Origin of the sequence: Bacillus cereus group sp. BfR-BA-01349 (assembly GCF_022663795.1) — a bacterium.
In the GTDB taxonomy this organism is placed as follows: Bacteria; Bacillota; Bacilli; order Bacillales; family Bacillaceae_G; genus Bacillus_A; species Bacillus_A cereus.
The window spans coordinates 1-42,180 of sequence record NZ_JAKUGE010000048.1 but is presented as its reverse complement, the minus strand read 5'-3'; the positions used below and the strand labels follow the sequence as shown (position 1 = coordinate 42,180).

The window sequence follows — 42,180 nt, the reverse complement described above, 5'->3', positions numbered from 1 at the left end:
GCCTACTTTTATAAAATCTATAAAAGATAATAAAAAATTATATAAAAAAACCACATTTTGTTTGAAAATATCCCTTAAGTTGATGGATGTGGGGTAAGACCACATTCCAAAAGACACCGTTTAATTCCATCTTTACTGTGACATCTTTAATATCCAAGTCTACCACTATCACACCTCCCTTGTACAAAACTCAATCTTACTCTTCTATTTTAAACTTTAATACACCACAACTTAAAGAGATATTAAGTTTTTTCCAATCCTTCTTTACTATGAAAGAAAGTGTAGTTAATGCTAATTGTGTGGTAAATATTATCCAAAAAACTAAAACAGTTAAAATGTTAAAGATTGTTTCCATTAAACTACACTCTTTTCTTTATATATATTTTTATTTTATTAATACGGTTTAAAACTCTTATTACGTCTTAACACTCCCAAAGCAATTATAATGCACCATCACAACAACAAGTTGATGCCTATTTAATATCAATACGCTGTTATTACATGTATGTAGTTAGAGATGGAGGAGAAATTCATTTAACCTCTGTATTCTCCTCCATCTCAGCCAAATACCTAATCTGCCGTTCCGCTTTTCTCACTGCTGTACGAAAATGTTTTTTCAGGAGTTCTACTGTATTTTCACTTATATAATATCTTTCCGTTATACTTTCCCACGTGTCACTACTTTCAAATGTACTCCATTCAAATGGGCGTTCTGTATTTTTCTTTAGTTCTTTAAACACCCATTTTCGCATCTTTTTTTTCGCTTTTTCTGTTAGTTTTCCGTTTTTTACAAGTTCAAGTTCACCATGTCTTTTGTATCGCTTATTAATATCTCTCTCGCTATACACTTTAAGAAGTATATTTGCTGTATTTTCAGCATCTGCTAAAGCACGGTGCTGTTTTCCTTCCCACGTTAAAGCGAGCTGTTCTACCGCAAATTGTAAACTTGGCGTATGTTCAAACAATTCCTCATATGCTTGGAAAACAAATTTTTGCAAATCAATTCTATTTTCTTTTTCTATACTTGGGCATTCAACACCATATAATGTACAATCATGAGATAGAAAGCGATAATCTTCTTTTCCCCATGAAACAAATATAGAACCTTCGCCGATGAACTGAATAAATTTCTCTATAATTCGAGGGAATTTTTCTACACCCATTAAATCTTTTTTCGTAATACCGGTTAATTTTGTTGTATGACGAGTTAATCGTGCACTTGGTTTTACTAACTCCGAAAATTCTTCAATTATCTTCATCGTACCTATTTCTATTTTTACAGCTCCGATATCAACTATTTCTGACGGATCTTCTGATTTATACGGTCTGAAATTCCTCTCAATATCAAACACAATAAAATGTGTAGCGTTTTTCAATTTATTTACCTCTTTCTAAATTCCTTTTCACACAAACACTTTATTTTCAGTATTTATTTATTCATGTACTTTATACAAAAATACTCCGAATAAATAAATGAAAATTCAGTCTCGTTATGATATGTAAGTAGGAGGACATCTATAAAAATGCAAAAAAAAGAAGGGCGAGCCCTTCTTTTTTCAAAAATTACTTCTTGTTTACGTTAGTAGCTTGAGGTCCACGGTTACCTTGTTCTACTTCGAAAGTAACTTCTTGACCTTCTTCTAAAGTTTTGAAGCCTTCGCCTTGGATAGCTGAGAAATGAACGAATACGTCTTCTCCGCCTTCAACTTCGATGAAACCGAAACCTTTTTCTGAGTTAAACCATTTTACTTTACCGTTTTGCATGAAAAAAATCCTCCTACAATGTACCTATATGTACATATTCATTTTCAACCACCTTACAATAATAAGCCAGATATTAAAAAACTGCAACCCCTGAGGAGATTTAACATTGCTATCCTCCTCGGAAGTTACAGCTCATTTAAATCTCTATATTATTAAAAGTAAAATGGTTTAAATATACTATATCATATCAATATAATAAAAGTAAAGTTTTTTTCTTAAATTATTTTTTGTTCCCACTGCATTGCTTTTAATTCACCTGATCCGGCTACTACATAACCATCTTTTTGATTAACAATGCGCCATCCGTGCCCTTTAACTGAATCACATACTGTAACAATACCTTCTTCAAGAAGCACACGGCACACACTACTAATACCCGCCTTATTTTGCGTTGAAGTTGTATATAAAACATGTTGATCTACACTTAAGTCTAAATAACTACTTGCTTTCTGCTCACTTTGACATGTGTGCCAATATATTTTTTCACTTGCAATACTTTCATCTATTTTACAATAAGAAATATTCCCGCTAACTCCCTTGCACGATCCACTTGCCGCTACTAAATAAGAATTGTGTAAAGTCAACGCGGAGATCATTTGATTCATCGCAATTTTAATCCTCTTTAATTTACGTGTCTTCAAATCAAAGAGCCAAACACCACCATATTTAGCATGTATTTTCGTACCAATAAATAAGTAATGTTTATATAAAAATAACGATCGAATAGACGGTGCCGCACTGCCATACTCAAGAAACGGATAAATAGTTTCCCATGTCGAACCGAAATTATTAGAAAGATACAGCATTTTTTCTCCATGAGCAACAACAGTTCCTTGTACATTGCTACATACATTCCAACTCGTTGCTTTTGTTGGAAAACGCTGAATTGTCCAGTTCTCTCCACCATTCATACTACGAATAAAAATCCCTTCGTCACCTACACCATAAACTACATTATCTTCGCTATGTAAATCCCTAATTCGTTTTTGAAAACCATTTAAAATTCGTTTCCATTCTCCGTCTTGTTCAACAAATAAGCCATTATATGTAGTAGCTAACAACAGTTTTCCATCTCTTAACTTTGTAATAGCAGTTGCACTTAACATTGTCTCCACGTTGACACTCCCATTCTTAGAACTTCTCAGCAAATGCAATTGCAAAATTACTGCATTTTTCAACATCCTCTTCATCTTCTGGAGCTAATTCAATTTTCAGCCCTTCTTGTACAAGCTCTGCACCGCGTTCCACAAGACGTTCTTCAAATATCGTTACCGCTTCACAAAACAGTTCATACGCCGTATCACCCGATCCGAATACCGCTACCTTTTTCCCAGCTAAATCTATATTTTCTAAGTCATCATGAAAATCTTCCGCTTCAAATGGTAATTCACCATCGCCCCACGTATAAGATCCTAAAATGATTCCATCATAAGCTAATAATTCTTCAGCATCCATGCCTTCCATTTCTTGCAATACTACTTCATGATCAAAAGCATCTAAACTAACTTTAATTAAATCAGCAATACTCTCTGTATTTCCTGACATACTTGCATAAGCTATTAAAATTTTTGCCACTTTGGCATCCCCCTCTAACAATAAATGATTCTCATTCTCATTATATTAATAATGATAATCAATTTCAATTGATTTTTTCTACTTTTATTTACATTTCACATTACTTATTTCAAATAAAGTGAAACTTTAATCAGCGGGGTATTCATCCCCCACCTAACTTCTTTGTTTCCGCTGAATTTTGAGGCGGGGGTCTTACTGCCCGGCAAATAGCGGGATAAAGTGAAAGTTTAATGAGTCCTCACCAATCAAGCTTTTTCAGACAGCCCACAAAGAGCGGAATAAATAAAAAAGCACAGATGACTATACAATCATCTGTGCTTTTTTATTACTTTTTAAAAATACCAAACGGCTTTCCAACTGGTAAAACAACTTTTCCGAAGTGTGTGTTTAACACTGCTGCTGCTGAACCGTAGAAAGATAACAATGAAATAAGAAGTTCAGAATATGCTGCTAAATTATGCATTGCGTGCGGCATAACACCTAAAGTACTTAATGAAAGACCAATAAATAAGAAATCAATAAGGACGAAGATCATAAATAATACTTTATGTGTTTCCATTGCACCAATCGTCATAAAGATTGTGAAAATCAAATATCCGATAAAGCCTACACCAAGCTGTTTTGAATCTGCAGCTTGTGCTAATTTTTCGCCAAATACTCCAAGTTGAATTAACCAAGTCATTCCAACACCTAACCAAAATAGGCCGTACGCACCAAATGCTGTCGTACCGAATGTATTGTTATGCTTTGCATCGTGAATGCAAGCAAAGATTTGTGCGAATCCTCCTAAAAAGATTGCCCATGGTAATACAAGTGAAACGCCATCTGTTAAGCCTAACTTTTGAGATGATGCTACAAGTGTTACCATCGCTAATCCAAATAGACCAATTCCAGATGGATCCGCTGTTGTCATTTTCACATGATGTGTAGTAGTTTGATTGCTCATATAAACCTCCTGATTATAAACATACTCGAATACAATACTTAAATCAGAAGCCTATGTCAATGGTTTTTTTGTATGTTGTCAGACGTTATATTTTATAATGACTAAATATATTTTCGACCACTTCATAAGGTTTTATATTCACTTTTTCCAACTCGTTTATCGGTAGCCATAACGGAATATAACTTCCTCTATCTTCCCACTGAAATTCCTCAGCTGTTCCGCTTCCGAACACTCCGCCTGTAATATAGGCAGCATAATAATATTCATTTCCTTTATATTTTACCTTTGCAATAAGGTGCTCCACTTTTATATGTACCCCTAATTCTTCGTATACCTCTCTTTTCATTGCTTCTTCAGGCGTTTCACCTTCCTCAATCCCTCCGCCCGGAAAAACATAATATGTTTCCTCTTCTCGAATACGTTTTATAAGAGCGATTTTTCCTTCCTGTACAATGATAGCCGCCCCGCGATTTCTTATCATGTTATTACCTCAATACAAATCGCAACTGTTCCCCACTCTTTTTCTTGTTCTTTCGTATATATTTTGTATGTACTTTCTAACATTTCCTCTAAACTATCATTTTCACAATCCAATAATTTTTTATCGATTTGTTCATACATAGCTTTAAAGCTCTCGTATCGCTTTATTTCCGTTACTTTTACCGTCATCATTTCTTTTGTCGTAAGATTCGTAAATACGATTTCATCACCTTTGTTTATTAGTTGACGTTTTTCATCGTATAGGCGTACTTCATATACTTTTTTTCCTGATTGAATTGACTGAAACGGTTTATTATATAAACCCATTTCGTATCGCATACATCCCACTTCCTTTTGTTCATTTCACCTATTAATACAGTTCACATTACTACATCTTGCATATAATATTCCATACGTATCACTTAATTGAGAAAGGAGGCTGAAGAAGCATGTTATATTTAAATCAAAAACCTGAATATAATAAATATGATATTGGTGATTATACTTATAGTAAAGTAGGGCCAACCATTTTTTCTTGGAACGATGAAACAAAATTAAAAATAGGTAAGTTTTGTTCATTAGCAGAAGAAGTCGTTTTCATACTTGGCGGTGAACATCGCGCAGACTGGATAACAACTTATCCATTTAATGCACTTTTTGATGAAGGAGCACATATTACTGGTCACCCTTCTTCAAAAGGTGATATCGTAGTCGGCAATGATGTATGGATTGGTTATCAATCCTGCATTTTATCTGGGGTTACAATTGGTAACGGGGCCATTATCGGCGCCAGGAGCATTGTTACAAAAGATGTACCCCCGTATGCAATTGTAGCTGGTAATCCTGCAAAATTTGTTCGATATCGTTTCCCGCAAGAAACGATTGACAAACTAGAGAATCTCGCATGGTGGGACTGGGACATTTCTGTTATAAAAGGAGCCATTCCATTACTACTCTCCGACAAAATCGACGAATTTTTCACCTCACCCGAAAAAGAATCTACATGATCAATACAGAAAGAGCATCCTTTTTTCCGGATGCTCTTTCTGTATTTATTTTTTATTTATTTGCAAATGATTACACGGAGAACATTGAAAAGGAATTTTCCTTAAGCAATTAAGATTCGTTTCACAAATTTGTTCTATCGTTGGAACAAATGGAATGACAACTATGTTACTTTCTACCATTTGTGTAACAGGTGGCAATACTGTGCCTACTTGATGTTCGAAACGAATACTCGCTTGATTTATATAATTTCCTGAACCATTTGGCGCGCTCTGCACTACTACTTGGAACGAAACTGTCCGTGCTTCACCTGGATTTAAATTTCCTATAATAAATCCTGATACTGGGTTTACATTTGGCACTGGCGTATTATCAACCGTTACACTTCCAAGGACAAATTGAACACTACTATCTAACATATCTTGAAAACGAATATTTTGTATTACTGCATCCCCCGTATTTGTAATAACTGTCGTAAACGTAATAACATCTCCAATTGTTGCTGCCTGTAAATTTGCCGTTTTTACGACTGTCGTTGAGACATTTTGAGGAATAAACGGGATAACAACTGTATTGCTATCACCTTCAACTACTACTGGCGGCTCATTCGGATTTACAGTTGCGAGCCCATTTGCTATAGCAGTATTTGTAACTAAATTATTTATTTGTCCTCCTGTTATTACAACTTGGAAATTAATAATTGCTGCGTCATTTGGCTGAAAATCACCTAACGGAATACCGGTATTCGGATTAGCAAATGGAAGAGGTACATCATTTACCGTTACCGTGCCATTTATAAATAACGTATTCGGATCAATGATATCTGTTAAAACAATATTCATCACAGGAACTGTACTGTCATTTATAACGGCAATTCCATAAGTGACAACATCTCCTACCATCGCTACTTCAAAGTTTGCTCCTTTTGCAACAAATAAGATTGCAGTATTTACCGTCACTATAACTGTATTGCTCGTATCCATCACTGTAACTGGCGGCTCCCCTGGTACTAAAATATATTCTGCTAACGCCCCAGCAACGTTCACTACTGTACCACCATCTGGAAAGCTCGTAATCGTAGCTTCATATGTTACAATCGCCGTCTCACCGACTGGAATGTCTACAATCGTAAATCCAACCTGCGGATTTACTCCCGGACGAGCTACTCCATTTACAGTTACACTATTTGGAACGAAACCAGCCTCCTGAGATAGCACATCGATAAATTGAACATTCATCGCATCAGCAGTACCAGTATTTAATATTCGAACCGTATACTTTACTATTTCTCCTACTCCAACAATTGAATGATCTACTTCTTTTTGCATATCTAAACTGCCTCTATTTACTGGTGTGACTGTCGTATTACTTGAATTCGTAATTGTAAACGGAGGTTCTCCTGGAATTAATTCAAAATCACCCGTTACTCTTGCTGTATTCATAATGCTACTAGAAGGCGGAACTGCGATTACATTTACTTCAAATGTAATTAATACGCTATCCCCTACTGCAAGATTAGGCAATGCAAAGCCTACAAATGGATCTAAACCTACTTGCGGAATTCCATTTATTTGTACACTTTCAGGAACGAATTCTAAACTAGGTGATGGAACATCGATAAACTGAACATTCGTTGCTGTTACCGTTCCCGTATTTGTAACTTGCACACTATACGTTAACGTATCTCCTAATCGTGTCGCTTCTTTATTTACAGATTTTATAACGCTGAATCGTCCTCTATTCACTCTAGTTATCGTCGTATTACTCGGCTCTGTTACTACAACCGGTGGCTCTCCTGGCACTAAAGTAAAGCTTCCTGTTATATTTGCAACGTTCGTAATTGTTCCTGATGACGGGATGTTTGTAACTGTCGCTTGAAACGTCACTATAACTGTTTCACCTACCGGTATATTTCCAACTCCAAATCCAGTAATCGGATTTAAGTTTGGTTGCGGGGCTCCATTTATCGTTACACTATTTGGTACAAATGACGCCCCTGCTGAAATAGTATCAACAAACTGAACATCATTAGCTGTTATTGTTCCTGTATTCGTTATTTGGACCGTATACGTTAATATATCTCCAACGAGAGTAGCAACCCTATTTACTTGTTTAATAACATTAAATTGCCCTCTATTTACAGTTGTAAGTGTTGTATTGCTCGATTGGTTTACTATAACTGGTGGTTCTCCTGGTACTAATACAAAACTTCCCGTTACATTTGCCGTATTGGCAATTGTTCCGTTTGTCGGCACACTAACAACAGTTACTTGGAATGTGACTTCTACACTTTCACCTGGATTTATATCTGGAAGCGGGAATCCATTATTCGGATTGAATCCAGGTTGTAACACACCGTCTATCATTACACTGTTCGGCACGAATGCTATAGAGGAAGGTAATACATCACTATATTGAACATTTGTCGCTATCACTGTTCCTGTATTTTGAACTACTGTTGTATATGTGATTGTATCGCCTACTGCAACAACCGGCTGACTTACTGATTTTAAAACATTCAAACCAGGCTCATTGATTTCTGTTAATGTCGTATTACTTGTCGTTGTTTCCGTAATAGGCGGTTCTGTTTCACTTACAGCAAATGTAGCAGTAACGTCCACGAAGTTAACAACTGTTCCACCTTGAGGTATACTCGTTACCATCTCCTGATATGTGACAAGTACAAAACCATCTACAGGGATATCTGGAACTGTAAAGCCTATGAACGGATCTAATCCTGGTTCTGGTACTCCGTTTATACTCACACTTCCTGGAACAAATGCTACACCACTCGTACTAGAATCAAGAAATTGGACATTCGTTGCCGGTACCGTTCCAAAGTTAAAAATTAGTACATCGTAGGTTAATATTTCCCCAACCGTCGCTGCCTCTTTATCTACTATTTTTACTGGAAAAATTAAAGCTATATTAATTGTCGTAACGACTAAATTCGTTAATATCGTTTGCGTAATCGGTGGCTCCTGCGGATTCGGTTGTGAAGTAAATGTAACGTCAGCATCATTTAATATGACTTCATTATCTGGAATTTCTGTAATGGTCACTTGGAACGTTACAGAAATACTCGCACCAGCATTTAATAACGGACTAACTGTAAAGCCTATTTCTGGATTTAATCCTGGTTGCTGTATTCCACCTATCGTTACACTGTTGTCAACAAACGTCGTCCCTTCTGGAATGACATCTTGGAAGAGTACATCTGTAACAGGGATAATTCCTACATTCGTTATTAGCACTGTATACGTTAATACATCCCCAACAGCCCCAGTTGCAACATCAACTGTTTTTGTTGCTGTTACTTCACCAGGAGGAGGTAACGGTATTGTAACTACCGTTGTATTACTTGAATTCGTTGTTGTTACAGGTGGTTGTAAAGGATTTAATAAGAAAGTGGCTGTAGCAGATGCTGTATTTAATACTGCTCCACGTGTAGACGGTGCAACTACCGTAACTTGGAACGTTACTGTCAATGCTGTTCCAGCTGCAATATTAGGAAGCTGGAAACCAACATTTGGGTCAAATCCAGGTTGTGGCGTTCCATTTATCGTTACACTATTTGCTACAAATGTTGTTTCTGGAGAAACTGGATCAAGGAAAGAGACATTCGTTGCTGTTACTGTACCGTTATTTCGAATGACAACAGAATACGTGTAAGTTTCTCCAAGTGCTGCTTGTTGTACAGATGAAGATTTTTGTATATTTAACTGCGCTGTGTTTACTTGCGTCACTACAAAATTACTATTTGTAACAGTCGTTATTGGAGGGTTTGCTGGATTTATAAGAAAACTTGCAGTAACGTTCGATTGGTTTCTTATATTTCCACCGCTCGGAACACTCGTCACTGTAACTTGAAACGTAATCGTAGCCGTTTGTCCGACCGGAATATTTGGTACCGGGAAACCTGCCATAGGATCCGCGCCTTGCTGTACGACTCCATTTATCGTCACACTATTTGCTACAAAGGCAGTACCAGACGGAATTGGATCTTGAAAAACAATATTCGTTGCAGGAACAGTTCCTGTATTTTGAATAAGAATCGTATACGTTAACGTATCTCCTACACCAGCTTGTGGTGTATTTACACTCTTCATTACATTAAGTGATCCTACATTCACTCGCGTCACAACAATATTACTAATCGTTACAATTGTAATTGGTGGCTGGAGAGGACTTACTTGGAAATCAGCAGTGACATTCGCATTATTCGGAAGAACTCTATTTGGTGGTACACTCGTGATTGTCACTTGAAAAGTGACCGTCACCATACCTCCTACCGGAATATTAGCAAGTGAAAATCCAGTTGTCGGGTTTAAACCTGGTTGAGGTGTCCCGTTTATTGTTACACTATTCGCTACAAAAGTGGTTCCAACCGGAATCGGATCAAGGAATGATACATTTGTCGCTGCCACCGTTCCACTATTTTGTATACGAACTGTATACGTTAACGTATCTCCTACACCGGCTTCAGTAGCACTTACACTTTTCATTACATTTAACCCTGAAGAATTCACGATCGTCATAACAGTATTACTTGGTACTGTTACAGTAATCGGTGGCTCTGTTGGATTTACAAGGAAATCTCCAGTTACATTCGCATTATTTACAACATTATTTCCTTGGGGAATTTCATCAATTAATACTTCAAATGTAACAATAACACTGGCGCCAGTAGGCAAATTATTTAATGGGAATCCAAGTTCTGGATCTGCCCCTTCTTGTAAAACACCATTCACAACTACACTATTTTCAATAAATAATGTCCCTTGTGGAATTGAATCTTGGAAAAATACATTTGTAGCTGGTACACTACCTGAATTTATAACTTCGATTGTATATACTAAAACATCTCCTACCGTTGCAACATCCGTATTCACTGCTTTCACAACTTCAAAGTTTCCTGATTGTACTGTCGTATTCACAACATTACTCGGTACATTGATTGTTACTGGTGGTTCATTCGGATTCACTTGAAAGCTTGCTGTTACATTTGCTTGATTTAAAATATCTTCATTTTCTGGATTCTGTACAATTACTACGTCAAATGTGACTACAACCGTTTGAGCCGCAGGAATATTCGGAAGAGAGAATCCTGTATTCGGATTTAGTCCACTTTGCTGTACTCCATTAATTGTTACAGAATTTGCAACAAATGAAACAGCAGAAGAAATAGGGTCTTGGAAAAATACATTTGTTAACGGAACGTTCCCTGTATTTTGGACGGCAATTGTGTATGTTAAAGTATCCTCTACCGCCGCTTGCGTTGTATTCACTTCTTTTATTACATTCAAACCACCTGTATTAACTTGTGTCACAACTGTATTCGTTAGTCTATTAATCGTTATCGGCGGCTGATTTGGAATAACGACAAAATTAGCCGACACATTTCCGCGATTCGGAATCGTACCTCCTGACGGCGTAGATGTTACTCGTACTTGAAATGTAACAGTCCTACTTCCGCCAGGAGATATATTAGCTACCGTAAACCCACTCGCTGGATTTGCCCCAGGTTGTGAAACCCCGTCCACAGTCACACTATTTGCGATAAAAGTCGTTCCAATTGGGATCGGATCTTGAAAAATAACGTTCGTCGCAAGTACATTTCCTGTATTTTCAATTGTAATAGTGTACGTAAGAACGTCATTCACTGTCGCAAAAGCTCTATCTACTGTTTTTCTCGTTCTTATATCAGCTATGTTAATGGTAGTAACTACAGTGTTACTTGTCGCTTGCCCTGAAACTGGTTGTTGACCAGGCACTGGAGTAAAGGTAAATGTAGCACTTGCACGATTCGGAATTGGATTGACAAGAGGATTAGATGTTACTCGAACTTGAAAGCGAACTACAGTCGTTTGCGATGCATTAATACTTCCAAGATTAATACTACTTGCTGGATTCGCTCCTGGACGCGCTACTCCATTTACTGTAACGCTATTTGCGACAAATGTTGTTCCAGCAGGGATACTATCAACAAAAATAACATTGTTCGCAGTGACGTTTCCATTATTTGTGACATTAACTGTGTACGTTAATACATCATTAAGCGTTGCCGTCTGTAAATCTACAGATTTCTGCATACTTATGGTTGCTTGATTCACTGTCGTTTGTACTGTGTTTGAAGAAGACGTACTTGTAATAGGAGGACTACCAACGAAAGGACGGAATTGATATGACACCATTGCACGATTTAAAATAGGATTGGGATTCGGGAATGATGTTATTCGAACTTGAAATGTAACAATTCTTTGCGTGTTATTTGGGATTGTACCTAAATTAATTCCATTAGCAGGGTTTGCATTCGGCTGTGTTACTCCCTCTACCGTAACACTACCTGCAACAAACGTCGTTCCGTTCGGAATACTATCACGTAATACAACGTTTTCTGCACTTCCTGTTCCTGTATTTGGGACCGTAATCGTATAAGTGAGAGTATCCCCTACCCCTGCGACTGTTCTATTAACTGATTTAACAGGATTAATAATTGGACCTGTTGCATCAATTTGAACACCAAAACCAGCTGCAGCGTATCCATCTCCATTTGTAACGAAGCGAACAGTTGCTGACGTTTGATTATTTACTAATGATGCAGAGGCATTTACATTCGTAATATCCCACCCTTGTCTTCGGATCGCTAAAGCTATCCCTAACGGCTGATTCAAATTTCCAAATGTCCCGGTTGTATCTAACTCTCCAATGTCATTACAAATTTGAGACTGGAAGAAATTATTCGCAGGGTTTCTCGGTCCGAATAATGCAACTGTAGCATTTGCATTCGGTCCAAAGCGAAGTTGATCTCCAACAATGTTAGAATCGCCTTCTTGAGCAGTTACGAGCACTCTTCCTGTAACAGCTCCTGTTGCCGGCGTAGCAAATCCTGAAATAGTAGCATCAACTGGTGGTGATGAAGCATCAATAATTTCTTGGCCTGCATATACTGACAAATTTCGAAGTGGTAAACTTGCATTTTGATACACAACCTCAAGCGTCCATCCAGCTGAACGACTGATTGTCGGGTCGGCTGAAGTTCTGGCAGCAGGCACAGCACCCGTTGTATATGTGCCTGCCCCACCTGCACTAACAAGATTCGTTACATTGGCAGAGCGAGCATAATAAAACTGATTTTCTACTGAACCTTGCTGCGCGGTAGCAGGATCTGGCGTAACAGAAAACGTCCCTGCTGGCGTTGTAAATGTAATGTTATCATTTAAAAATGGTAAAACATCTTCCGTATCAGTCCGGAAAGTACCAGCCCAAACTAATTCTGCATATAACACACTGCTTCCCGCTGGAAGATTTAAAATTGCACTTGAAGAATTCAATTGCCATTCATCTGTTGTCCCTGCTGGGAATCCTGGTACTTGCAATGCTGTATTTACTGTCGTAAACACAGCAAGTGTACCAAAAATATTACCTGGTGCAGGTGATGTAGGGCTAAGTCCCAGCGTATTCCCAGTAAACGTGACGGCACCAGGTACCGTTGTCGTAAAACGATTTATAAAAGGCACACAATCATCTCATTTCATTTATAGTAAAAAGTGCTCTATACTATAAAATGTAGACAACCTATGTGATGTACGTTGTCCAACAAAATTCCGCACATATGAGAGGAGTTTATAAAACTATGCGCTACGTTATCATAACAGGAACTTCACAAGGTTTAGGTGAGGCAATCGCTACGCAATTATTAGAAGAAAGTACAACTGTCATCTCTATTTCTAGAAGAGAAAATAAAGAGCTTACTAAACTTGCAGAGCAATATAATAGCAATTGTGTTTTCCACTCCTTAGATCTTCAAGATGTACATAATTTAGAAACGAACTTTAACAAAATCATTTCATCTATTCAAGAAGACAGTGTATCTTCTATTCATTTAATTAATAATGCGGGTACAGTTGCTCCTATGAAGCCAATTGAAAAAGCAGAAAGCGAACAATTCATTACGAACGTTCACATTAATTTACTTGCTCCTATGATTCTTACATCTACGTTTATGAAACATACGAAAGACTGGAAAGTAGATAAACGCGTTATTAACATTTCATCTGGTGCAGGAAAAAATCCTTACTTTGGCTGGGGCGCTTATTGTACAACGAAAGCTGGTGTAAATATGTTTACACAGTGCGTAGCAACTGAAGAAGTGGAAAAAGAATATCCAGTAAAAATCGTCGCTTTTGCACCTGGCGTTGTTGATACAAATATGCAATCACAAATTCGTGAAACAAATAAAGAAGATTTCATAAATTTGGACCGCTTCATTGCATTAAAAGAAGAAGGAAAACTATTATCACCTGAATATGTTGCGAAAGCTATTCGTAACTTACTAGAAACTGAGGACTTTCCTCAAGGCGAGGTTATTAGAATTGATGAATAACAAAAAGGCGTGCTATTTTAACACGCCTTTTTGTTCTACTTCTCTAAAAATATAAGCATAGACTCCGCAATTTGCTCATAACCAATTTCTTGATAAATTTTATTCGATGTCGGATTCGCTAAATCAGTATATAACGTAGTCGTCTTGTACCCTTCATCTAACATACGTTGACTAAGTGCCGCTACACACTTAGATGCGTATCCCTTTTTCCTTGCTTCTTTCAGCGTATATACGAAATTAACTGTTATATTATTTTTAGTTGGTCTCGTTTTTGCAGCTACAGAAACGAGTTTCCCATCCACTTCCAAACCAAACAGTCGATTTGTAGTTATTAATGTATGCGCAGTTTGTTTTGCTTCTTCTTTCGTAGTAGGAAGCTTTACGTCTTCACAAAATTGATATATCCACTGTTCTATTAATGGTAATTCATCATTATTTACCGCCCGGAAAAGTCCATCCGCATTACACTTCTTCTTTACTCTGTTGAGCTCATACACACCTTGTTCCATTGTAATATTCGTTTTCTTATTTTCTAATACCGCAATCTCTTCCGCTAATTTCTGTACAATTTTCTTATTACCGATCAATCCAGGAATATCCGGGTATACTTTCGTTAACTCTTTTGCAAGTTCCTCAATAGCTACTCCCGAAATTTCAGAAGTTGCAACAATGATTTGTTTCTTCTCTTCTGTTTGTAGAAATACAACCGCAATTTCTTCTCCTTGTTTCGCTATCCCCATAAATATCGGTTCTTGGACCATTTGTAATACACCTAATATGAGATTGTTTTCCTGCTCATTCTTTTCTAGAAATGGTGTAACATCTTCTTTAAAATGAAAAATCTCTTCATATACATGTAATTGAATCATCGACAATCTCTTCTCTCTATTTATATTTTAATTAAGTATTGGCGATTAATTCATTAAATCCTTCTTTTACAATTCTATAATATTAGAAACTAATATATTTAAATCATTTTCAGTTTGTAAAATCCTCTGTTTTTCCTTTTCAAATACATCTTCTTCTTTTCGAAATGACTCTTTTCGATTTTGAATCATACGATTCATTTCTTTTTTACTCGGTCCACCGTATACATTTCTTTTTTGAATAAAAGCTTCTGGCGATATGACTTCTTTCCACTCTTTTTCTAATAAATTTATTTTAAAATGTTCTTGCAAGTATATATTTACATCTTTGAAATGTAATTCATGTAGCTCCTTTTTCTGCCCCAATGACATATTTGCAATAACACTTGCTGCATGATGAGCATGCCGAAATGGAATTTCATAATTTTTTGTTAAAACATCGGCGAAATCCGTTATCGTTATTGCATGTTTATAGGAACGACCTTTTAACGTTTCTTCTTCTACTTTCATCGTTCGGATCACTGCATTCATCATACAAAAAACACGAATTGCCTTTTCAATCCCTTTATATAAATATGGCTGCAAGTCATCTTCCGTATCGACAATATCACCAAATGGTGTATTATGAATCATTTGAAATACTGTAAATGCTTCTCCTAAAGCACTACTCGTAATCGCACGAGCGTGTTCAATTGAAACCGGATTTCGTTTTTGCGGCATAATACTACTGATTTGTACATATGGCTTTGCAACAGTAATACCGTCATATTCTTTCGTTGCTAACAACAAAAAGTCATGAATCCATCTACTCGTATTCGTCATCATTACCATAAGTAGCGAACTAACTTCTAATAAATAATCCGCTCCGGCAACAGCATCATATGAGTTCTCAATTACATTTGTAAATCCAAGTAGATGAGCAACTCGTTCTCGTTTAATCGGGAAACTTGTTGTAGAGAGTGCAGCCGCCCCCATTGGAGACTGATTTAAAAGCTGGTACGTTTTTTTCATTCTTTCTAAATCTCTTTGCATCGTATCATAGATTGCTAACGTATAATGACCAAATGTTGTTGGCTGTGCCGGTTGTGTATGTGTATAAGCTGGCATGATTGTTTCCTTATAATCAGCAGCAAGTTGTAGTACACTTTCTTGCAATAACAAATGATGTTCCATTAATCGTAATACATATCGCCTTAAACTCATGCGATACATCGTTACACCCATATCATTTCTACTTCTACCAATATGCATATTACTTACAAAATCGCATTTCGCTTCTTGAGAAATTAAATGTTCGACTAAAAAAAAGAGATCTTCATGCTGCTCTGTATAGAGCAATTGCTCTTCTGGAATTCCCTCTACCTTTTTTAATGCGTGTAATATAACTTTAGCTTCTTCCTTTTTCATTAAATTTTCTTCCGTTAGCATCGTAATATGTGCTTTATGCACTTGAAACATATCTTTCAATAAATAATTTCGTTGAAAATCAAATACATGCTGTAATACACAATCCACATATGTTTTTCCAGGGAAATCAGCGCCTTCACTCTTTATAAACTCTTCTTTACTCTGTTTCATCACCTTTTCCCCTCTCACCTAAGTATTACTACCCATCATACCCAGAGATAGAAAAAAAGTGCTTGTACATAAAAATAAACTCGGTGCTCTCTGCACCGAGTTTATTTAATAAAAGTCGCATCATACTTATCACTTTGCAACACTTGGAAATGTAAGTTTGCTAAATGTTTCCGTATTTCTGCACTATCGTCTTCATTTAAATTATTCGCCAAAAACACAATCTCCGTACAGTTCCCACGTTTATCCATAGCGTAAACTGCTTTTGTAACCGTCCATGGTGTGTAACCATTCTTTTGCCCAGCATGTCTGAATGTTTTACGGTATTTCTTGGCACTCATGTCTGTTTCAACGATATTTGCCCACACTTTTTCTTCAGCCTCTGTCAAGCCACCTTTATGGTTTGCCTTTTGAAGTAATACCATATAATCATTTGCAGAAGCTGCTGGTAATCTATCTGACCAAATTTTGTCGTAACGTTCCTCTAAATAAAGCGGAATTTCCTTCTGTAATAATGGTCCCTTCTTCTTTAAGCGTTCATGAATAACCATCGCATATTCACGATATTGCTCTTGAGACATTTCTTTTAACTTTTTCTCTATTTTATATTTTGGAACATGTAATTCTTTATGCAAATATCCCGGGATATACAAAGATGAAACGATTGGAAATAGTGGTTGATGTGCAGGAAGTGATAAACTTTGTAAATTTCGATTGATGTTATCTAATCCTAACAATTCCATTAAGTATTCAGCATTTGCATTCGAACTAAACTTAACCATTCCTTTTGCCACTTCTTCTAAAGAAACCGCTCCTTCAGTTATCTTGCCCGTCTTCTCCAAATACCTTTGCCATCTATCTTGTGCACCACCATCTGTATTCGGTACATAATAGCGATTCACATCATTAATCGATACGAAACTAGACGAATCAATTTTCCCTTCAGTAACTTGTTTCGTATATTCAAGCGCCACAATTAATTTCATCGTACTAGCAACTGGCAATACAACATTTGGGTTTACAGAATAGACAACTTTATCATTTCTCTTTACTAGAAGCGCACTATTTTTTTCATCTTTGTGTTCTTCAATAAAAGATGCAATATACTGTGCATCATCATTATTTGAACTCCACACTTTTTTCACTAAAAAGTTACCCGATATTAGCAAAACGAAAATACCCACAACCACTGCGCATACTATAGTTTTTTTCAAGTAAAATTTCTCTCCTATTGTGTAACTCTTCTCTCTATCTTTAAAAAACAAAATAATGGAGATGGTTATTTAAATAACCATCTCCATTATTTTAACTTGTATACTCCTATTATGTCTACGTCATGATTTTCACAAAATCCTCAAGGAATTTTTTATAATGTAATGACCAACCAATTCGCATCCAATTTTTTAATGCTTTTGCATCAGGTTGAGGACGGAAATCTGCAATACTTTCTCCTTTTGCTATTCCCACTGTATCTACATCGACACGGCGATACACATAATCCAATATTGAAGGATTTGCGGCAACCATCATTGTAACGACGTCATGTACTGGACTTCCTTTTATTTTCGGATTTAATTTTCTATAAGCTTTATAATAATACGTAAAAATCGGTTCAATTAATTTATTAAAACTTGTTTTAGAATGTTTCGTAATATACTTTACCATTTCTGGCGTAATAATAGCTTCAGATGTAACATTGAGCGGCACCAGTGTCACATTCTTGGCATTTTGCATAACTAATTGCGACGCAATCGGATCACCATGAAAATTCGCCTCTGCGACTGGTGTAACATTGCCTGGCATTAAGAAAGCACCCCCCATTATATAATATTCTTTCACATACTTCATCATTGGCTTTTCTAAAATAAATGCTGTCGCTAATGTTGTTGATCTACCAGCATCGACTATTATTAATTCTCCTTTATATTTTTCAAGAATGTCAAAAAACTCACAAAAAGGCTTTATATTTGGAGAAAGATTTTTCGGTGGTCGAATTGGTCCTAAACCTTCCGCCCCATGAATTTCTGGATAATACGTTGTAATATCTCCAGATAAAGGGATTTTCGCACCATTAATAACAGGTATATCTTCCCTACCTGCTAACTGTAATAAATATGCCGCATTACTTGTCGCCTTTTCTTGCGTTACATTTCCATATCCTGTAACTACACCAACAATATCAATATCAGGATGCAACAATCCATACATAATTGCTAAAGAGTCATCAATTCCTGGGTCTCCTAAAAATAATACTTTTTTCATCGACCTCAACTCCATCCCCTCAGTTGTTATTAATTTATGAATAACCGTGGATATACAGAATAAAAAATGAACAAATTCACACAAAAAAACGCAGTCTTATAAGGACTACGTTCTTCAGCTAACCTATACTGTTTTTTTTACAGCACTCATACTTCCAATGATGTAAGCGATAAACGCAAAACAAATCGGGAAGACAACTGTATGTATACCGAACGGATTTGGATAGAAAAGATGAATACACATATATGAGCCTACCCCAACTAAAATAGACGCAAGCGCTCCTGTAGCATTTCCTTTCCTCCAATATAACCCTAATACGATTGGCCAAATGAATGCAGCTTCTAATCCACCGAAAGAAAATAAATTTAGCCATATTAAAAAATCTGGTGGTTTAATTGCCGCTGCATAAACGAGTAGTCCTACAATACCAGTAATCCACAAACTTCCTTTTTTTATCGTACTGTCTGCTGCATCTTTATTTATGTAATTTACGTATATATCTTTAATAATTGACGAGCTTACAAGTAATAATAAAGAATTTACTGTAGACATAATCGCTGCCATCGGTGCAGCTAAGAAAACTCCAGCTAACCAAGGTGGCAACACTTCCATCGCAAGTAGCGGCATTACTTTATCTGGTACCGTTATACCTGGAAGTACTACTCTTGCAAATACACCCGTTAAATGCATACCAATCATAATTGTACCCACAACAATCGTCCCAATTATTAACGCTTGATGCATCGCTTTTGAATTTTTATAAGACATGGCACGCACGCTAATTTGCGGTAAACCGACAACGCCAATTCCAATTAAAATCCAAAATGATGTAACATATGATTTCGTTAAACTGCCATCTGCTCCGAATGGTGTAATTAACTTTGGATTAATTTGAACAAGTTCCTGCATAATCTTTTCAATTCCACCACCAGCAATGACAGTAGCAATTAAAATGATTGTTGTTCCAACTAACATAATGATTCCTAATAATGTATCTGATAGAGCAACTGCACGAAATCCACCAATTAATACGTACACAAGTACAGAAAAAGTAAATAAAAATAGTGCTGTTGTATACGATAGCCCCGTTAGTGACTCGATTAATCGTCCACCACCGACCCACTGGGCTACTGTCGCTGAAAATAAAAAGATAATAATACATAACGCAGAAAGTATAACAACTGCTTTATTATTGTATCTCCCTTTTAAATAATCGATAAGAGTAATTGCTTCCATCTTCCTAGCGATAATTGCAAACTTTTTACCGATAACCGTTAAAACGATATACCCTGTTACAACTTGAATCGCAGATAACAGTACCCATCCAAGACCCATATTGTAAGCAATACCAGGGCCACCAATAAAGCTACTTGCACTACCGTACGTAGCAATCATTGTCATCGCTAATAATAAACCGCCTAGCTCACGCCCACCAAGAAAATATTCTTGCAAAAATTTATTATGAGCAGTTGCTTGCACGCGTCTTGAAGCATATACACCAATTAAAAATACAACGATAAACGAAATTATCATTGGAATGATTACATACCAATTCATCTATTATTCCTCACTTTTTTCTTCCTCATCGAGTGAAATATCTTGAAATACAAAACGAACAACTAAACTAAGTAAAATAACCATAACGATAAATCCAACGATACAGCTATAAAAAAACCATGCGGGAAAACCTAATACATATGTATATTCATTCGGATTTTTACTACCAAGCCCATAAGCAAATCCGTACCAAATTATAAAATTAATAATAGCAAGTCCAAGACCAATTAACGCTTCTCTATGGGCTATTCGAAAGCGTGGATCATCATGATAATCTTTCATTTTTACCCCTCCTCTCACGATGTATTATTGTACCATTGTTCTTCTAGTTTTTCCTACTAGAAAGCAAAAACAAGCAGGATTTTTTTATAATCATATAGAAGATTCTCTTACATTACATATTTTTTACAATTGTAACACAAATGAAATTTGAATTTTCAGTATTTCTTAATTATGATTTTAATTAGAGGCTTTCCATCTAGTTTCCACATCCTTGATTTCGGAATAAGCGCCGTCTCGTACTGCGTTTACATTATATTTTCAAGGGGGTTATACAATGAGTCAACTAGCTGTAAATCTTCATGAAAAGGTAGAGAAGTTTCTTCAAGGTACAAAAAAGTTATATGTGAATGGATCTTTCATGGAAAGCGCTTCCGGTAAAACATTTAAAACACCTAACCCAGCAACTGGTGAAACACTTGCCGTCGTTTCTGAAGCTGGTCGCGAAGATATTCATAAAGCTGTAGTCGCAGCTCGTATGGCTTTTGACGAAGGTCCTTGGTCTCGTATGAGCACTGCTGAGCGAAGCCGTCTCATGTACAAGTTAGCTGATTTAATGGAAGAACATAAAGAAGAGCTTGCACAGCTCGAAACATTAGATAACGGAAAGCCAATCCGTGAAACAATGGCAGCAGACATCCCACTTGCAATTGAGCATATGCGCTATTACGCTGGCTGGGCTACGAAAATCGTTGGTCAAACAATTCCTGTTTCCGGTGATTACTTTAACTATACACGCCATGAAGCTGTTGGTGTCGTTGGTCAAATTATTCCTTGGAACTTCCCGCTTCTTATGGCAATGTGGAAAATGGGAGCAGCGCTTGCTACAGGATGTACAATCGTTTTAAAACCTGCAGAACAAACTCCACTATCTGCTTTATACCTAGCTGAATTAATTGAAGAAGCTGGATTCCCGAAAGGTGTTATTAATATCGTACCTGGATTCGGTGAATCAGCTGGACAAGCTCTCGTTAATCATCCACTCGTTGATAAAATTGCATTTACCGGTTCTACTCCTGTCGGTAAACAAATTATGCGACAAGCATCCGAATCATTAAAACGCGTTACACTTGAGTTAGGCGGTAAATCACCAAATATCATCTTGCCGGATGCTGATTTATCTCGCGCGATTCCTGGTGCACTTTCTGGTGTTATGTTTAACCAAGGACAAGTATGCTCTGCTGGATCACGCTTATTTGTTCCGAAGAAAATGTATGATAATGTCATGGCTGATCTCGTCCTCTATTCTAAAAAACTAAATCAAGGTGTCGGTCTTAACCCTGAAACGACAATTGGTCCTCTCGTTTCTGAAGAACAACAAAAACGTGTAATGGGCTACATTGAAAAAGGGATTGAAGAAGGCGCTGAAGTACTTTGCGGAGGAAGTAATCCATTCGATCAAGGCTACTTCGTTTCTCCTACAGTATTCGCTGACGTAAATGATGAAATGACGATCGCAAAAGAAGAAATTTTCGGTCCAGTTATTTCTGCAATACCATTTAACGATATTGATGAAGTAATTGAACGTGCAAATAAATCACAATTCGGCTTAGCGGCTGGTGTGTGGACAGAAAATGTTAAAACAGCACACTATGTTGCAAGTAAAGTACGTGCAGGTACAGTGTGGGTAAACTGTTATAACGTGTTTGATGCAGCATCTCCATTTGGAGGATTTAAACAATCTGGTCTTGGCCGTGAAATGGGATCTTATGCATTAAATAACTATACAGAAGTAAAGAGCGTTTGGCTTAACTTAAATTAATGAGAAAGAACCTGACCTATCCGGTCAGGTTCTTTTCATTATGTATTCCTTTAAACTTGCAGTCCTCCGCTCACATTTAATACTTCACCTGTAATATAAGATGCGTATTCTGATGCTAAAAAGGCTGCTGCGTTCGCAATATCTTCTGGCGTTCCAATTCTACCAACTGGAATAGCGCCAACCATCTTTTCTTTCACTTTATCTGGTATCGTTTTGGTCATATCTGTATCCATAAACCCCGGACAAATCGCATTACAAGTAATACCGAAACTTCCAACTTCTTTCGCTGCTGTTTTTGTTAATCCTACAACTCCAGCTTTCGTTGCAGCATAATTTGCCTGTCCAATATTCCCCTCTCTACTTATAGAAGAAATATTAATAATTCTTCCATATCCTTGTTGTCTCATATAAAGAAGTGCTGGTTGCATACAATAAAAAACACCAGTTAAATTCACTTGTAATACTTGTTCCCAAGCAGATTTCTCCATTTTATGTAACATTGCGTCTCTTGTAATTCCAGCATTATTCACCAAAATATGTAATGTACCAAATTTTTGAACTGCATATTCAATTAACGACTTTGCTTCATTTTGATTACTCACATCACATCGATATGAGCACACTTTATATCCTTCATCTGATAACTCACGTGTCGTTTTTTGTAGCTTCTCTTCATTTACATCGCTAATTAATACTTTCGCCCCTAGCTTTGCATAAACCTTTGCAATCTCTTTTCCAATTCCCTGTGCAGCTCTTGTTACAACAGCTGTTTTCCCATTTAAAAACTCCATTCCTATCCCCCATTTCTATTACTTATACTGTATATTTCGGCTTTTTACTTTCCAACTCCTCTTTGTATAAAAAAGTCTATTTGTGTCAAACTAACTTTGCAACGTCGCATAAAGTGAAACTTTAATTAGTGGGAAGTTTGTTCATCCCCCACTGATTATCAGCCCTCACCAATCGGGCATTTACGGACAGTTAATCTCCCACCTAGCTTCTTTGTTCCATCTGAGTTTTAAGGTGGGGGTTTTACTACCCGTTATGCGGGATAAAGTGCAAGGAGATTGTGTCGAATGAATAAAAAGAATTTCAAACAAAGCAAAGCAACTGATGGCATTGATGTTGAGTTCTCTCGCGAACTCGCTGACCACAATGACTTAGAAGCAAACGCACGTGCAAATGCCGCTGATGCACGTCAAAAGCGCCAACCAACCGAAAAATAAGGTACATCACAACCTTATTCTTTTCAAAAGGGACCTACTACCCAACAAAATAAACCGAGAGACATCTCTCGGTTTATTTTCTATATTTTTTTGCATAATGAGCCAAAGTAAGCAACGGATATATATGAGCATAACTATGATAACGAATATAAAACCCACCTGGTAAACCTGTTCCAGTAGGATATTTTTCATTTATATAAGGGTTGGAGAGCAAATATGAAATACCTTTTCGAATAACTGACGTTTCTTTATCATAGTAAGAAATGAGGGCATCTAAAGCCCATGCTGTTTGGGATGGTGTACTAAATGGTAAAGTAACGAACCTTTTCTCCACACTACTGTGGCAAGATTCTCCCCAGCCACCATCTTCATGCTGTATATGTTCAAGCCATAAAGCTGCTCGTTTCAATGATGGATCGCTAGATGGTATTCCTAGTGACCGTAAACCAGTCAACACTGCCCACGTACCATATATATAACAAATTCCCCATTTCCCATACCACGATCCATTTTCCTCTTGTGCATTCATTAACCAATTTATCGCACTTTGTTTTTGTTTCTCAGGCAATTCGTTTTGTGCATACGTCCCGAAAAACTCTAGCACTCTCCCTGTAATATCTGGTGTAGAAGGGTCTGTAATCATATCACTTGCATTTTCGATTGGTAAATTTGCTAATATACGGCTCGTTACCCCTTTTTCAAAAGCTCCCCAACCACCATCATTGTTTTGCAATCCTTTAACCCAATTAACCGCTCGCTTCCAAGCATTATCTACATTTTCGTTCCCTCTACTTCGCGCCAATGCTCTTAACACAGCAGTTGTATCATCAATATCGGGAATCGTCGTATTCACATCCGAAAAGCCCCAACCACCTGGGAAGAGATCCGGTGCATGTACACTCCAATCTACTTTCTTTGTTTGCTGTTTTCTTAATAAATACGCTGATGCATTTTGAATCACTTTACTTGCTTTCGGAACTTGAGCTTCTTGCAAAGCATAACTGAGTAAGGCTGTATCCCATATAGTTGACGGAGAGTTTTGCAAATGGCTCCCTCTCTCCATATTCCATATATAAGATGTAATTCCCATTATAGCCTTCTTAATAATTGGTGATTGAATAGAATGTCCTAATGCAAGTAAAGCATAAATCATATAAAACGAGGCAGTTGCGTAGCTATATAATGTTCCATTTTCATCAATACGCTCTTTCATAAAACGTTCTACTTCCTCATATCCTTTATGATGCAAAGAAAGTGGATACGTTATAATTTTCTTCACGTCACTTACTAACGTTTGAAAAACTGGAGACCGATCCTCTCGAAACCATTCTCCGCCCCCGCCTGCAATGTGATTTAAATTTGGCAATAACTTTTTCCCTACTCGAAATCTTTTATTTAAACACAACATCATCGGAATTAAATGAATACGTGCTGAGCTACTCAATTCAAATATACTGAGAGGGGAATCATTCTGCAGAAACATAATTGGTGTTGGCAAATGAAAAAGAGAAGGATATTCATATTCTCCATGAATCGCTAATAAAAACTTCGTCATAAAATGAGCACGTGCTACCCCACCTCGCTCATTTATAAACATTTCCGCTCGCTTCATATTCGCATCTTCTTTTGTATATTTTTCCGATGCAAGTAAGGCGGCATAAGATTGAATTGTAGCTGATAAATTACCTCCCACCTCATCTTCATACAATTTCCATGTTCCTTCATTTGTTTGAAGTGATGCTAATCTTTTCACAAACGGTTCTATCTCTTTATCTCTACCTAATAATTTTAATAAAAAAATCATATGGCAATCTGTTAATGGAGCTCCTTCAAAACAAAACCGCCACGTACCATCTTGCCGTTGCATTGTTTGAAGTGCAGTTGTTCTTCTCGCTATTTCTTTATGCACTTTTTCATATAATAACAAGTTACTCACCCACCCTTTCGAAATCCGTATAACGATATTCAAAAAGGTAGCTGAATATGTATAAAAACAAAGAAAAGCAGAACATATAAAATGTTCTGCTCATAAACAATACCCTACTCCGACAATAATTCCTAATAAAGCACCGACTACTACTTCATACGGTGTATGCCCAACAAGTTCATTTAACTTCTTATATTCTGTTTCTCTACCGTGAAAAAAGTCATTCAATATTTTTGCTTGTTTACTTACTGCAAGCCTTACTCCTGAAGCATCATACATAACAATAATGGCAAAAATAGTAGCAACCGCAAACATCGAGCTTTCCACACCTTCCACTACTCCAACTCCTGTAGCAAGCGCTGTAACTGTTGAAGCATGAGAACTTGGCATCCCACCTGAAGCAAAAAACTTTGCAAAATCAAATTCACCTGTTTTAACTAATTTAAAGACTACTTTCGTTAATTGTGCTAAAAACCATGAAATTACAGCTGCCATAAGCGGATCATTATGTAAAATTGTTTCCATGTTCTCAGCTCCTTACTGACTATAATGGAAATTCTATATAATATAAGTATAAAGAAAAATGCGTAGAAAATACTACGCATTATGATACTTTTGCTGATTTATTTTTTATAAATTTCGGTTGTTTCTGCACTAAAAACTTAGTCTTCGCTACCGAGAATACAAATAATGCAACCCATATACAGAAAAATGCAATCATATGAGTAGATGTGAAATGTTCACCAAATACGAATACACCTAAAATTAAGCTAATTGTTGGTGCAATATATTGTAAAAAACCTACCATATAAAGCGGAATAAGTTGGGCTCCTTTTGCAAAATAAAAAAGTGGTAGAGCTGTAACAATACCCGCTCCTATTAATAGTAATGTCGATAACATTGAAATAGATCCAAATGAACCGAAACCATGGGCGCCTGTCATAACAAGGTAAATGATTGCGAGCGGTGTCACTAACATCGTTTCCATCGTAAGTCCAATTGTAGCATCATAGTTTAACAGTTTTTTCGTTAATCCGTATAATCCAAATGAAAAGGCAAGTGAAAGAGAAACCCACGGAATAGATCCGAAACGTACTGTTAAAATGATACCCCCCACTCCAGCTAAACCAACTGCAACATATTGCCAGAAGTTTAACTTTTCCTTTAAAACGACTGTACCAAGTAAAATACTAATAAGCGGATTAATATAATAGCCAAGACTCGCTTCAATAACATGATTATGATTAACGGCCCATATGTAAACAAACCAGTTTCCGCTAATCAAGACTGAAGCTATTGTTAATGACATTAATAATTTAGGTCGTTTAAAAAGATTCACAAATTCCCCAATAAACTGGCGAAACCTCTTCGTAACACCTAATACGAGTAACATAAAAACAAACGCCCAAACGATGCGGTGTGCTAATATTTCATCTGCTGGAACTTCCTCAACCCATTTCCAATAGATTGGTAGTATTCCCCACATCGTATAAGCACCAGCCGCATATAGTATCCCTTTTTTTTGCTCTGCTGATTGACTCCCCATCTTCCTTTTTCTCCTCTTCTCATTTTTTCTCCATTATACGGTCTCACATGCTCACTTTACCAATAATCAATCTGCATTTCTTTCGACATTTCTCATACAACGAATAATAAACATACCGTTATCACAACAAGTAACGGTATGCCGAAAACAAATTTCTTTTTATGAGTTTTATGATGAAACATATACATTCCGATCCAAGCTCCAACTGCTCCCCCAGCTGTCGCCGATAAAAACAACGTACTTTCTGGCGTTCTCCACTGTTTCTTCTTTGCTTTTCGTTTATCAAGCCCCATAAGGCTAAAAGCTATAACGTTAATAATAAGAAAATAAATCCATTTCATCGCTTTCTCTCCTTATGAAAAATTCGATTAATAGTAACACGAAAAAACGACGGAAACAACTGAAGAACTCTTTTTATCCAACTAGTTTCATTCCTTTTTCTTAATTAGTTACCTTCATATTTACATAACCAACTAAAATCGCAGTTAAAGCATTTAATATTGAAAAATGTTATGTGCAGAATCTTATATTTCATTACATTCATCCACTACCATATCATCGAAAAAACTTCCCTCAATCTCCTTCTCATCAAAATGAAGAACCATAATTAACCCTACATATAAAGAAACGAAATTTAAAAACCATTCCCCATTCTCATCTTTCTTAGCTAAGCATTTAAATATCTCTTGAAATTGCATACGCTCATCTGTCGCAACAACCGGTCGCACGCCAAAATATTTCAATACAAGATGTAGGTTGAGCTGCACGGATAATGATAAAATATACTTTAATAACTCGGTATAATGAGCAACATTTTTTTGACTATATAACTTCACAAGCTCTTGATGTAAAGTAGAAATTGATAATTCTTCTTTAGTCACTTTTGTTGCTTCTATCCTTTCAATCATCTTTTTCATATCCATTCCATTTACCCCTTCAGTTACAAAACAAAAGCCAAAGTATACTTATTTTATAATCAACAATAATTGAGTATCTCTCGTCTCTCTTTCTTCTTCACTTACTAAGTCATACTTTTTTAAAAGATGAAATACATCATTTAATATTTCTTGTGAGTGATTACCTTGTAAAAAATTTTTTACCCCTTTAAAAATCTCTTCAGGTAAAAAACTCTTTTGACTTTCAAGCTTATTCATCACATCTTCAATAGAATGATCAATGTTACATGCCATACTAAACTTCCCCCTCTATCCTCTATAAATAATATCCTCAGCTAACGATGTAAACACTTCTCCAACAAGAGAATCTTCATCATATACAGATGAACCATTATTTTCTTCACGTTTCGCAAAAGGTATTTGGGCAATTACTTCTGTTTGCAATTGTTCTGCAAGCATTTTGCCGCCGCCTTTTCCGAAGAAATAATTTTTCGATCCATCTTGTTCTTCATAATAAGCCATATTTTCCACAATACCTAAAATCTCATGCTTCGTATGTTTTGCCATTACACCAACTCTTGAAGCAACGAATGAAGCTACATTGTGCGGAGTTGTAACAATTATTTCTTTCGCTTGCGGAATCATCGCTGCAACATCAATCGCAACATCTCCTGTACCTGGTGGTAAATCAAGTAATAAATAATCTAATTCTCCCCAGTGCGTATTCGCAAGGAAATTTTGAATCCATTTATTTAGCATCGGTCCGCGCCACATAACTGGATTATTTCCTTCTGTAAAGAATCCCATCGACATGATTTTAACACCGTAACTAATGACTGGAATTGCCGTTTGATCAATCATCGTTGGTTTCTTATTCGTTTCCATCATAGCTGGAATACTAAAACCATATATATCTGCATCTAATATCCCCACTTTTTTGCCCATACGCGCTAGTGCAGTTGCAAGATTAATTGTCACCGTTGATTTTCCTTTTCTATTCATTTAACGTAAAAAACCGAAAAAACATTTATAACGATGTTTCTCCGGCTTTTTATTACACTTTAGATTCTTCTTTATTTCTGATCTTTAATCTTAATTTCTGCATCTTTGTAGAATGCTAATTTACTGTCATTATACTCTTTTGTAAATTTGTTAAACTGCTCTTTCGACTTTTGTGCTTCCACATTTAATTCATTAACAGTTTTAACTTTTTCACCGATTTCTTTTAATTTCGTTTCTTTTACTTTTAATTTTTCATACAGTTCTTTTTCAGTCGCTAACACTTTCGTGTAATTTTCATTCATCTTTTGGAATGCATCATAACGATTCTTATACGACTCTTCTACTGCTTTTGCTTGTTTTTGTAACTTTTTATCTTCAAGCTTCTCTATATTTCCTTGTACAGATTTTGTTTCTTTCTGAGCTTTTTCTAGCATTTCTTTTTCATTTTTCAATACTTTTTCACGATCATCTACATTTGCAGTAGCTTGCTCTAGTTTCTTCACAACTGCTTCATTATGATCTTTGCCTTCTTGCAAAATTTGAGAATATAATTCTTGGCCTTGTTTCTCTAACTGCTCTAATTTTTTTGCTTCATCCACTAAAGATTTTTCTTGTGTTGCTGCTGTTTCAAAAGCTGTATATAAATTTTCTTCTGGCTTTTCACCGAAACAACCTGTTAAAAGTCCTACTGATAATGCTCCAACTACTGCTACTTTTCCATACTTCAACGTTCATTCCTCCATTACATACGGTTATCATGCCAGAAGTTCACTGGGAAGTGACTTTCTTCATGATAAGCTTCGAACTCATAACCTTTTTCTTTTAGCCCTTTTAAAATTGCTGGCACAGCAGCAACTGATTGCGGGTGAATATCATGCATTAAAATTACTTCTTGTGGTTTTGTTGCGTTTGTTAATACATTTTGAGCAATTTGTGCTGCAGCTGCATCAACTGGCATTTTATTGTATCTCCAATCTAATGAATCAATTGTCCAATCCCATACTTTAAATCCGCCTTCTACCACTTTATTTCGAAGACCTTCATTTAATCCAGGCATCGAACCATATGGAGGACGTGTTAATTTAGGTGATTTCCCAATAATATTAGCGATTAAACCTTGATCTTCTTTCATCTCATTTACATACTCGCCATTTTTATATAACTTTGCGAAATTATGTGTCATACTATGCATGCCTACATAATGACCCTCAGCATTTTCACGTTTCACTAAATCAGGAAATTCTTTTACATTCGCTCCAATTAAAAAGAACGTCGCCTTCGCATCATGTTGTTTTAGCGTATTTAATAATTCAGCCGTATATTTCCCTGGCCCATCGTCAAATGTAAGATAAGCAACTTTTCTTTCTTTTCCATTAAAACGACTTGGTGCCGTTTTATTCATTTCAACTTTCGGCTGTTCACTTGCAAGCTGCACTACATTTTCTTGTTTCGCAACAGCTTTTGCTGGTGAAGTAATTGATTGAAACATGTAATACCCAATAGCTACTGCGGCAATCGCTATTAAAACGACTACTATTTGTTTAATTTTTAAAGCTTTTTCCATTCTATCGAATTCCTCTCCCTATTAATCTTATATATAAATCGCCCAATATAATTATACATCTATTTATTTTTATTTCACCATATAAATAGATTTTATTTGTATTATAATGGGAGTTTTATCAAAATTGTTGTTCCTATTCCTTCTTTGCTTGTAACACTAAGCACACCACCATGAAGCTCTACCATTTTTTTAACGATAGCTAAACCAATACCTGCCCCTGCAGCATGATTATTAATTTGGTAAAATGATTGCTCAATATATGGTAAATGTTCTTTAGCAATTCCAATCCCTTCGTCTCTTACCTTAATCACTGCTTGTCCTTCTATTTTAGTCGCTTCAATGTGTATTGTACTTTTTTTATGTGAATACTTAATTGCATTTTGAACAATATTCAAGAAAACTTGCTTTAGCCTATTTCGATCTCCCATCAATTCAATTCGTTCTATAGTAGTAATAAATTGAATTTCCTTCTCTTCCGATTTAGGAGTTAATTGCCAAATCGTCTCCTCTAGTATATCGTACAATTGCACCTTTTGTTTATATAAATTAAAATGATTTGATTGTAATCTTGAAAAATCTAGCAATTCTTCTACTAAATGAATCAATCTATCTGTCTCACCTGAAATAATGCCCATACCTTGCTTTATTTCTTCTTCTGTTAAATGATCTACTGTTTTTAACGTCTCACTCCAACCTTTAATTCCTGTTAAAGGCGTTCGTATTTCGTGCGAAATAGAAGCAATGAATTCATTTTTCATCTGCTCAGCCTTATCTATTTTATAGGCCATATAATTTAAACTATGTGCCAATTCACCTAATTCTCCAGGATAATCTTCTTTAATTTTTTGCTTTAATGTGCCTTCTGCAATTTGTGAAGAGGCTTGAATAATGGATTCAATTGGCTCAACAAATGAATTTGCCAAACGTCTACTAATTAAGAAGGCGACTCCCGAAATAACAATACCTACAGAAATAGTAAACGTAATAATTTCAATAATCTTTTTATTTACATTTGTTAAAACAGTCGTATATTTTAAAACACCAATAGTTTGTCCTTGATGTATAAGTGGGCTTAGCACCTCTAGTTGTTTTTTATTACCTTTCGTAGTAACTTGATTATACATTTCACCTTCTAATAATGATTGTGGAATATTCACTTTACCTTCTACCTTTTCACCACTTGAAGATTGTATAACCGAGCCGTGACGATCAATTAACTGTAATTCTGTTCCTTCTAATTGAAAGCTACTAATTATGTCACCACTATATTCTTGTAATCGAATAAAGTATAGTGAATTGTATTCTGAAAAAAAACGTGTACTCGTTTTCGCATGAGACTCTATATATTGCACAATACCATTATAATAGTATCGATAAATTGAGACTGAAAATACAACTTCAAATAATACAAGCATAAGTGTAATGACCGTCATAAAATATAAAGTCACTTTCCGTTTCATCTTATACTTTCCTTCCACACATATCCTTTTCCCCACACCGTAAGAATAAATTCAGGTTCTGATGGATTACATTCTATCTTTTGACGTAACCGTCTCATATTTACATCTACTACTTTCGTCTCACCTACGTAATTGGTTCCCCAAATCATATTTAAAATTTCATCACGCGAAACTGGCTTTGAAGCCTGATTCATTAAATACTGTAATATCATATACTCTGTAGGTGTTAAATCGACTAATTGTCCATCTTTATACAATCTTTCTTCTATAATATTTAACGAAAATGGACCTGACGTAACAATATTCGTTTTTTCTTCATGTACTTCTATTCTTCTTAATAAAGACTGTATACGTGCAGTTAATACTACTGGACTAAACGGTTTTGCAATATAATCATCTGCACCTATTCCTAGTCCTTGCACCTTATCTTCATCTTGTACACGTGCGGTTAACATAATAATACCCATTTTTTTATTTTCTTTCCTGATAGCCTTACAAACTTCTAAACCATCAATCCCCGGTAACATAACATCCAGCAGTGCTATATCAACAGTTTGTTCACTCAAAATCTGTAACGCTTCTTCTCCAGTAGTAGCTTCTATTACATAAAATCCAGCACGTTTTAAATTTAAAATAATAAAGCTACGGATCGTTAATTCATCTTCTAAAACTAAAATTTTTGACATAATTCCCACCTCCTACTCTTGTTGATAATCCGCTAGTGGTTTTATATATGCTTTCACTTTTTCAAATTTTGATTGCTTCGGTACTGCATATACGTGAGAAGCCGTTTTAATTGCTGCGCTGTAGCCTTTTATATTGAACCATTCTTTCCGCTTAAAAATATGAACTTCAAGCCATATTTTATTTGTTCTTGCATCCAAAAACTTTTGAGAATTTGATTCTTTTTGCTGATCTGGTATTGTAATTTTTCCTATTAACTCTTTAGGAATTTTCACATAATACCCTTTTTCTATATCTATATATCGTTCTTCAATTGGTTTAATTCCAGATTCACTCCACTGTATGTAACGTTCAAAAAGCGGACTATCACCATGTGATTTATCCTCCCAACCTTTTGGACGTACAGTACGAACAAATTCAATAATGCCGTCTTCATTAACATCTTTACTTTCTACAACATATTCATTAAATAAATCTTCTTTCCCATCTATAGGTAATACTTCATAATGATCCTGATCAAATTTTGCTACATAAGTTATACCTGAATGAGCGCCAACTCCTGCATCAATTACTACCGCCTTTAGTGATTTAGATATACGACCCATTTGTATTCTTTGAATACTATTTATAAATGGATCGTATGACACTTCAGATAAAGTCTTAAATTGTTCCATGAACTCAACTGTCAGCTTCTCATCTTTTTCAAATGTAACAAGGCTTATATCTTTCAGTCCATTTTCATTTAGATCCTCTATGAATAACTTCGTATAACTTCGATTATATATTTCCTTCATCTCTTCATTTTCTTCCGAAAAAACATACATAACATGTTCTAACGATTCACGATTTACAGAGATTCCGATTAACAACTCTCTCTTCCCGTTCCCTGTAAAATCACCGACTTCAACGATATCTACATCTCCACCATCAAATTTATGTGTGGACTTTATTCTCCAGCCATTTCCGATTTCTTCATATACGGCTAAATATACGCTATGATCTTCATTCGGCAATTTATAAAATAAGATGGCTTCTTTCTTATTATCTTGTTTAAAATTCATTGACCAAATCATCTGTTTATCTTTGTTAGACATTGGAGTAAGTAAGCGATAATTAACAGGTAAATCTTTATCAATTTGTTCCTTTAATTCATTAATCCATTTTTCATTTGTAGGAGCTTCCATTAGACTTGTTGGAGCTTCAGACATTTTACATCCAGTCAATATAAAGATAATTCCCATCATGCTTAACCATTTCTGCATATGATATCTTTCCTTACCACAAATTTTGAATATGTCCTTTTACTTTTTTACCTATCCATTATACTCATACATATGAGTATAATTTTTCTAAACTAAAAAATCGTTACAGAAAAGTTACAAATACATTCCAAAAAAAAAGATTGGCAAAAGCCAATCTTTTTTTATTATTCGTTTCGGACTGATTTTGGCGTTACACCTAAATGATCATTTAATTTTTTTGAAATATCTTTTACATTTTTTTCATTTGGAATGTAATAATAAATACCACCGATACGTTTATCTGTACCTTCTATTTGCAATTTTTCCATTTCCAAATTAGATCCTGCCATATTTTTTGTAATGGCAAGCATATCGTCAAATGTTAAGTTCGTTTTCATATTTTTATCAACCGCATCTAGTAAAGAGCCCATTTTGCTAATTGATTGAACAGACATCGCTTTTTTAGCAATTGCTTCTATTACAAGTTGCTGTCTCTGTCCACGCATTGCGTCACTATCAATTTTACGCGTTCTTGCAAGTGCAAGAGCTTGTTCTCCATTTAAATGTTGGTAACCTTTTTCTAAATGGATCATACCAGCTTGGTCTTTACTATCTTGTTCAGTGAAAGTAACTGGTACATCAATATCAATACCACCAATTGAATCGACAATTTGTACGAATGATTCAAAGTTAAACTTCACATAATAATCAACAGGTACATTCAAAAATCTTTCCACCGTATCGCGTGTGCTTTCTACGCCACCAAATACGTGAGCATGAGTAATTTTATCTAATTTTTTTCTAGTTGGAATGTAAACACGTGAATCACGTGGAATACTTACTAGCTTAACAGACTTATCATCTTTATTAATTGTTGCTAATAAAAGTGCATCTGTTCGAACTGCCTCGCCATATTGGCTTTTTCTCATTTCACTTCCATCTACACCCATAATTAATATTGAAATATTATCCTTTAAAGGTTCGACTTCTTTATCACGCTTTGATGACTTATCAATTTTTGCATACGCATCATTTACAACAGCTTTTGCTTTATTATATATAAACGAACCATATCCTACTCCTCCAAAAATAAGTAGGAAAAATGGAATTAATATGAACCATTTTATTGACTTTCTTTTAGAACGCTTTTTATTACTTCTCGTATTTTGTTCTAATTCAGAGCTCATACCCATTCGCCTCTCTTTCTCTTTACCAAGTATAATGTAAGTCTATTTATCTTCATATTGAATTTCCTTTCACTAACCTTACAATTTTGTAAGGTTACTACTTAAACCCAATACGTATTCCATTTCACATTATACTCTCGTACTTATTTTTGGCAAGTCACTATTTACCAATTTCAAAAATTTAGCACTTCGCAACATATGAATTTACAAATTTATTAACTCTTTCATTTTAAATTAGGATGTCTTTTTCTTAACAAACGATATGAATAAAGAATCCAGCTAATTATAAAATCTCTATGAATACAGTATATTTGACGTTATTATTTCTCAAACGGCGTATACACGCTTTTCTCCCCCTGATTATCAATGTAAGCCGACTTTGCTTTTATTTTCGTTTTTTCTACTTCCATGTCTTCATTTGAGAAGTTCACAATGATTTTAATATCTTTTCCATAAGAAACAGATTGTACTAGCTTATCTTCTGACAAATACGCAAAATTCGTCATCTCTTCTTTTACTGCTTTTTCATGAACTTCATTCCAAACTTTTAGATGCTCTGTAATTTCTTTTTTATGCTTATTCCACTCTACTTCATCTAAATGGTACAACGGAGGAACATTATACAATAATTCAGACAGCATTCGATTTCCAACTTCATCTTTTACCTTTAAACTTCCCCATTCCCAATGATGCGTTGTAATAACGGAATCATTGTATACTAATTTATATAATGGTACCGAATATACTGGGTTTAAATATACTTGTTTATATTCTTCTTTCAATGGTACTTGTTTTGCATATTTTTCAGGCACATTTTGATTTGGTGACCAATATCCACCGACATAATACGGACTTGTTTTATTTTTCCGCATATCTTCATCGTCCCATTTAATAACAGGTGTTTCAATTCCATGTGCAAATGCAATCGTACTACTAGCAAAATCATTTCCGCCTTCAGAACCAACGACCATACCCTTTTCTTGCGCAATGTAGTCCATTCGTTTTAAACGTGCTTTTAAATCTTGCTCTTGTGTCGTTATATGTTTCGCTGAATAGTCATCGTAAATTTCACCTGTCGCATCACAATCAATAAACCATGAATTATATTTAGGGCCATTTTGTAATATATCATTCATGCGTTCCTTTACACTAGGTAGCGATAAAGTCGGGTTTAACTTGCGACCTCTACCTAAAAAGCCTTGCACCTTTTCTCCGTTTTTCTTCGTTACAGTAGCCTCTTCGTATAATGATGGGTCATTAAAGAATGCTGTGTTCCAATTTTTATCACTTTTTTCGTGAATGGAATGATATGAGTCATACGGACCAACTAAATATCCCATTTCCTTAGCTTTTGTCACAAAATTAGGTTGCATAAATCCTTGTTCCCAGTTCGGCAGACCAATCCACGCTTTTTCTATTCCTGTCTCTTTCATTTCCTTTAATATGTCCGTTCCATCTGCATTACCCCATTTACTTACCTCTTCAACCGCATCACCAAGTAGCGACTTTAATAAATGCTTATTTAAGCTATACAATTCTGTCTTCGTTAAGTGACCTACACCTTTCTTTATTAGCGCACCAGCTTCCTGATCAACGTTTTGGAAAATATCCTCTTTATAAAATTCCTTCATCGATAATACTTCGTTTATATAACGTAAAATGACATTTTTTTGATACTTATCAATGAAATCTTGTTTACTTACTTGATCTAATACATTCAGTTCCCCAGGCTCTGAACTATTCTTTTGAATAAGTTCTTTTATATGACTAAACAGCGGGCTATTTATTTGCTCCCTTAGTTTTGGCCAATTTATATTATTTTCTGATAAACCATTTTGATTCCAAAAATAAAAATGCGCCGCTCCATATAACTTTTCGATTTCTTTATTTTTTCTAGCCTTTTCTTGTAATGTTTTAAATTCACCTTTTCGAACAATATCATCCTTATATAGTTTAGCAATACTTACCGCATCATTATTTGTCACATATAATTGAAATCCATATGTTTTATTTTTATTTATGCTGGGAAATTCATGTGTAAAATCAAACCCTATTTTCGGATCCGAATGAAATTTCAATTCATTATTAAACATATTCTTTGCAATATATACAATTGAATATTTCGAACCATTTAATGCGAAAAACTTCATAGAAAATGATTCAGCAAATGAATATGCATCATCCTTTAAAAACTTCTTCCAATTCTCATCATTGCTCGGAATTTGCTTACCCTCCCATAACGGAAGTGTATAATTCTCAGCTTCTACTTTCGGCCATGTAAAGCTTTCTGCACCAGTCGATTCCACTTCAATGTTTAAGTGGTCTTTTTTCTTTTCTAATTTTATTTTTACATTTTGATCTGGATATTCCCACGATGTACGATCCTTTTCTTTTTTTACATTCGATACCTTCATTTTCGGTAGGGGTTGTGATGCCTGTTCCTTTACACCCTCATGTTCTACAGTTAATGTAAATGTTTCTGGATTTACATCATAAGTAAAATCTTTATACGTCGCTTTCTTTATTTTAGACTCTTGTACAGCATTACTACCTTTTACGTCACAACCGACTAAAGTCGAAAACGACATAGTTGTAAGAAGACATATCGCTATCATTTTTTTCATCCTCTGCACCTCCACCAATGAATATACAGATGCTTTGTTACAGGAATGTGGCAAAAGATAATAGAGCTAGCATTTTGCTAGCTCTGTTTGGAGTATTAAAAGTTGATATGAACAACTATAATTCGCTTAGAAGATATGTAATACAGTAACTGCATTTTTTCTCAACAATTATGAAACTAAACAAATCAAAATTTTAACAAGCATTCTTCAACTGAAAAAATAAGTGTATACAATGTATCCTAAAAGTAGTACTAAAATGATTATTCCTGTACCTTTCCAATTCATACCGCCTGCTATATCAACTGGACTACCCGTTTCCGCTCTATTGAGTCCGTCACGTAAAGAACCCGTAGGATTACTTTTTAATTCACTTTGTCTCATACGCTCTCTTTTTTCTTCTGGTGACTCTTTATTCATTTAATCACCTCCAAAATGAATGCACTCTTTACTTACATTATTCAAAATCAACATTTGTTTTATATTTTTTCCGAAAAAACCTAATTTAAAATAGGTTTGCAACGTAAAGAAAGCTAGCCATGCCAGCTTTCTTTACGATCCAATATGCTCTTCCTTATTTACAATAATACCTTTATGGTCGATTTCAAGCTCACATACTTTCATATCTGTAAATACTCTCGCTAATTGCTCAGCGATTTCTTGACGCTTCTCATATGGCGTTAATATAAAAATAGATGGCCCCGCACCGCTAAGTGCTGTGCCGTACGCACCAAATTCTTTTGCGCATTTACGAATAGATGGTAATAATGGTACGAGTTCTAAACGATATGGTTCGTGAAAATGGTCTCTCTCCATCATTTCACCTACAACTTCCCACCGCTTTTGACATAATGCAGCTACTAATACGTTACTTATCGCACTAGCTTTAACTGCCTCATGAAACGGAAACATCTTTGGTAATACAGATCGACTTTCATCTGTATTTAATTCTGCATTCGGAATGAGAGAAATTACACCCAATTCCTTGCTCTCAATTCTTACGACGGAAACATCCTTTCCATCAAGTGCTCCAATTACAGTTCCACCTAATATAGAAGCAGCAACATTATCAGGATGCCCTTCAAAATTTGTAGCAATTTGAACTTTTTGATCAGCAGTTAAGTTCAAATTGCCTAGTTGATTCGCAAGCTCCATCCCAGCTACAATCGCTGATGCGCTACTTCCTAGCCCTCTCGTTAATGGGATATTACTAGTAACTTCTATTATATGAGGTGATATAGAAGGACATACTTTACATGCCGTGCTAACGATTAAATTTTTATCGTCTGTCGGAATTGATTCTTCAAAGGAATGGATTACTTGCCATTTATCTGCTTTTTCTTTAACCACCACATCTAAATACAATGACAAAGCTATTCCAACTGAATCAAATCCAGGGCCAACATTCGCCGTACTAGCAGGGATACGAACGCTAAATGGTATCACGACATAATCACCCCTTTAATATGATCTTTAATTTGTTCTATATCATTTGACACACTTGCGATGTCTAGTTGATTTGAAGAAATAGCGATATCAGGATCCTTCAAACCATTTCCAGTTAATACTGCAACAACTGTTTCTCCCTTTTTGATTTTTCCAGATTCAACATGTTTAATTACGCCGGCTAATGAAGCATTTGATCCCGGTTCAGCGAAAACTCCTTCAGTTTTTGCCAATAACCTATACGCATGTAATATTTCTTCATCTGATACCATATCTATTTCACCGTGAGACTGCTCAGCAGCCTCTACTGCGTATGACCAACTTGCCGGGTTACCGATTCGAATCGCTGTTGCAATTGTTTCAGGCTCTTCAATTACATGCCCTTTTACAATTGCAGCTGCTCCTTCCGCTTCAAAGCCATGAATTCTTGGCTTCTTATAACCTTTTTCTTTCTCATATTCACAGAAACCTTTCCAATATGCTGTAATATTTCCTGCGTTCCCAACAGGGATAGCTAGAACATCTGGTGCATTTTGCAATTGGTCACAAATTTCAAATGCTGCCGTTTTTTGCCCTTCAATTCGATAAGGATTTACTGAGTTTACTAACGTAATCGGCTCTTCTGCAGCAATATTTCTTACAGCCTTAAGTGCATCATCGAAATTCCCTTCTATTGAAATGATTTCAGCACCATAGGCAACTGCTTGTGCTAATTTTCCATGTGCAATCTTTCCTTCCGGTATTACGATAATGCATTTCATCCCAAGACGTGCCGCATATGCTGCAGCTGATGCTGATGTATTACCTGTTGATGCACAAATGATTGCTTCTGAACCTTCTTCTTTCGCCTTAGCAACTGCCATGACCATGCCACGATCTTTAAAAGAACCTGTCGGATTCGCTCCTTCGTACTTACCATATAGCTGAATCCCTAATTGTTTTGATATATTTAATAATGGAATAAGTGGTGTGTTTCCTTCCATTAAGCTGACATCAGGTGTATTTTCATTCACCGGTAAATAAGACGCATACTGTTTTAATAGTCCTTTATACATATTGTTTTTCCTCCTCAATAATGTAGTAACTGTTTATTTCACTTGCGACAGCTTCTATCGCTTCTAAAACTCGTTCGAATTGATACTTGGAAGTTCGATGTGTCACAACCACGACTTCTGCCAGTTCACGGTTTAAAGGTAATTGAATAACTTCTTTTAAACTTACAGAATAATTAACGAAACATTCTGTTATTTTCTGCAACATCCCAGGCTCATCTCGTAATGAAATACGTAAGAAATATTTCGAAACTACTTCTTCATCACCTTGTAATTCATAAGGAACTGGTTCTTTTAACGCACTTTTATTTTTCGGAACTTGATTCATATTTTTAACGATTGAAATAATATCACTTACTACAGCAGAACCAGTCGGTAACTTCCCAGCTCCGGGTCCATAAAACATTACTTCTCCTACCGCTTGGCCATGAACATACACCGCATTAAATTCATTATTCACATTTGATAATGGATGCTGGCTCGGTAAAAGCGTCGGTTCTACACTTAAATGAATGGCTGGTCCTTGTTTTTCAGCCTTACCAATTAACTTCATAGTAAATCCTAACTTTTCAGCCATTTGTAAATCTTCTTTTTCGACCTTTCGAATCCCTCTTACTTGCACATCATCTAATGAAACATTCATCGAAAAACCTAAGTTTGCAAGAATTGCTACCTTTCTCGCCGCATCTAGTCCATCTACATCTGCTGTCGGATCCGATTCTGCAAAGCCTAATTTTTGTGCTTCCTGTAAAGCCTCTTCATAAGACCATCCATTTTGACTCATTTTTGTTAACATATAATTTGTTGTACCATTTACAATTCCCATTATTTTTTGAATTTGATCTGATGCTAACCCATCAGTTAGTCCTCTTAACACTGGAATACCGCCCGCTACACTCGCTTCGTAACATAAATCACAATCATTATCGTTCGCCAGTTGAAGAAGCTCTGCACCATATACAGCCATTAAATCTTTATTTGCTGTTACGACATGTTTTTTATTTCGTAAAGCCTTAACAATATGCTGTTTTGCTTCTTCAATTCCTCCCATTACCTCTACTACAATATCAATATTTGAATCATTTAGAACTTCATCTGCATGACTTGTTACTGCAATTCCGTCAATACAAACATCGCGTTCTTTTTCCAAATCACGTACAACGACTGTTTTCACTTTCACTTCGTATCCTGTATCAAGAGCGATTTTTTTATAATGTTCTTTCAAAATATGAACAACACCACTTCCGACCGTACCTAAACCTAATACCCCAACATTTATAACGTTATTCATCTTCTAATCTCCTCCTACAATTTTATTATTTATCTCTATCAATCACCTTGCGCTGCTTTTTAATCATGCAGGTGGTGGTTATTTCCGTACGTACAAATCGTTCCATGTTACTGCACCTCCTTTCAAAGTAAAAAAACACACCCATCCCTAGGAAAGGGACGAATGTGTTTTCGTGGTTCCACCCTTGTTCCAATCTAGACGTATTTCTCCCTAGATTGCTCAAGTTCAGATAACGGCTGATACCGTCAATAATTAATAGATTACTCGTTCACTATTGAAGTTCAAAGGTGGTAAAATCATTTCTCGTGTTAGGAAGCTCACACCCTAGACTTCCCTCTCTGTAAACCGTAAAAATGATTTCTTGTCCTTATCGTTACTTTTTCGTTCATGTTGATTTGTTAACTCATTATACTCGCATAAAAAACAAAATCAATACTATTTTTCAATTATTTTAAATTTTCAATCTACAAATCCGTAAAAAAACACACTCATCCCTAGGAAAGGGACGAATGTGTTTTCGTGGTTCCACCCTTGTTCCAATCTAGACGTATTTCTCCCTAGATTGCTCAAGTTCAGATAA

36 protein-coding genes, 1 pseudogene and 1 other annotated feature are annotated in these 42,180 nt (G+C 35.8%); of the genes and pseudogenes, 4 read left to right on the top strand and 33 right to left on the bottom strand.

The annotated features are described in order from the left end of the window. Positions 1 to 530: 530 nt before the first annotated feature. The 7 genes from MR169_RS22050 to MR169_RS22020 form a co-directional block, all read right to left on the bottom strand. Positions 531 to 1,376: an exonuclease gene (locus MR169_RS22050; protein WP_000786421.1), complete on the bottom strand. Its 846-nt coding sequence runs from the start codon at positions 1,374 to 1,376 to the stop codon at positions 531 to 533. A 187-nt stretch (positions 1,377 to 1,563) separates the two neighbouring features. Further along, entirely contained in the window at positions 1,564 to 1,764 is a 201-nt protein-coding gene (gene cspB, locus MR169_RS22045; protein ID WP_001179150.1) for a cold shock-like protein CspB, read from the bottom strand. Between the two features lie 215 nt (positions 1,765 to 1,979). After that, on the bottom strand, positions 1,980 to 2,879 hold the full coding sequence (locus MR169_RS22040) for a WD40/YVTN/BNR-like repeat-containing protein (protein WP_242320034.1): 900 nt from the start codon (positions 2,877 to 2,879) through the stop codon (positions 1,980 to 1,982). Between the two features lie 16 nt (positions 2,880 to 2,895). Next, positions 2,896 to 3,339: a flavodoxin gene (locus MR169_RS22035; protein WP_001062752.1), complete on the bottom strand. Its 444-nt coding sequence runs from the start codon at positions 3,337 to 3,339 to the stop codon at positions 2,896 to 2,898. A 325-nt stretch (positions 3,340 to 3,664) separates the two neighbouring features. Further along, entirely contained in the window at positions 3,665 to 4,285 is a 621-nt protein-coding gene (locus MR169_RS22030) for an acetate uptake transporter (RefSeq protein ID WP_242320033.1), read from the bottom strand. Positions 4,286 to 4,370: 85 nt separating this feature from the next. Beyond that, on the bottom strand, positions 4,371 to 4,766 hold the full coding sequence (locus MR169_RS22025) for an NUDIX hydrolase (protein WP_000620826.1): 396 nt from the start codon (positions 4,764 to 4,766) through the stop codon (positions 4,371 to 4,373). Further along, a complete protein-coding gene (locus MR169_RS22020) occupies positions 4,763 to 5,104 on the bottom strand; it encodes an ASCH domain-containing protein (protein ID WP_242320032.1) in 342 nt (113 codons plus the stop codon). Before MR169_RS22020 ends, MR169_RS22025 begins: the two co-directional genes overlap by 4 nt. 110 nt (positions 5,105 to 5,214) lie before the next feature. Between MR169_RS22020 and MR169_RS22015 the strand changes: the two genes are divergently transcribed. Further along, positions 5,215 to 5,772: a CatB-related O-acetyltransferase gene (locus MR169_RS22015; protein WP_000966305.1), complete on the top strand. Its 558-nt coding sequence runs from the start codon at positions 5,215 to 5,217 to the stop codon at positions 5,770 to 5,772. A 45-nt stretch (positions 5,773 to 5,817) separates the two neighbouring features. Here the strand turns inward: MR169_RS22015 and MR169_RS22010 are convergent, their stop codons facing one another. Continuing rightward, entirely contained in the window at positions 5,818 to 13,290 is a 7,473-nt protein-coding gene (locus MR169_RS22010) for a DUF7507 domain-containing protein (RefSeq protein WP_242320031.1), read from the bottom strand. A gap of 116 nt (positions 13,291 to 13,406) precedes the next feature. Between MR169_RS22010 and MR169_RS22005 the strand changes: the two genes are divergently transcribed. Continuing rightward, on the top strand, positions 13,407 to 14,156 hold the full coding sequence (locus tag MR169_RS22005; protein ID WP_016118438.1) for a (S)-benzoin forming benzil reductase: 750 nt from the start codon (positions 13,407 to 13,409) through the stop codon (positions 14,154 to 14,156). 35 nt (positions 14,157 to 14,191) lie between these two features. Here the strand turns inward: MR169_RS22005 and MR169_RS22000 are convergent, their stop codons facing one another. The 6 genes from MR169_RS22000 to MR169_RS21975 form a co-directional block, all read right to left on the bottom strand. Further along, entirely contained in the window at positions 14,192 to 15,025 is an 834-nt protein-coding gene (locus tag MR169_RS22000; RefSeq protein WP_044795265.1) for a GNAT family N-acetyltransferase, read from the bottom strand. Positions 15,026 to 15,091: 66 nt separating this feature from the next. Further along, positions 15,092 to 16,600: an argininosuccinate lyase gene (argH, locus tag MR169_RS21995; protein ID WP_242320030.1), complete on the bottom strand. Its 1,509-nt coding sequence runs from the start codon at positions 16,598 to 16,600 to the stop codon at positions 15,092 to 15,094. Between the two features lie 101 nt (positions 16,601 to 16,701). After that, complete coding sequence (locus MR169_RS21990; RefSeq protein WP_000751377.1) at positions 16,702 to 17,811, bottom strand: serine hydrolase; 1,110 nt, start codon at positions 17,809 to 17,811, stop codon at positions 16,702 to 16,704. Positions 17,812 to 17,926: 115 nt separating this feature from the next. Then, positions 17,927 to 18,874: a nucleoside hydrolase gene (locus tag MR169_RS21985; RefSeq protein WP_103572790.1), complete on the bottom strand. Its 948-nt coding sequence runs from the start codon at positions 18,872 to 18,874 to the stop codon at positions 17,927 to 17,929. Positions 18,875 to 18,982: 108 nt separating this feature from the next. Beyond that, positions 18,983 to 20,416, bottom strand: a complete 1,434-nt coding sequence (panF, locus tag MR169_RS21980; protein ID WP_001104815.1) for a sodium/pantothenate symporter — start codon at positions 20,414 to 20,416, stop codon at positions 18,983 to 18,985. A 3-nt stretch (positions 20,417 to 20,419) separates the two neighbouring features. Continuing rightward, the gene (locus MR169_RS21975) at positions 20,420 to 20,698 is read right to left on the bottom strand and encodes a YhdT family protein (protein ID WP_000656239.1); all 279 of its coding nucleotides are present in this window, start codon (positions 20,696 to 20,698) and stop codon (positions 20,420 to 20,422) included. 274 nt (positions 20,699 to 20,972) lie between these two features. On the opposite strand from MR169_RS21975, the gene dhaS reads away from it, so the two are divergent. Next, on the top strand, positions 20,973 to 22,457 hold the full coding sequence (dhaS, locus tag MR169_RS21970) for an aldehyde dehydrogenase DhaS (protein ID WP_242320029.1): 1,485 nt from the start codon (positions 20,973 to 20,975) through the stop codon (positions 22,455 to 22,457). A gap of 50 nt (positions 22,458 to 22,507) precedes the next feature. Here dhaS and fabG read toward each other — a convergent pair whose 3' ends face one another. Continuing rightward, on the bottom strand, positions 22,508 to 23,248 hold the full coding sequence (gene fabG, locus MR169_RS21965; RefSeq protein ID WP_242320028.1) for a 3-oxoacyl-ACP reductase FabG: 741 nt from the start codon (positions 23,246 to 23,248) through the stop codon (positions 22,508 to 22,510). Positions 23,249 to 23,533: 285 nt separating this feature from the next. Here fabG and MR169_RS21960 point away from each other — a divergent pair, with 285 nt between their 5' ends. Then, the gene (locus tag MR169_RS21960) at positions 23,534 to 23,683 is read left to right on the top strand and encodes a YfhD family protein (protein ID WP_001035813.1); all 150 of its coding nucleotides are present in this window, start codon (positions 23,534 to 23,536) and stop codon (positions 23,681 to 23,683) included. A 73-nt stretch (positions 23,684 to 23,756) separates the two neighbouring features. Here the strand turns inward: MR169_RS21960 and MR169_RS21955 are convergent, their stop codons facing one another. The 18 genes and pseudogenes from MR169_RS21955 to MR169_RS21870 all read right to left on the bottom strand — a co-directional run bounded on the left by MR169_RS21955 (position 23,757) and on the right by MR169_RS21870 (position 41,600). Next, positions 23,757 to 25,610 carry a terpene cyclase/mutase family protein gene (locus MR169_RS21955; RefSeq protein WP_242320027.1) on the bottom strand — a complete coding sequence of 618 codons (1,854 nt, stop codon included), beginning with the start codon at positions 25,608 to 25,610 and terminating at the stop codon, positions 23,757 to 23,759. Positions 25,611 to 25,709: 99 nt separating this feature from the next. After that, a complete protein-coding gene (locus tag MR169_RS21950; RefSeq protein ID WP_000447820.1) occupies positions 25,710 to 26,135 on the bottom strand; it encodes a divergent PAP2 family protein in 426 nt (141 codons plus the stop codon). Positions 26,136 to 26,214: 79 nt separating this feature from the next. Continuing rightward, positions 26,215 to 27,156 (bottom strand): EamA family transporter RarD, encoded by a 942-nt coding sequence (rarD, locus tag MR169_RS21945; RefSeq protein WP_242320026.1) that lies wholly within the window; start codon positions 27,154 to 27,156, stop codon positions 26,215 to 26,217. Between the two features lie 92 nt (positions 27,157 to 27,248). Beyond that, a complete protein-coding gene (locus MR169_RS21940) occupies positions 27,249 to 27,497 on the bottom strand; it encodes a DUF1294 domain-containing protein (RefSeq protein WP_000871352.1) in 249 nt (82 codons plus the stop codon). Between the two features lie 183 nt (positions 27,498 to 27,680). Further along, positions 27,681 to 28,079, bottom strand: coding sequence for a hypothetical protein (locus tag MR169_RS21935; RefSeq protein WP_242320025.1), 399 nt, complete (start codon positions 28,077 to 28,079; stop codon positions 27,681 to 27,683). A 42-nt stretch (positions 28,080 to 28,121) separates the two neighbouring features. Continuing rightward, a complete protein-coding gene (locus MR169_RS21930; RefSeq protein WP_000752379.1) occupies positions 28,122 to 28,346 on the bottom strand; it encodes a hypothetical protein in 225 nt (74 codons plus the stop codon). A 15-nt stretch (positions 28,347 to 28,361) separates the two neighbouring features. Continuing rightward, a pseudogene (locus tag MR169_RS21925) lies at positions 28,362 to 29,042 on the bottom strand (P-loop NTPase); the annotation flags it as partial. An 83-nt stretch (positions 29,043 to 29,125) separates the two neighbouring features. After that, the gene (locus MR169_RS21920) at positions 29,126 to 29,782 is read right to left on the bottom strand and encodes a YkyA family protein (protein WP_000873574.1); all 657 of its coding nucleotides are present in this window, start codon (positions 29,780 to 29,782) and stop codon (positions 29,126 to 29,128) included. A gap of 14 nt (positions 29,783 to 29,796) precedes the next feature. Continuing rightward, complete coding sequence (locus MR169_RS21915; protein WP_000409484.1) at positions 29,797 to 30,618, bottom strand: peptidoglycan-N-acetylglucosamine deacetylase; 822 nt, start codon at positions 30,616 to 30,618, stop codon at positions 29,797 to 29,799. 101 nt (positions 30,619 to 30,719) lie between these two features. Further along, complete coding sequence (locus MR169_RS21910; RefSeq protein ID WP_242320024.1) at positions 30,720 to 32,078, bottom strand: sensor histidine kinase; 1,359 nt, start codon at positions 32,076 to 32,078, stop codon at positions 30,720 to 30,722. Next, complete coding sequence (locus MR169_RS21905; RefSeq protein WP_242320023.1) at positions 32,075 to 32,764, bottom strand: response regulator transcription factor; 690 nt, start codon at positions 32,762 to 32,764, stop codon at positions 32,075 to 32,077. Before MR169_RS21905 ends, MR169_RS21910 begins: the two co-directional genes overlap by 4 nt. A 12-nt stretch (positions 32,765 to 32,776) precedes the next feature. Continuing rightward, positions 32,777 to 34,024, bottom strand: coding sequence for a hypothetical protein (locus MR169_RS21900; protein WP_242320022.1), 1,248 nt, complete (start codon positions 34,022 to 34,024; stop codon positions 32,777 to 32,779). 164 nt (positions 34,025 to 34,188) lie between these two features. After that, positions 34,189 to 35,190 carry an LCP family protein gene (locus MR169_RS21895; protein WP_002163948.1) on the bottom strand — a complete coding sequence of 334 codons (1,002 nt, stop codon included), beginning with the start codon at positions 35,188 to 35,190 and terminating at the stop codon, positions 34,189 to 34,191. Between the two features lie 320 nt (positions 35,191 to 35,510). After that, the gene (locus MR169_RS21890; protein WP_242320021.1) at positions 35,511 to 37,814 is read right to left on the bottom strand and encodes a glycoside hydrolase; all 2,304 of its coding nucleotides are present in this window, start codon (positions 37,812 to 37,814) and stop codon (positions 35,511 to 35,513) included. A 207-nt stretch (positions 37,815 to 38,021) separates the two neighbouring features. Further along, a complete protein-coding gene (locus MR169_RS21885; RefSeq protein ID WP_001031483.1) occupies positions 38,022 to 38,231 on the bottom strand; it encodes a DUF6366 family protein in 210 nt (69 codons plus the stop codon). Positions 38,232 to 38,363: 132 nt separating this feature from the next. Beyond that, on the bottom strand, positions 38,364 to 39,257 hold the full coding sequence (gene thrB, locus MR169_RS21880; RefSeq protein ID WP_016117624.1) for a homoserine kinase: 894 nt from the start codon (positions 39,255 to 39,257) through the stop codon (positions 38,364 to 38,366). Then, positions 39,254 to 40,312, bottom strand: a complete 1,059-nt coding sequence (thrC, locus tag MR169_RS21875) for a threonine synthase (protein WP_000276435.1) — start codon at positions 40,310 to 40,312, stop codon at positions 39,254 to 39,256. The genes thrB and thrC overlap by 4 nt, the downstream gene beginning before the upstream one ends. Next, entirely contained in the window at positions 40,305 to 41,600 is a 1,296-nt protein-coding gene (locus tag MR169_RS21870; protein ID WP_242320020.1) for a homoserine dehydrogenase, read from the bottom strand. Before MR169_RS21870 ends, thrC begins: the two co-directional genes overlap by 8 nt. A gap of 151 nt (positions 41,601 to 41,751) precedes the next feature. Next, positions 41,752 to 41,983 (bottom strand) — a binding site (T-box leader). Positions 41,984 to 42,180 lie beyond the last annotated feature (197 nt).

Bases quoted from the DNA above. Each gene is read 5' to 3' on its own strand.
- cspB (WP_001179150.1), bottom strand. From the start codon at position 1,764: ATGCAAAACGGTAAAGTAAAATGGTTTAACTCAGAAAAAGGTTTCGGT.
- MR169_RS22030 (WP_242320033.1), bottom strand. From the start codon at position 4,285: ATGAGCAATCAAACTACTACACATCATGTGAAAATGACAACAGCGGAT.
- MR169_RS22025 (WP_000620826.1), bottom strand. From the start codon at position 4,766: ATGATAAGAAATCGCGGGGCGGCTATCATTGTACAGGAAGGAAAAATC.
- MR169_RS22020 (WP_242320032.1), bottom strand. From the start codon at position 5,104: ATGCGATACGAAATGGGTTTATATAATAAACCGTTTCAGTCAATTCAA.
- MR169_RS22015 (WP_000966305.1), top strand. From the start codon at position 5,215: ATGTTATATTTAAATCAAAAACCTGAATATAATAAATATGATATTGGT.
- MR169_RS22005 (WP_016118438.1), top strand. From the start codon at position 13,407: ATGCGCTACGTTATCATAACAGGAACTTCACAAGGTTTAGGTGAGGCA.
- MR169_RS22000 (WP_044795265.1), bottom strand. From the start codon at position 15,025: ATGATTCAATTACATGTATATGAAGAGATTTTTCATTTTAAAGAAGAT.
- argH (WP_242320030.1), bottom strand. From the start codon at position 16,600: ATGAAACAGAGTAAAGAAGAGTTTATAAAGAGTGAAGGCGCTGATTTC.
- MR169_RS21985 (WP_103572790.1), bottom strand. From the start codon at position 18,874: ATGGAGTTGAGGTCGATGAAAAAAGTATTATTTTTAGGAGACCCAGGA.
- panF (WP_001104815.1), bottom strand. From the start codon at position 20,416: ATGAATTGGTATGTAATCATTCCAATGATAATTTCGTTTATCGTTGTA.
- MR169_RS21975 (WP_000656239.1), bottom strand. From the start codon at position 20,698: ATGAAAGATTATCATGATGATCCACGCTTTCGAATAGCCCATAGAGAA.
- dhaS (WP_242320029.1), top strand. From the start codon at position 20,973: ATGAGTCAACTAGCTGTAAATCTTCATGAAAAGGTAGAGAAGTTTCTT.
- fabG (WP_242320028.1), bottom strand. From the start codon at position 23,248: ATGGAGTTTTTAAATGGGAAAACAGCTGTTGTAACAAGAGCTGCACAG.
- MR169_RS21960 (WP_001035813.1), top strand. From the start codon at position 23,534: ATGAATAAAAAGAATTTCAAACAAAGCAAAGCAACTGATGGCATTGAT.
- MR169_RS21950 (WP_000447820.1), bottom strand. From the start codon at position 26,135: ATGGAAACAATTTTACATAATGATCCGCTTATGGCAGCTGTAATTTCA.
- rarD (WP_242320026.1), bottom strand. From the start codon at position 27,156: ATGGGGAGTCAATCAGCAGAGCAAAAAAAAGGGATACTATATGCGGCT.
- MR169_RS21940 (WP_000871352.1), bottom strand. From the start codon at position 27,497: ATGAAATGGATTTATTTTCTTATTATTAACGTTATAGCTTTTAGCCTT.
- MR169_RS21935 (WP_242320025.1), bottom strand. From the start codon at position 28,079: ATGGATATGAAAAAGATGATTGAAAGGATAGAAGCAACAAAAGTGACT.
- MR169_RS21930 (WP_000752379.1), bottom strand. From the start codon at position 28,346: ATGGCATGTAACATTGATCATTCTATTGAAGATGTGATGAATAAGCTT.
- MR169_RS21915 (WP_000409484.1), bottom strand. From the start codon at position 30,618: ATGGAAAAAGCTTTAAAAATTAAACAAATAGTAGTCGTTTTAATAGCG.
- MR169_RS21910 (WP_242320024.1), bottom strand. From the start codon at position 32,078: ATGAAACGGAAAGTGACTTTATATTTTATGACGGTCATTACACTTATG.
- MR169_RS21905 (WP_242320023.1), bottom strand. From the start codon at position 32,764: ATGTCAAAAATTTTAGTTTTAGAAGATGAATTAACGATCCGTAGCTTT.
- MR169_RS21900 (WP_242320022.1), bottom strand. From the start codon at position 34,024: ATGCAGAAATGGTTAAGCATGATGGGAATTATCTTTATATTGACTGGA.
- MR169_RS21895 (WP_002163948.1), bottom strand. From the start codon at position 35,190: ATGAGCTCTGAATTAGAACAAAATACGAGAAGTAATAAAAAGCGTTCT.
- MR169_RS21890 (WP_242320021.1), bottom strand. From the start codon at position 37,814: ATGAAAAAAATGATAGCGATATGTCTTCTTACAACTATGTCGTTTTCG.
- MR169_RS21885 (WP_001031483.1), bottom strand. From the start codon at position 38,231: ATGAATAAAGAGTCACCAGAAGAAAAAAGAGAGCGTATGAGACAAAGT.
- thrC (WP_000276435.1), bottom strand. From the start codon at position 40,312: ATGTATAAAGGACTATTAAAACAGTATGCGTCTTATTTACCGGTGAAT.
- MR169_RS21870 (WP_242320020.1), bottom strand. From the start codon at position 41,600: ATGAATAACGTTATAAATGTTGGGGTATTAGGTTTAGGTACGGTCGGA.